This is a genomic window from Neoroseomonas lacus, from assembly GCF_014644535.1.
In the GTDB taxonomy this organism is placed as follows: domain Bacteria; phylum Pseudomonadota; class Alphaproteobacteria; order Acetobacterales; family Acetobacteraceae; genus Neoroseomonas; species Neoroseomonas lacus.
Map to the genome: position 1 here is coordinate 1 of NZ_BMKW01000021.1, position 56196 is coordinate 56196.

52 protein-coding genes and 1 pseudogene (1 of these 53 only partly in view) are annotated in these 56196 nt (G+C 68.3%); 36 read left to right on the forward strand and 17 right to left on the reverse strand.

The window, feature by feature from the left end:
• Window positions 1-572: 572 nt before the first annotated feature.
• The 9 genes from sppA to IEY36_RS27890 all read left to right on the forward strand — a co-directional run bounded on the left by sppA (window position 573) and on the right by IEY36_RS27890 (window position 9049).
• Window positions 573-1487 carry a signal peptide peptidase SppA gene (sppA, locus tag IEY36_RS27850; RefSeq protein ID WP_188973156.1) on the forward strand — a complete coding sequence of 305 codons (915 nt, stop codon included), beginning with the start codon at window positions 573-575 and terminating at the stop codon, window positions 1485-1487.
• 48 nt (window positions 1488-1535) lie between these two features.
• Window positions 1536-1856 (forward strand): integration host factor subunit beta, encoded by a 321-nt coding sequence (ihfB, locus tag IEY36_RS27855; RefSeq protein WP_188973158.1) that lies wholly within the window; start codon window positions 1536-1538, stop codon window positions 1854-1856.
• A 13-nt stretch (window positions 1857-1869) separates the two neighbouring features.
• Entirely contained in the window at window positions 1870-2181 is a 312-nt protein-coding gene (locus IEY36_RS27860; RefSeq protein ID WP_188973160.1) for a lipopolysaccharide assembly protein LapA domain-containing protein, read from the forward strand.
• Window positions 2178-2891 carry an orotidine-5'-phosphate decarboxylase gene (gene pyrF / locus IEY36_RS27865; RefSeq protein ID WP_188973162.1) on the forward strand — a complete coding sequence of 238 codons (714 nt, stop codon included), beginning with the start codon at window positions 2178-2180 and terminating at the stop codon, window positions 2889-2891. Before IEY36_RS27860 ends, pyrF begins: the two co-directional genes overlap by 4 nt.
• Window positions 2892-2895: 4 nt before the next feature.
• On the forward strand, window positions 2896-3537 hold the full coding sequence (locus tag IEY36_RS27870) for a phosphoribosylanthranilate isomerase (RefSeq protein ID WP_188973164.1): 642 nt from the start codon (window positions 2896-2898) through the stop codon (window positions 3535-3537).
• 52 nt (window positions 3538-3589) lie between these two features.
• Window positions 3590-4561, forward strand: a complete 972-nt coding sequence (locus tag IEY36_RS27875) for a dienelactone hydrolase family protein (RefSeq protein WP_188973166.1) — start codon at window positions 3590-3592, stop codon at window positions 4559-4561.
• Window positions 4562-4983: 422 nt separating this feature from the next.
• A complete protein-coding gene (gene trpB / locus IEY36_RS27880) occupies window positions 4984-6222 on the forward strand; it encodes a tryptophan synthase subunit beta (protein ID WP_188973254.1) in 1239 nt (412 codons plus the stop codon).
• Window positions 6219-7037: a tryptophan synthase subunit alpha gene (gene trpA, locus IEY36_RS27885; protein WP_188973168.1), complete on the forward strand. Its 819-nt coding sequence runs from the start codon at window positions 6219-6221 to the stop codon at window positions 7035-7037. Before trpB ends, trpA begins: the two co-directional genes overlap by 4 nt.
• Window positions 7038-7471: 434 nt before the next feature.
• On the forward strand, window positions 7472-9049 hold the full coding sequence (locus tag IEY36_RS27890) for an ABC transporter substrate-binding protein (protein ID WP_188973170.1): 1578 nt from the start codon (window positions 7472-7474) through the stop codon (window positions 9047-9049).
• A gap of 319 nt (window positions 9050-9368) precedes the next feature.
• On the opposite strand, the gene IEY36_RS27895 is transcribed toward IEY36_RS27890, so the two are convergent.
• Window positions 9369-10388 carry an enoyl-CoA hydratase/isomerase family protein gene (locus IEY36_RS27895; protein WP_188973172.1) on the reverse strand — a complete coding sequence of 340 codons (1020 nt, stop codon included), beginning with the start codon at window positions 10386-10388 and terminating at the stop codon, window positions 9369-9371.
• 168 nt (window positions 10389-10556) lie between these two features.
• Here IEY36_RS27895 and IEY36_RS27900 point away from each other — a divergent pair, with 168 nt between their 5' ends.
• From IEY36_RS27900 to IEY36_RS27915, 4 genes are all read left to right on the forward strand, one after another.
• The gene (locus tag IEY36_RS27900; RefSeq protein WP_188973174.1) at window positions 10557-11651 is read left to right on the forward strand and encodes an ABC transporter ATP-binding protein; all 1095 of its coding nucleotides are present in this window, start codon (window positions 10557-10559) and stop codon (window positions 11649-11651) included.
• A gap of 146 nt (window positions 11652-11797) precedes the next feature.
• On the forward strand, window positions 11798-12841 hold the full coding sequence (locus IEY36_RS27905) for an ABC transporter substrate-binding protein (protein ID WP_188973176.1): 1044 nt from the start codon (window positions 11798-11800) through the stop codon (window positions 12839-12841).
• 355 nt (window positions 12842-13196) lie between these two features.
• Window positions 13197-14381 (forward strand): ABC transporter permease, encoded by a 1185-nt coding sequence (locus IEY36_RS27910; protein WP_188973178.1) that lies wholly within the window; start codon window positions 13197-13199, stop codon window positions 14379-14381.
• A complete protein-coding gene (locus IEY36_RS27915; RefSeq protein WP_188973180.1) occupies window positions 14381-15163 on the forward strand; it encodes an ABC transporter permease in 783 nt (260 codons plus the stop codon). The genes IEY36_RS27910 and IEY36_RS27915 overlap by 1 nt, the downstream gene beginning before the upstream one ends.
• Before the next feature lie 96 nt (window positions 15164-15259).
• Here the strand turns inward: IEY36_RS27915 and IEY36_RS27920 are convergent, their stop codons facing one another.
• Complete coding sequence (locus IEY36_RS27920; RefSeq protein WP_188973182.1) at window positions 15260-15673, reverse strand: zinc-ribbon domain-containing protein; 414 nt, start codon at window positions 15671-15673, stop codon at window positions 15260-15262.
• Between the two features lie 80 nt (window positions 15674-15753).
• Here IEY36_RS27920 and IEY36_RS27925 point away from each other — a divergent pair, with 80 nt between their 5' ends.
• The 4 genes from IEY36_RS27925 to IEY36_RS27940 are packed head-to-tail and all read left to right on the forward strand — an operon-like array spanning window position 15754 to window position 18694.
• Window positions 15754-16428 carry a cell division ATP-binding protein FtsE gene (locus tag IEY36_RS27925; RefSeq protein WP_188973184.1) on the forward strand — a complete coding sequence of 225 codons (675 nt, stop codon included), beginning with the start codon at window positions 15754-15756 and terminating at the stop codon, window positions 16426-16428.
• Entirely contained in the window at window positions 16421-17278 is an 858-nt protein-coding gene (locus IEY36_RS27930; protein WP_188973186.1) for an FtsX-like permease family protein, read from the forward strand. The genes IEY36_RS27925 and IEY36_RS27930 overlap by 8 nt, the downstream gene beginning before the upstream one ends.
• 16 nt (window positions 17279-17294) lie before the next feature.
• A complete protein-coding gene (locus IEY36_RS27935; protein WP_229681638.1) occupies window positions 17295-17951 on the forward strand; it encodes a YdcF family protein in 657 nt (218 codons plus the stop codon).
• Window positions 17948-18694 carry a lysophospholipid acyltransferase family protein gene (locus IEY36_RS27940; RefSeq protein WP_188973189.1) on the forward strand — a complete coding sequence of 249 codons (747 nt, stop codon included), beginning with the start codon at window positions 17948-17950 and terminating at the stop codon, window positions 18692-18694. Before IEY36_RS27935 ends, IEY36_RS27940 begins: the two co-directional genes overlap by 4 nt.
• Window positions 18695-19159: 465 nt before the next feature.
• On the opposite strand, the gene IEY36_RS27945 is transcribed toward IEY36_RS27940, so the two are convergent.
• The gene (locus IEY36_RS27945) at window positions 19160-19729 is read right to left on the reverse strand and encodes a gamma-glutamylcyclotransferase (RefSeq protein WP_188973191.1); all 570 of its coding nucleotides are present in this window, start codon (window positions 19727-19729) and stop codon (window positions 19160-19162) included.
• Between the two features lie 77 nt (window positions 19730-19806).
• On the opposite strand from IEY36_RS27945, the gene IEY36_RS27950 reads away from it, so the two are divergent.
• Entirely contained in the window at window positions 19807-20883 is a 1077-nt protein-coding gene (locus IEY36_RS27950) for a DUF2125 domain-containing protein (protein WP_188973193.1), read from the forward strand.
• Window positions 20884-21113: 230 nt separating this feature from the next.
• On the forward strand, window positions 21114-21338 hold the full coding sequence (locus tag IEY36_RS27955; RefSeq protein WP_188973195.1) for a hypothetical protein: 225 nt from the start codon (window positions 21114-21116) through the stop codon (window positions 21336-21338).
• Between the two features lie 56 nt (window positions 21339-21394).
• On the opposite strand, the gene metW is transcribed toward IEY36_RS27955, so the two are convergent.
• Both metW and metX read right to left on the reverse strand, forming a co-directional pair.
• Window positions 21395-21997 carry a methionine biosynthesis protein MetW gene (metW, locus tag IEY36_RS27960; protein WP_188973258.1) on the reverse strand — a complete coding sequence of 201 codons (603 nt, stop codon included), beginning with the start codon at window positions 21995-21997 and terminating at the stop codon, window positions 21395-21397.
• Window positions 21998-22041: 44 nt separating this feature from the next.
• Window positions 22042-23196, reverse strand: coding sequence for a homoserine O-acetyltransferase MetX (gene metX, locus IEY36_RS27965; protein WP_188973197.1), 1155 nt, complete (start codon window positions 23194-23196; stop codon window positions 22042-22044).
• A 288-nt stretch (window positions 23197-23484) separates the two neighbouring features.
• Here metX and IEY36_RS27970 point away from each other — a divergent pair, with 288 nt between their 5' ends.
• Genes IEY36_RS27970 through IEY36_RS27980 form a run of 3 tightly spaced genes read left to right on the forward strand, consistent with a single transcriptional unit; the run spans window position 23485 to window position 26313 of the window.
• A complete protein-coding gene (locus tag IEY36_RS27970) occupies window positions 23485-24321 on the forward strand; it encodes a chorismate mutase (protein ID WP_188973199.1) in 837 nt (278 codons plus the stop codon).
• A 2-nt stretch (window positions 24322-24323) separates the two neighbouring features.
• Complete coding sequence (hisC, locus tag IEY36_RS27975; RefSeq protein WP_188973201.1) at window positions 24324-25433, forward strand: histidinol-phosphate transaminase; 1110 nt, start codon at window positions 24324-24326, stop codon at window positions 25431-25433.
• Window positions 25426-26313 carry a prephenate/arogenate dehydrogenase family protein gene (locus IEY36_RS27980; RefSeq protein WP_188973203.1) on the forward strand — a complete coding sequence of 296 codons (888 nt, stop codon included), beginning with the start codon at window positions 25426-25428 and terminating at the stop codon, window positions 26311-26313. The genes hisC and IEY36_RS27980 overlap by 8 nt, the downstream gene beginning before the upstream one ends.
• A gap of 309 nt (window positions 26314-26622) precedes the next feature.
• Here the strand turns inward: IEY36_RS27980 and IEY36_RS27985 are convergent, their stop codons facing one another.
• Window positions 26623-27087: a DUF302 domain-containing protein gene (locus tag IEY36_RS27985; protein WP_188973205.1), complete on the reverse strand. Its 465-nt coding sequence runs from the start codon at window positions 27085-27087 to the stop codon at window positions 26623-26625.
• A gap of 695 nt (window positions 27088-27782) precedes the next feature.
• Between IEY36_RS27985 and IEY36_RS27990 the strand changes: the two genes are divergently transcribed.
• The 7 genes from IEY36_RS27990 to IEY36_RS28020 all read left to right on the forward strand — a co-directional run bounded on the left by IEY36_RS27990 (window position 27783) and on the right by IEY36_RS28020 (window position 32013).
• Window positions 27783-28211, forward strand: coding sequence for a helix-turn-helix domain-containing protein (locus IEY36_RS27990; protein ID WP_188973207.1), 429 nt, complete (start codon window positions 27783-27785; stop codon window positions 28209-28211).
• Window positions 28212-28297: 86 nt separating this feature from the next.
• Window positions 28298-28663 (forward strand): hypothetical protein, encoded by a 366-nt coding sequence (locus IEY36_RS27995; RefSeq protein ID WP_188973209.1) that lies wholly within the window; start codon window positions 28298-28300, stop codon window positions 28661-28663.
• Between the two features lie 129 nt (window positions 28664-28792).
• Window positions 28793-29233, forward strand: coding sequence for a Rap1a/Tai family immunity protein (locus IEY36_RS28000; protein ID WP_188973211.1), 441 nt, complete (start codon window positions 28793-28795; stop codon window positions 29231-29233).
• 10 nt (window positions 29234-29243) lie between these two features.
• Window positions 29244-29528: a glycine zipper domain-containing protein gene (locus IEY36_RS28005; RefSeq protein ID WP_188973213.1), complete on the forward strand. Its 285-nt coding sequence runs from the start codon at window positions 29244-29246 to the stop codon at window positions 29526-29528.
• Between the two features lie 86 nt (window positions 29529-29614).
• Window positions 29615-29779, forward strand: a complete 165-nt coding sequence (locus IEY36_RS28010) for a DUF3309 family protein (RefSeq protein WP_188973215.1) — start codon at window positions 29615-29617, stop codon at window positions 29777-29779.
• 172 nt (window positions 29780-29951) lie between these two features.
• Window positions 29952-30095, forward strand: a complete 144-nt coding sequence (locus IEY36_RS28015; RefSeq protein WP_188973217.1) for a hypothetical protein — start codon at window positions 29952-29954, stop codon at window positions 30093-30095.
• A gap of 100 nt (window positions 30096-30195) precedes the next feature.
• Window positions 30196-32013 (forward strand): ABC transporter ATP-binding protein/permease, encoded by a 1818-nt coding sequence (locus IEY36_RS28020; protein WP_188973219.1) that lies wholly within the window; start codon window positions 30196-30198, stop codon window positions 32011-32013.
• A gap of 48 nt (window positions 32014-32061) precedes the next feature.
• On the opposite strand, the gene IEY36_RS28025 is transcribed toward IEY36_RS28020, so the two are convergent.
• On the reverse strand, window positions 32062-32658 hold the full coding sequence (locus tag IEY36_RS28025; protein WP_229681639.1) for an exopolysaccharide biosynthesis protein: 597 nt from the start codon (window positions 32656-32658) through the stop codon (window positions 32062-32064).
• A gap of 98 nt (window positions 32659-32756) precedes the next feature.
• Window positions 32757-33119, reverse strand: a complete 363-nt coding sequence (locus tag IEY36_RS28030; protein ID WP_229681640.1) for a response regulator — start codon at window positions 33117-33119, stop codon at window positions 32757-32759.
• Window positions 33120-33399: 280 nt separating this feature from the next.
• Here IEY36_RS28030 and IEY36_RS28035 point away from each other — a divergent pair, with 280 nt between their 5' ends.
• A complete protein-coding gene (locus tag IEY36_RS28035) occupies window positions 33400-37719 on the forward strand; it encodes a chemotaxis protein CheB (protein WP_188973221.1) in 4320 nt (1439 codons plus the stop codon).
• Between the two features lie 505 nt (window positions 37720-38224).
• Here the strand turns inward: IEY36_RS28035 and IEY36_RS28040 are convergent.
• Together IEY36_RS28040 and nhaA are read right to left on the reverse strand one after the other, a co-directional pair.
• Window positions 38225-38392 (reverse strand): hypothetical protein, encoded by a 168-nt coding sequence (locus tag IEY36_RS28040; protein ID WP_188973223.1) that lies wholly within the window; start codon window positions 38390-38392, stop codon window positions 38225-38227.
• 316 nt (window positions 38393-38708) lie between these two features.
• Entirely contained in the window at window positions 38709-40103 is a 1395-nt protein-coding gene (gene nhaA, locus IEY36_RS28045; protein ID WP_229681641.1) for a Na+/H+ antiporter NhaA, read from the reverse strand.
• Window positions 40104-40367: 264 nt separating this feature from the next.
• Here nhaA and IEY36_RS28050 point away from each other — a divergent pair, with 264 nt between their 5' ends.
• Window positions 40368-40886, forward strand: coding sequence for a PRC-barrel domain-containing protein (locus IEY36_RS28050; protein ID WP_188973227.1), 519 nt, complete (start codon window positions 40368-40370; stop codon window positions 40884-40886).
• Window positions 40887-41079: 193 nt separating this feature from the next.
• Here the strand turns inward: IEY36_RS28050 and IEY36_RS28055 are convergent, their stop codons facing one another.
• A complete protein-coding gene (locus tag IEY36_RS28055; RefSeq protein ID WP_188973229.1) occupies window positions 41080-41634 on the reverse strand; it encodes a sigma-70 family RNA polymerase sigma factor in 555 nt (184 codons plus the stop codon).
• A 487-nt stretch (window positions 41635-42121) separates the two neighbouring features.
• On the opposite strand from IEY36_RS28055, the gene IEY36_RS28060 reads away from it, so the two are divergent.
• The 3 genes from IEY36_RS28060 to IEY36_RS28070 all read left to right on the forward strand — a co-directional run bounded on the left by IEY36_RS28060 (window position 42122) and on the right by IEY36_RS28070 (window position 46363).
• The gene (locus tag IEY36_RS28060) at window positions 42122-42328 is read left to right on the forward strand and encodes a cold-shock protein (protein ID WP_188973232.1); all 207 of its coding nucleotides are present in this window, start codon (window positions 42122-42124) and stop codon (window positions 42326-42328) included.
• Window positions 42329-42725: 397 nt separating this feature from the next.
• Complete coding sequence (locus tag IEY36_RS28065; protein WP_188973234.1) at window positions 42726-45071, forward strand: glycosyltransferase family 4 protein; 2346 nt, start codon at window positions 42726-42728, stop codon at window positions 45069-45071.
• On the forward strand, window positions 45068-46363 hold the full coding sequence (locus IEY36_RS28070; protein ID WP_229681642.1) for a glycoside hydrolase family 130 protein: 1296 nt from the start codon (window positions 45068-45070) through the stop codon (window positions 46361-46363). Before IEY36_RS28065 ends, IEY36_RS28070 begins: the two co-directional genes overlap by 4 nt.
• Window positions 46364-46367: 4 nt before the next feature.
• On the opposite strand, the gene IEY36_RS28075 is transcribed toward IEY36_RS28070, so the two are convergent.
• Window positions 46368-47309, reverse strand: a complete 942-nt coding sequence (locus tag IEY36_RS28075) for a class I mannose-6-phosphate isomerase (protein ID WP_188973236.1) — start codon at window positions 47307-47309, stop codon at window positions 46368-46370.
• A gap of 908 nt (window positions 47310-48217) precedes the next feature.
• Here IEY36_RS28075 and IEY36_RS28080 point away from each other — a divergent pair.
• A pseudogene (locus tag IEY36_RS28080) lies at window positions 48218-48568 on the forward strand (integrase core domain-containing protein); the annotation flags it as partial.
• Window positions 48569-48811: 243 nt separating this feature from the next.
• Here IEY36_RS28080 and IEY36_RS28085 read toward each other — a convergent pair.
• The 5 genes from IEY36_RS28085 to katG all read right to left on the reverse strand — a co-directional run bounded on the left by IEY36_RS28085 (window position 48812) and on the right by katG (window position 55226).
• Complete coding sequence (locus IEY36_RS28085) at window positions 48812-49774, reverse strand: lipid A deacylase LpxR family protein (protein WP_229681643.1); 963 nt, start codon at window positions 49772-49774, stop codon at window positions 48812-48814.
• A gap of 270 nt (window positions 49775-50044) precedes the next feature.
• On the reverse strand, window positions 50045-51325 hold the full coding sequence (locus IEY36_RS28090) for a bifunctional folylpolyglutamate synthase/dihydrofolate synthase (protein WP_188973240.1): 1281 nt from the start codon (window positions 51323-51325) through the stop codon (window positions 50045-50047).
• Between the two features lie 4 nt (window positions 51326-51329).
• A complete protein-coding gene (gene accD, locus IEY36_RS28095; RefSeq protein WP_188973242.1) occupies window positions 51330-52256 on the reverse strand; it encodes an acetyl-CoA carboxylase, carboxyltransferase subunit beta in 927 nt (308 codons plus the stop codon).
• 92 nt (window positions 52257-52348) lie between these two features.
• Window positions 52349-52813 carry a helix-turn-helix domain-containing protein gene (locus tag IEY36_RS28100; protein WP_188973244.1) on the reverse strand — a complete coding sequence of 155 codons (465 nt, stop codon included), beginning with the start codon at window positions 52811-52813 and terminating at the stop codon, window positions 52349-52351.
• Between the two features lie 202 nt (window positions 52814-53015).
• The gene (gene katG, locus IEY36_RS28105; protein WP_188973246.1) at window positions 53016-55226 is read right to left on the reverse strand and encodes a catalase/peroxidase HPI; all 2211 of its coding nucleotides are present in this window, start codon (window positions 55224-55226) and stop codon (window positions 53016-53018) included.
• A 311-nt stretch (window positions 55227-55537) separates the two neighbouring features.
• On the opposite strand from katG, the gene IEY36_RS28110 reads away from it, so the two are divergent.
• Window positions 55538-56196: the 5' portion of a LysR substrate-binding domain-containing protein gene (locus IEY36_RS28110; RefSeq protein WP_188973248.1), read on the forward strand. The gene runs 235 nt beyond the window's last position; only the first 659 of its 894 coding nucleotides appear in the window; the start codon lies at window positions 55538-55540; the stop codon falls past the right edge of the window.

A 56196-nucleotide genomic window follows, 5' to 3' on the forward strand; every position in this document is an offset into this window, starting at 1 on the left:
GGCACCGAGGCGGACCAGTTCGTGTTCACCTCGTCCAGCCAGGGCACCGACACGATCACCGACTTCGCCGTGCTGGTCGACGATATCGTGATTGCCGCGTCCGGGTTCGGTGGCGGGCTGTTCGCCGGTGCCGACCTCGCGGCGCTGGGGCGCTTCGTCTCCAACACCACGGGCCTCGCCACGGCGGCCTTCGGGCAGTTCATCCAGGAGACGGATGTCGGCAGGCTGTGGTGGGACGTCGACGGCACGGGTGCGACGGGCCGCGTCGCGGTGGCGGACCTGCTCGGCACCGCGGGCCAGAACCTCAGCGCCNTACGGCGGCGCCGCGCCCGGTCAGGTGGAAGCGCCTGGGCGACGGACGGCGCTTGTGGCCACGAACCTGGCGCCGGGCGGCGTGCCACCGGGCCATGCGTCGGCACGGCGCCGGCCACCCCCGGCAAGCCTCATCGACTGGACTGATGTCGCCGACGGGTGCGGGGCGGTGACGGACATTGCGGCAAGGCCTGACGCCGGCGACGCCAAGTGGCACGCAACCCTTGCCCCCGCCCCCCCACATCGCCATTGAGGGTTCCATGTCTCTCGAACCCGACCTCCTTGCCGACCGCCGCCGTCTGCGCCGCCGCCTGACCCTGTGGCGGGCCCTTGCCATCGTCGCTGTGTTCGGTGCCGTCGCCTTCGTCGCCGGGTCGCGCGGGCCCGAGGGGCTGGCGGGCTCGCAGCATGTACTGCGCCTGCCGGTCTCCGGCATGATCACCGAGGACCGCCGCATCCTCCAGGCGCTGGACCGCGCCGCTACCGACGACAGTGTGCGTGCCGTGCTGGTCGCGATCGACAGCCCCGGCGGCACCATGGCGGGCGGCGAGGCGATGCACACCGCGCTGACGCGCATCGCCGCACGCAAGCCGGTGGTGGCGGTGATGGGTGCGACGGCAGCCTCGGCCGGCTACATGGTCGCCCTGCCTGCGCAGCGGATCTTCGCCCGCGACGCCACCGTCACCGGCTCGATCGGCGTGTTGCTGCAGAGCTTCGAGGTCTCGACCTTGATGGAACGGCTCGGGGTGCGCCCGGAGGTCGTCGCCTCCGGCCCGCTCAAGGACCAGCCGAGCCCGTTCCGCCCTCTCACCGAGGAAGGCCGCGCTGCACTCAACCGCGTGATCGGCGACCTTTACGCGCAATTTGTCGCGATGGTCGCGCAAGCGCGCCACATGGAACCGGACCGGGTGCGCCAATTGGCCGATGGCCGCGTCCTCACCGGCCGCCAGGCGCTCGCTGCCGGGCTGGTGGACGCGATTGGCGGGGAACGCGAGGCTCGCGCCTGGCTCGCCACCGAGCGCCAGGTGCCCGAGTCGCTGCCGATGCGCGATGTCGAGACGCGCGGCACGGCTGAGCGGCTGCTCTCATCCGTGACCGAATCGATGATGAAAAGCCTTTTTTCGGAATGGCTTGGCGTTGACGCCCCCCGCGCGCTTTGGCAGCCTTCGCGCTGAACCGACAAGGATGCGCCACCGTTCCGGCGCGCGATGGGAAGGCCTGGGATGACGAAATCCGAGTTGATTGCGCATCTCTCCGGGGCCAATCCGCATCTGCGGCTGCCGGATGTGGAATTGATCGTCGCCACCATCTTCGCCGAGATCACCACCGCGCTCGCGCGTGGGGACCGGGTGGAGCTGCGCGGCTTCGGCGCCTTCTCGACCAAGACGCGCGATCCGCGTACGGGACGCAATCCGCGCACCGGGGAATCGGTCGCGGTGACCGCGAAATCCGTGCCCTATTTCAAGCCGGGCAAGGAATTGCGGGAACGGATCAACAAGCCGGCGGCGCCGCGCGCGCCTGTGCGTGCGCCCTCCGCCGCCTGAAAAGGCCGTGATCATGCGCTGGATCATCTTCATCCCGTTCGCCGGGCTCGTGGTGTTGTTTGCGCTGTCGAACCGGCAGCCGGTGGACCTTCGCCTGTGGCCCTTCGACCTGGTGTGGCAGACGCCGCTCTCGGTGGCGGTGCTCGCCGCCTCAGCGCTGGCCTTCCTGGCCGGCGCGGGCATCGTCTGGGTCTCGGGCATGCCGCAGCGCAGCCGCTCGCGCGCCGCGATCCGCCGTGCCGAGGGGCTGCAGCGCGAGGTGGACACCGTCCGCGCCCGCGAACGTGCCGAAGCGGCCAACCACCTCGCCGGGCAGGGCTCGTGAGCGCGCGGCCGGCCAGCGCGGCGGCGCGGATCATCCCCGCGCTCGACGCCGGCGACCTCGCCCGGGCCGAGGCGCTGGCGGGCGTGCTGGCGCCGCATTGCGGGCTGCTGAAGGTGGGGCTGGAGCTATTCTGCGCGGCCGGCGGGCCAGCGGTGGCCGCCGTGTCGCGCCATCGCCCGGTCTTCCTCGATGTGAAGCTGCACGACATCCCCAACACCGTGGCCGGCGCGTTGCGCTCGCTGCTGCCGCTCAAGCCGGCAATGGTGACGCTGCATGCCGGCGGCGGCCCGGCGATGATCGCCGCCGCGCGCGAACAGGCCGAGAAGGCCGGCGCCGATCGGCCCATCCTGCTCGCCGTCACCGTGCTGACCAGCATGGATGCCGCCGCGCTCGCCGCGACCGGCGTGGCCGACAGCCCGGCCGGGCAGGTGCTGCGCCTCGCCCGCATGGCGGTGGCCGCCGGCGCCGATGGCCTGGTGTGCAGCCCGCATGAGGCGGCGATGCTCCGGGCCGACCTCGGGCCCGACCCGGTGCTCGTCGTGCCCGGCGTCCGTCCGGCCGGCAGCGATGTGGGCGACCAGGCGCGCACCGCGACCCCGGCCGAGGCGGTCGCGGCCGGGGCGGATTGGATCGTGATCGGCCGGCCGATCACCGGCGCCGCCGACCCCGCCGCCGCCGCCCGGGCCATCGCCGCGTCACTGCCGGGCTGAAGCCATGTCGGTCGAGGTGAAGATCTGCGGCATCCGCGATGCCGAGGCGCTGGACGCCGCCGTGGAGGCCGGTGCGGATCTCATCGGCTTCGTCTTCTTCCCGCCCTCCCCACGCGCCGTCACACCGGCCGAGGCTGGTGCGCTGTCGGCGCGCCACGCCGGCGGGCCCGTGCGCGTCGGTCTGTTCGTCGATCCGACCGACGAGCAACTGGCCGCCACCCTCGCCGAAGCACCGCTCGGCCTGATCCAGCTTCATGGCGAGGAGACGCCGGACCGCGCCGCCGCCATCCGCGCCCGCTTCGGCCTGCCGGTGATGAAGGCGCTGGGCATCGGCGCGCCGGAGGACCTGGCCGCTGTGGAGGCCTTCGCCCCGGTGGTCGACCGCTTCCTGTTCGACGCCAAGCCGCCGCCCGGCGGGCCGCTGCCCGGCGGCAATGCGCAGCCCTTCGAATGGCGGCTGATGGCCGGGCACGCCATCCCGAGGCCCTGGCTGCTGGCCGGCGGGCTCACGCCGGGCAATGTCGCCGAGGCCATCCGTACCGCCCAGGCGCCGGGCGTCGATGTCTCCTCCGGCGTCGAGCGCGCGCGCGGCGTGAAGGACCCCGCCCTGATCCGCGCCTTCGTTTCTTCCGCGAAGGGACGTTGACGCGGCGGGGGCCGACGCCGCAGCGTGGCGCCGACTGAAGGAGAAACGCCCGATGCGCGCGCTGCCCCTGTTCCTAGCCCTGTTGCTCGCGGCCTGCGGCGGCGGCGGTCCACGGCCCGACCCCTTCACCTATACCGGCGCCGGCGGCCAGCCGATGATCGCCGAGCTGTACATGCCGCCGGGCACCGAGCGCGTGCCCGTCGTCATCCTGTCGCATGACGTGCGCGGCAAGCGCGACGCGCAGTTGCAGCCCTATGTCGATGCGCTGAAGGGGGCTGGCGCGGCGGTCATCGTGCTCGACCATTACGGGCCGCGCAGCATCGACCCCTCGCAGCCGAGCGGGCAGCGCGCCTGGTTCACCTCGATGGATTTCGCGCTGGATGCGCTCTCGGCGCTCGACAAGGCGACCGAGAACCAGCGCATCGACACGCGCCGCGCCGGGCTGGTCGGCTTCGGGGAGGGCGGCGGCGGCGGGTCGGTGCTCGCCGCGCATCAATGGCTGCTGCAGTCGCGCCCGGCCAATGCGGCGCGCTTCCTGGCGGTGGCGGCGGTGCAGCCGGAATGCTCCTACCGCGTCGGCAATCGCGACACCGGGCGGCGGCCGATCCTCATCATCGTCGGCGACCGCGACAACCGCACGGGGAAGCCGGCCTGCGACGACCTCGGCTCCTATCTGCGCGCGGCGGGCGGCAATGTGACGGTCAACACCTATCGCGGCGCCCGCCACGGCTTCGACGACCCGCCCGGCGCGGTGCGCGCCGACCCGCAGGGCGAGAACATCACCCGCTGCGTCTGGCAGCAGGGGCCGGACGGGCTGTGGCGGGAACGCGCCTCGGGCGTGTCGGGGGCGTCGCTGTTCCGCATCGGGGCGAATGACCAGACGGTCGCAGCCTATGTGCGGAGCCGCGAGGCGTGCCGGACGCTCGGCACCGAAACCCAGGGCGATGCGGCACTGCGCACGCGCGCGGTGGGCGAGGTGGCCGGGCATATGCAGCAGCACGTTGTCAGCGTCAGGCCGCGATAGAGGGCCGGGTCGCTCGGTAGACGCGAAGGGTACAACCGGAGAGGACTTTGCCCCCTCCGGGCCTCCCCCACCAAAGGCCCGAGGCCTTTGGAAACCAATACTTGGCATTGGGCTGTGTGGGCATTTTTCGCAGAAGCGAGACGCCCGCCGTGCCCGGTGCCAAGCAGCCTCCCGGGCACTTTGCCCCGCGCGCCATCACCACCTTGGTCAGACCCTCGGGCCCAACACCAAGTCGAGGTGTCCAGAGGCCCTTAGGCCTTTGGTGGGGAGGGCCCGGGAGGGGCAAAGCCCCTCTCGGTTCCACCGCCCAGGATTATGCGCCTCCGCACACCAATCTCCGGCGCCGCATCTCTGCCCCTCTATGGCCGCTCGCCACCCGATCCGCTAAACGTGGCGCTTCCTGGGAACGCCGAGTGACCGTCTTGAACAAGCCACTGCCCAATTCCTACCGTCAGGGTCCTGACGCCCGCGGCCGTTTCGGCCAGTTCGGCGGCCGCTTCGTCGCCGAGACGCTGATGCCGCTGATCCTCGAGGTCGAGCACGCCTATGAGGCGTCGAAGAAGGATGCTGCCTTCCAGGCCGAATGGCGTCGCCTGCTGAAGGACTATGTCGGCCGCCCCTCGCCGCTCTGGTACGCCGAGCGCCTGACGAAGCACCTGCGCTCCAACGCCGCGCCGGGCCATGGTGCGAAGGTCTATTTCAAGCGCGACGAGCTGAACCACACCGGCGCGCACAAGATCAACGCGGTGCTCGGCCAGATCCTGCTCGCGAAGAAGATGGGCAAGACGCGCATCATCGCCGAGACCGGCGCCGGCCAGCATGGCGTCGCCACCGCCACCGCCTGCGCGCTGTTCGACCTGCCCTGCACCGTCTTCATGGGCGCCACCGATGTGGAGCGCCAGCAGCCCAACGTGTTCCGCATGAAGCTGCTCGGCGCCGAAGTCGTGCCCGTGACCTCCGGCGCCTCCACGCTGAAGGACGCGATGAACGAGGCCCTGCGCTACTGGGTCGCCAACGTCCACGACACCTATTACTGCATCGGCACCGTCGCCGGGCCGCACCCCTACCCGGCCATGGTGCGCGACTTCCAATCCGTCATCGGCGAGGAGACCCGCGCGCAGATGATGGCCGCCGAAGGCCGCCTGCCCGATGCGCTGGTCGCCGCGATCGGCGGCGGCTCGAACGCGATGGGGCTGTTCTTTCCCTTCCTCGACGACGAATCCGTCTCGATGTACGGCGTCGAGGCGGCCGGCCATGGCGTCGACACCGACCAGCACGCGGCCTCGCTCACCAAGGGCCGCCCCGGCGTGCTGCACGGCAACCGCACCTACCTACTGCAGGATGAATTCGGCCAGATCCAGGAGGCGCATTCGATCAGCGCCGGCCTCGATTATCCCGGCATCGGGCCGGAGCATTCCTGGCTGCATGAACTCGGCCGCGTGAACTACGTGCATGCGACCGACCAGGAAGCGCTCGACGCCTTCCAGCTCTGCTCGAAGCTCGAAGGCATCATCCCCGCGCTCGAACCCGCCCATGCGGCGGCCTACGTCATGCAACTCGCGCCGCGCCTGGCGGCGGACAAGATCATCGTGATGAACATGTGCGGCCGTGGCGACAAGGACATCTTCACCGTCGCCGCGCATCTGGGGGTAAAGCTGTGAGCCGCATCGCCACGCGCTTCGCGGCGCTGAAGAAGGAAGGGCGCGGGGCCTTCATTCCCTTCCTCGAAGCCTACGATCCCGACCCCGCCACCTCCATGGCGATCCTGCGCGGCTTTCCCCGCGCGGGGGCGGACCTCATCGAGATCGGCATGCCCTTCACCGACCCGATGGCCGATGGCCCGACCGTCCAGCGCGCCGGCCAGCGCGGGCTGAAGGCGGGCGCGACACTCGCCGGCACGCTCGCCATGGTGCGCGACTTCCGGCGCGAGGACGACGCCACGCCCGTCATCCTGATGGGCTACTACAACCCGATCCTCTCCTACGGCGTGGAGCGCTTCTGCACCGATGCCTCCGCCTCCGGCGTCGACGGCCTGATCGTGGTGGACGTGCCGCCGGAGGAGGCCGATGAGATCGAGCCTTCGACGAAGGCGAATGGCCTCGACCTGATCCGCCTGATCGCGCCGACGACGGATGACGTGCGCCTGCCGCGCGTGCTCGCGGCGACATCGGGCTTCGTCTACTACGTCGCGATCACCGGCATCACCGGCACGCGCAGCGCCACGACGGAAGCGCTGGCCGCCGCCATCCCGCGCATCCGCCAGCACACCAGCCTGCCGATCGCCATCGGCTTTGGCGTGCGCACGCCGCAACAGGCCGCCGAGGCGTCGCGCATCGCGGACGGCGCGGTGGTGGCCTCGGCGCTGATCGACACGCTGGCGGCAACGCTCGACGAACAGGGCCGCGCGAAGCCGGACACCGTGCGCAAGGTGCTCGACCAGGTGCGCGCCCTGTCGGACGCGGTGCGCGCGGCGTAGCCAGGACGGTCGAGGGGCGCTGCCCCTCGAACACCCCGGCAGGAAACTCAGTTTGCGCGTTCAGTGAAGGTCGAGGGGCGCCGCCCCTCGAGCACCCCGGCAGGAAACTCAGTTTCCTGCACCTTCGCCCGATTTCTGCGAAATCGATGAAGGGGATGGTCCGGCGCGCACACCGCATGCGCACCAATGATTGCTCCCGAGGCCTTCGTCGTGAACGCCGCACATCCTGCCCCACGCGCAGGAACCCCAGTCGGTATCGTTCCTGACAGCCCCGCCCATCGTCAAAGGCCGGCATTCCAAAGTGCCCGGCACTTTGGCGGGGTGGTTTGGAGGGGCGGCGCCCCTCCAACCTTCCGCGCGCGCCCCGGTTGTCCTTCCCACTACCCCGGTGCCATGCTCCGCCCGCGACAGGGACCACAAAGGGATAGACGAACATGCAACGCAGAGACCTGCTTGCGGCCGGCTTTGCCACGCTGGCGGCACCGGCGCTCGCGCAATCGGCGAATTCGCGCGTGCTGCGCTTCGTGCCGCAGGCCAACCTCACCTCGCTCGACCCGATCTGGACCACCGCCGCGGTGACGGAGAACCACGGCTGGACGGTGTTCGACACCCTCTACGGCATGACCGAGGACCTCAAGGTCCGCCCGCAGATGGCCGACAGCCACAGCGTCTCGGATGACGGCCTCACCTGGCTCATCAAGCTGCGCGACGGCCTGCTGTGGCACGATGGCGAGAAGGTCACGGCACGCGACTGCGCCATGAGCCTGTCGCGCTGGAGCAAGCGCGACACTTTCGGCCAATCACTCGGCGTCGTGGTCGAGGCCTGGGAAGCCGCCGATGACCGCACCATCCGCATCCGGCTGAAGTCGAAATTTCCGCTGCTGCTCGAGGCCCTCGCGAAGCCCGCCGCCGTCGTGCCCTTCATGATGCCCGAACGCATCGCGAGCACCGACCCGTTCCGCCAGATGACCGAGGTGATCGGCTCCGGCCCCTATCGCTTCATGAAGGACGAATACGTCTCCGGCAGCCGCGCGGTCTACCAGAAGTTCGACGGCTACGTGCCGCGGCAGGAAGCGCCCTCGCGCACCGCCGGTGGCAAGGTCGCGCACATGGAACGCGTCGAGTGGACCATCATGCCCGACAGCGCGACCGCCGCCGCGGCGCTGCAGGCCAATGAGATCGACTGGTGGGAACAGGTCAATGCCGACCTCGCCCCGCTGCTGCGCCGCGCCCGTGGCGTGCAGGTCGAGGTGCTGAACCGGCTCGGCTATATCGGCGTCGCGCGCTTCAACTGCCTGAACGCGCCCTTCGACAAGCCGGCGGTCCGCCGCGCCTTGCTCGGCGCTATCAACCAGGAGGACTACCTGCGCGGCGTCACCGGTAACGACCCGTCGGGCTTCCGCGTCTGCCCGTCCATGTGGCCCTGCGGCACGAGCTATGAGAGCACCGCCGGCAACGACCTCCTGCGCGGACCGCGCGACCTCGACAAGGTCCGCGCCGAACTCCGCACTGCTGGCTACAATGGCGAGAAGATCGTCATCATCAACCCGACAGACTTCCCGACCATCGGGCCGTTCGGCCAGGTGACGGCGGACCTGTTGCGCCGGCTCGGCATGAACGTCGAACTGGTCGAGACGGATTGGGGCTCGGTGGTGCAGCGCCGCGCCAGCAAGGCTGCGCCGGACGCCGGTGGCTGGTCGATCTTCCACACCTGGTGGCCGTCGGTCTCCATCATCAATCCGGCGGTGAACGCGACGCTGCGCGGGCAGGGCGAACGCGGCTGGTTCGGCTGGTACGCCAACCCGCGCGTCGAGGAGGCGGCGGCACAGTGGCTGCAGGCCTCGACCGAGGAAGAACAGAAGCGCCTGGCGGAACTGATTCAGCGCGAATCCTTCGAGAACGCGCCGGTGCTGCCGCTCGGGCAGTTCTTCATCGCCACCGCGTATCGCAGCGGGCTGTCCGGCTTCGTGCCGGGCAACGCGCCCTATCCGTGGAACATCAAGCGCGGGTGAGCGGCGCACGGAGAGGGGCTCTGCCCCTCTCCGGACCTCTCCCCTTCAAAGGCCTGATACCAGCGGCCCCTGATCTTGGTCGGTGGGATCGAGAGGGGCGTTGCCCCTCTCGGGCTCTCCTCACCAAAGGCCTAAGGGCCTTTGGAAACCTCGACTTGGCGCGGTGCGCAGCGGTCTGCAGGGGCGGCGAAACCCACTCTTGCGCACGAAGCACGTGCCGCAACGACAGCATACGTTCCACGCCCAGTGCCAGAAGACGGCATTCCAAAGTGCACTGCACTTTGGCGGGGTGGTTTGGAGGGGCGGCGCCCCTCCGTATTCACGCGCCGAACATCGCCTGGATCGCCGCCGGGTCCACATCCTCGACCTTCGCCGGCTGCCACTTCGGCGCGCCGTCCTTGTCCACCAGCACCGACCGCACGCCCTCGGCGAAGTCCGGATGCACGTTCACCACCACGCGCGTCAGCGCCAGTTCCGTCGCCAAGCACCCCGCGAGGTCCTGCCGCGCGCCACGGCGCAGCAACTCCAGCGACACGCACAGCGAGGTCGGCGACATCCGCCGCAGGATTTTCGACTGAGCTGCCGCCCAGTCGGTGCCTTCGGCGTCCAGCGCGGCAATGATCCCGGCGATGCTGTCTCGGCCGAAGCAGCGGTCGATCGCCTCGCGATGCGGCGCGAAGGACGCCTCGGGTGGTGTCGCGGCGAAGCGCGCCACGGCATCGGTACCTTCGGTCACCAGGGCGGCGCGCAACGCGGCAAGGCTCTCGCGCGGCACGAAATGCGTGGCCAGGCCCGCATGCACCGAATCCGCCCCGGTCAGCCGCGCCCCGGTCAGCGCCAGCCAGGTGCCCACCGCACCCGGCAGCCGCGGCAACACGTAGGAGGTGCCGACATCCGGGAACAGCGCGATCGCCGTCTCCGGCATCGCGACCAGCGCATGCTCGGTGACGATGACCGGGCCGTTATGCACCGCGACGCCGATCCCGCCGCCCATGCAAACGCCGTCGATCAGGCTGACCCAGGGCTTGGGGAAGGTGGCGATGCCGGTGTTGACGGCATATTCCTCGGAAAAGAATGCTTCCACCGAAGCGGCATCGCCGGCGATCGCCGCCTCACGCACCGCGCGCACGTCCCCGCCGGCGCAGAAGGCGCGCCCGCCGGCCCCTTCGAGCACTACCAGCTTGACCGAAGCGTCGTCCTTCCACGCGTCGATCGCCTGGGCGAAGGCGCGGATCATCTCCAGCGTCAGGGCGTTCAGTGCCTTGGGCCGGTTCATCAGCAGGGTGCCGGCGAGACCCTCCCGCGCAGCGATCAGGGTGGGTTCAGCGGTCTCGCTCATGGCATTCGCTCCCGTGGGGCCGGTACCGCGCGGAACGATGCGTCCGCACGGGTGCAGGGTGGTCGTGACGACGACAGGCCAGGGCGGTTGCCCCACCCCGTGGCCGCCAGCGGCGTTACCGTCGCACCCGGCCGTTGACAAGCCGCCCCCGGCGCCGGATGCAAGGCCATGGCCGATACGCTGGTGCGCTTCGAGGGCGTTCGAAAGACCTATGGCGGCGCCGCCGCCGCCGCGGTGGTCGGGCTCGACCTTGAGATCGCGCGCGGGGAATTGATGACGCTGCTCGGCCCCTCGGGCTCGGGCAAGACCACCACGCTCATGATGCTGGCTGGCTTCGAGATGCCGAGTGCGGGGCGCATCCTGCTCGAAGGCCGCGATATCGCGCATACCGCCCCGCACAGGCGCGGCATCGGCGTGGTGTTCCAATCCTACGCGCTGTTCCCGCATATGAGCGTGGCGGAGAATGTCGGCTTCCCGCTCTCCGTGCGCGGCGTCGGCCGGGCGGAACGCGAGGCGCGCGTGCTGAAGGCGCTCGGCATGGTGCGACTGGAAGGCTACGCCGACCGCCGCCCGGTGCAGCTTTCCGGCGGCCAGCAGCAGCGCGTCGCCCTGGCCCGCGCCCTGGTCTTCGAACCGCCGATCGTGCTGCTGGACGAACCGCTCGGCGCACTCGACAAGGCGCTGCGCGAGGAGATGCAGCTCGAGATCCGCCACATCCACCAACGGCTCGGCGTGACGATGATGTACGTCACGCACGACCAGGCCGAGGCGCTGACCCTGTCGGACCGCATCGCCGTGTTCGAGGGCGGCCGCATCCGCCAGCTCGCCGACCCGAAGCGGCTGTATGACCGCCCGGCCGATGCCTTCGTCGCCGGCTTCGTCGGCGAGAACAACCTGCTGCCCGGCACCATCGAGGCGCGCGACGGCGAAGACTGCACCGTGCGCCTGGCCTGCGGCCCCGTCGTCGCGGCCCAGGCGGTGGATTGCGGCGCGGCCGGCCAGCCCTGCCTGGTCGCGATCCGCCCCGAACGGGTCGCGGTGGCCGGGGTGACGGCGAGCGACCTCGGCGAGGGCGCGCTGCCGGCCGTTCTGCAGGAAGCGATCTTCCTCGGCGACCATGTCCGGCTGCGGCTGAGCCTGGGCGATGGCGGGGAGATCCTGGCCAAGCGCCCCGCCGGGGTCGGCGCCTTGCCCGAACCGGGCGGCCCGGCGGCGATCGCCTGGCCGGAGGGGGCCGCCTTCGCCTTTCGCGCCGCCGGGTGATGCATCACGGCACGAATACTTGCGCCGGAAGCGATCACACGTCGACGGCGAGGGCATTTGGCCATGATTCGGGGCTTTCGGTTATTTCGCGGTGACCCGTCCCGCACTAGGCTTCACGCCTGCCCTGGGTGAAGGAGACGACCGCCATGAATCGCCGTACCGTCCTTAAGGGGGCGCTGGCCGCCAGCGTTCTGCCGAGTGTCGCGCGCGCCCAGGGCCGCGACCTCACCGTCGTCTCCTGGGGTGGCGCCTATCAGGACGCGCAGCGCGAGGTCTATTTCCGCCCCTTCCAGCAGGCCACGCGTTCGCGCCTGCTCGAGGAAACCTGGGATGGCGGCATCGGCGTGCTGCGTTCGCGCATCGCCTCCGGTGCCAATACCTGGGACGTGGTGCAGGTCGAATCCGAGGAATTGCTGATTGGCGGCGACGAAGGCCTGTTCGAGAAGCTCGACTGGGACGCGATCGGCGGCCGTGCCGCCTATATCCCCGAGGCGGTCAACGATTTCGGCGTCGGCGCCATCCTGTATTCCTTCATCATGGCCTATGACCGCGCCCGCCTGGCAACCGGGCCGACGAACTGGGCAGATTTCTTCGACACCGCGCGCTTTCCTGGCAAGCGCGGCATGCGCAAGGGCCCCAAGACCACGCTGGAAATGGCGCTGATGGCCGATGGCGTCGCCCCGGGCGAGGTCTATGCCTTGCTCGGCACACCGGCCGGCGTGGACCGCGCCTTCCGCAAGCTCGACAGCATCAAGGCGGACATTGCCTGGTTCGAACGCGGCTCGCAGCCGCCGCAATGGCTCGCCGCCGGCGAGGTGACCATGACCGTTGCCTACAACGGCCGCATCTCGGCGGCCAATGCGACCGATGGGCGCAACTTTGCGATCGTCTGGACCAACAACATCTTCACTCTGGATTCCTGGGTGATCATGAAGGGCAGCCCCAACAAGGCGCGCGCGCTGGAATTCCTGAAATTCGTCGGCCAGCCCTCGGTGCAGGCCGGGCTGCCGCCGAAAATCCCCTACGGCGTGACCGCGAAGGGCGCGAATGATGGGCTGCCGCCCGCATTGCTGGCGAACCTGCCGACGGCACCGGCGAACATCGCCACCGCGTTGCAACTGAGCGACACATTCTGGCTCGACAACCTCGACCGGCTGACGCAGCGGTTCAACACCTGGGTGTCGCGCTGAGGGTGCGGCGGAAGGTTGGAGGGGCGCCGCTCTATAGGCGCGCCGATTGGAGGGGCTTTGCCCCTCCAAGCCACCCCACCAAAGGCCCGAGGCCTTTGGAAACCGATACTTGGTGTTGGGCAATGGGGGCGCGCAACAGTCAAACGTCCACCCTGCCCGGTACCGGGGAGCATCCCCGGTATTGTGCCCGGCGCGACAATACCGTCTTGGCACGACCGTCGAGCCCCACACCAATTCAAGGTGTCCAGAGGCCCTTAGGCCGAGGGCTCTCATTGGCGTTGCTGCGCAACATCAATGGATACCCGTGGATGGGGAGATCGGGAGAGGGCAAAGCCCGCTCCGGTTTCACCGCGCCATGAACCGCCCCGCGCTGCTCACCGCGCCGCTGCTGCTGTTCCTGCTCGTCACCTTCATCGCCCCGATCGGCGCCTTCCTCTGGCGGGGCGTGACCGACACCGAGGTCGCCGAGGTGCTGCCCCGCACCGTCGCCGCCCTCGCCGACTGGAACGGCCAATCCACCCCGGACGAAGCCGCCTTCGCCGCCCTGGTCGCCGACTTGCGCGCGGCGCGCGAACGCGACCGCGAAACCGGCGCCGGTTCCATCCCCCGCGCCGCCGCCCGCCTCAATGCCGACTATCCCGGCTTTCGCGGCCTGCTGCCAATGACCACGCGGCGCATCGCCGCCCCCTTCGAAGGCAGCGCCCGCGACACGCTGCTCGTCATCAGCGAGGAGTGGCGCGCCCCCGAGACCTGGGGCGCTATCCACCGTGCCGGCGGCCCACTCTCCTCCTTCCATGTGCTGACAGCGCTCGACCTGCGGCAGGACGCAGCCGGGCATATCGCCCCGGTGCCGGACAACCAGGCGGTGTTCCGCGCCGTGCTGCTGCGCAGCCTGTGGATCAGCCTGACGGTGACCGCCTGCTGCCTGCTGCTCGGCTGGCCGATTGCCTGGCTGATCGCCACCGCGCAGGGGTGGAAGGCCACCGCCCTGCTGGCCGCGGTGATGCTGCCCTTCTGGATTTCGCTGATCGTGCGCACCGCGGCGTGGATGGTGCTGCTGCAGCGGGAGGGCATCGTGAATGCCGCGCTGGAGGCGCTCGGCGTGCCGGGCACGCCGCTGCCACTGATCATGAACCGCTTCGCCGTGGTGCTGGCGATGGTCCATATCCTGCTGCCCTTCATGGTGCTGCCGCTGGTCGCCGCCTTCCGCGCGCTGGACCCGAGACTGCCGCGCGCGGCGGCCTCGCTCGGCGCGGCGCCCTGGCGGGTGTTCCTGCGCGTGACGCTGCCGCTGTGCCTGCCGGGCATCGGGGCGGGCTGCATCCTGGTGTTCATCCAGGCGCTCGGCTTCTACGTGACGCCGGCGCTGCTGGGCGGGCCGAATGACCAGATGCTGGCCTGGTTCGTCGGCTTCTACGCGACGCGCAGCGTGAACTGGGGCCTGGCGGCAGCGCTGTCGATGCTGCTGCTGGTCGCGGTCGGTCTGTGCGTCGCGCTGTATGGCAGGCTGGCGGGCTTCCGCCGGCCGGGAGCGGCGTGATGGCGCGCGGGCTGCTGTGGGTTGCGGGCGTGCTGGTGGCGCTGTTCCTCGTCGCACCGATCGTCGCCATCCTGCCGCTGTCATTCTCGGCCGGCTCCTTCCTGTTCTACCCTCTGCCGGGGCTTTCGCTGCGCTGGTACCAGGACTTCTTCAGCTCGGATTTCTGGCTGCCGACGCTGTGGAATTCGCTGATCATCGGCAGCGCCGCGGCCGGACTGGCGACGCTGCTCGGCACGCCGGCCGCCTTCGGCCTGTGGCGCATGAAGGGTGCGGCCCGCGCCGTGGCGATGGGCGTGGTGCTGGCGCCGATGGTGGTGCCGGTGATCGTCATCGCCGTCGCGCTGCTGCTGGCCTTCGGGCCGATCGGCCTGGTGGCGACCTATACCGGCATGATCATCGCCCATGCAGCACTCGGCGCGCCCTTCGTGGTGGTGACGGTGCTGGCGGCGCTGGAGGGCTTCGACCCGGTGCAGCTGCGCGCCGCCGCGGCCTGCGGGGCGGGGCCGCTGCGCGCCTTCTTCCGGGTGTGCCTGCCGCAGATCACGCCCGGCGTGGCGGCCGGCGCGGTGTTCGCCTTCGCGACCTCGCTCGATGAGGTGGTGATCGCGCTGTTCATCGCCGGCCCGGCGCAGCGGACCTTGCCGCGACAGATGTTCGCCGGCCTGAACGAATCGATCAGCCTGACCACCGCGGCGGCATCGGCGATGCTGGTGGCCCTGTCGGTGGTCCTGCTGCTGGTGGTGGCGTGGCTGCAGGGTCGCGGCAAACGGGCATCAGGCTGAGCGCCCCAGCCTCGTCGATTTCGCAGAAATCGCCCGAAGGTCCAGGAAAATGAGTTTCCTGGCGGGGTGGTCCGGAGGGGCGGCGCCCCTCCGGCCTTACGCCAGCCCCAATGCCGCGAACAGCCGCGTGCTCGCCGGCCAGACCTCCATCACCTTCGCGTGGAACACGAGCAGCGAGACGACGGCCGCCGCCACCACCACGATCGACGCCACCCAGGCGCGCAGCAGCGCGGGCGACGGCGCTTCGGCGGCCTCCATGGCCGGCCGCCGCGGCGCGAGTGGCTCGGGCCGTGGCGCCGGCGCCGGCATTGCTTCCGCGGGCGGCTCCGGCACGGCCGCCGCGACGGGTGGCGCCGGCTCCGGCGGGCTGGCGGGCGGCGCTTCGGCCTCGACCGTCGGCAGCGGGAACTCCGTCCCGCAGCGCGAACAGCGCAGCGTGCGCGCCGGCCCGGCGAGCAGCCGGTCGGGCACGTCGTAGGTGGCGGCGCAGGAAGGGCAGGCGATGCGCATGTCGTTACCATCCTCGACCGGCGCCCGCCGCGCCGCAAGCAGCGGTTGAGCATCGGGCTCCACACGGGCACAACAGGGCCATGGTGCGATTCAGCCGTGTGGCCCTCGCCTATCCCGATCTGCGCGGACGGCTTGGTCCCGCGGTGCTGCGCGACCTGTCCTTCACCCTTGGCGAGGGCTCCTTCACCTGGATCCTCGGGCCGTCGGGGGCCGGTAAGTCCTCGGTGCTGCGGCTCATGCAGGCGGCGCTGCGCCCGACCGAGGGCGAGGTCGAGCTGCTCGGCGTCCCGATCTCGCGGGCGCGGCGGCGCGACCTGGCGCCGCTGCGCCGGCGCATCGGCACAGTGCACCAGGAATTCCGCCTGCTGTCGCACCTGTCCGCCTGGGACAATGTGGCGCTGCCGCTGCGCCTCGCCGGCGTCGCGGAATCAACCATCCGCGTCGATGTCGCCGACCTGCTCGACTGGATCGGGCTGGACGGCAAGGAGGCGCGGCGGCCGGAGGAACTCTCCGGCGGCGAGCAGCAGCGGCTGGTGATCGCGCGCGCCGTGGTCACCCGCCCGACCCTGCTGGTGGCCGACGAGCCGACCTCCGAGCTCGATGCCCGTCAGGCGCGGCGCACCCTCGCGCTACTGGCGGAAATGAACCGCCAGGGCACCACCGTGGTGGTCGCCACCCATTCCGAGGACCTGCCCAACCGCCACCCGGCGCGCATGCTCACGCTCGAAGGCGGCCGGCTGGTGGCCGATGGCTGAACCGCGGCGCCGCCTGGCGCGCGACCCGCTCGGCCTGCGCCGGGCGATGGCGGACCGCCTGCTGATCGGCCTGGTCGCCGCCATGGCGCTTCTGGCGGCGCTCGCCCTGGCCGGCCGGTCGGGGGCGGACCAGCTCGCCGAACGCTGGCGGGAAGGTGCCCAGGCCGCCGTCACCGTGCAGGTGCCGCAACCGACGGCCGACCGCATGGACCGCGCCCTCGCCGCGTTGCGCGACCTGCCCGAGGTCGCCCATGCCCAAGTGGTGGACCCCGCGCGCATGGCCGAATTGCTGCGCCCCTGGCTGGGCGGGGTGGAAGGCCTGCCGCTGCCCGGCGTGATCGAGCTGCGGCTGGCGAACCTGTCGGCCGATGCGGCGCTGATCGGCGACCGCGTGGCCGCCGAGGTGCCCGGCGCGGTGACCGAGGCGCACGGCGTCTGGGTCGCGCATCTCGCGGCGCTGGCGCGCGCGGTGCAGGGGCTGGCGCTGGCGGTACTCGCGCTGGTAGCCGCGGTGGCGGCGGCGGTGGTCGGCGTGGCGGTGCGCGCCGGCCTTTCCGCGCGGCGCGACGCGGTGCTGGTACTGCACGGGCTGGGCGCGACGGATGCCGATGTGGCCGGGCGCTTCGCCCGCCGCGCGGCGCATCTCGCCGCAGTGGGTGCTGCGGTCGGCACGATGCTCGCGGTGCCGGCGCTCGCTGGGCTCACCACGCTGGCCGGGCCGCTGGCCGGGGAAGCATCATGGCAGGCGCTGCCCTGGCTCGACCTCGCGCTGTTGCCGGTGGCCGCCGCGATCGTGGCCTGGGTGGCGACGCAGGCGACGGTGCGGCGGTGGCTGCGACGGCTGCCGTGACCCGAGGGGGTCGCTCATGACCGAGGCGGAGGGCGAAGCCCCGGCTGCCACACCGCCTCGGACTCGGCGCCGGCCGTCCCTGGCGATGCTCGCGGCTCTGGTCGTGGCGGCCGGCTTCCTGGCCGGATTCCTGGACTTCCTGGGGCGCAGCCTGGACCCACCCGACCCGCCGATGGGCGAGACCGACGGCATCGTGGTGCTGACCGGCGGCAGCGACCGCGTCGCCACCGGGCTGCGCTTGCTGTCGGAGAACCTGGCGCCGCGGCTACTGATCTCGGGGGCGCATCCCGAGGCCGGGCTGGCCGGCATCGCCGCCGCGGCCGGCCATGACCCGGCGGCCTTCGCCGGCCGCGTCTCGATCGGCCGCGCGGCGGCGACGACGCGCGGCAATGCGGTGGAAACCGCCGCCTGGGCTCGCGCCGAAGGGGTGCATTCCCTGCGCGTGGTCACCGCGAGCTACCATATGCCGCGCGCGCTGCTGGAATTGCGCCGCGCGCTGCCGGGGGTCGAGCTGGTGCCCCATGCCGTGGTGCCGGCCACGCTGCGTGACCCGGGGGCGTTGTGGCGGCCGACCGTCTGGGCGCTTCTGTTTGGCGAATACGGGCGCTACGTGCTGGCGCGCGCCGGATTGTCGGCGCTGGCAAGCCTCAGGCGAGAGATGCGCGACCCATGAATGCCCTGCGTTCGCTGCTGTTCAACATCTACTTCATCGGCGGCACCGCGCTGACCATCATCATCGGCGTGCCGATGCTGGCCTTCCCGCCACCGCTGCTGACGCGCTTCATCGTTTTCTGGGCCACCGCCATGATCGCCGGGCTGCGGGTGATCTGCGGCATCCGGCTCGAGGTGACGGGGATGGAGAACCTGCCGCCCGGCGGGGTGATCATCGCCGCCAAGCACCAATCGGCCTTCGATACGATGGTCTGGCTCAAGCTGGTGCCCACCAGCGTCTATGTCGCAAAAAAGGAGCTGCTGGATATCCCGGGCTGGGGCTGGCTGGCGCGCCATTGCGGCCAGCTCTCGGTGGACCGCACCGCCGGCGCCGCGGCGATGCGCACCCTGGTGCGCGAGACCAAGGCACGCCTCGCCGAGGGCCGGCCCGTGGTGATCTTCCCCGAGGGCACGCGCACCGCGCCGGGCGAACGCGTCGCCTACCAGCCCGGCGTCGCCGCCATGGCCGCGGCGAGCGGCGCGACCGTGGTGCCGGTGGCGACCGACAGCGGCCGCGTCTGGGGCCGACGCGCCTTCCGTAAAACGCCGGGGGTGATCCATGTCTCGATCCTGCCGCCGCTGCCGGCCGGACTGCCGCGCGCCACGCTGCTGGCCCAGTTGGAGGCAGCCATCGAGGCCGAGACGGCGCGGCTCTACGATCCCCAGGGGGATGTGGATAAGTCTGGGGAGAGAGGCCAGGGATAACTTCCTCTCACGGGTCAGGTATATGGGTTAAGCGATTGAATAAAACGCGAATTTTTGGCAATCGCCCTGACTGTGGATGAAAAGGCCAGACCGAGCGGGGAAAACCGGGATCGGGGCGATGGCGGCGGGGTGCCAGGGGTGCGGCGGCGCCTCTCGTCGGGAGGGTTCATACCGACGGCCCTATTTGATGACCGGAGAGGGAAGGTTGGAGGGGCGCCGCCCCTCCAAACCACCCCGCCAAAGGGCAGTGCCCTTTGGAATGCCATCTTCTGGCACCGGGCGTAGAGCGCGTGTTGTGGCAGCGGCGCGCGCTTCGTGCGTAAGGGCGGGTTTTGGTGCCGATCCTGAACGCGGCGCCGGGCGCCAAGTCGAGGTTTTCAAAGGCCCTTAGGCCTTTGGTGGGGTGAGCGCGAGAGGGGCGACGCCCCTCTCGGTCCCACAGCTCAGTAACCAGGGCCGGCGATATCAGTGGGTCAGCAACCCGGCGATCCGGTCCAACCCGGCATCGCGCACGCCCATCTGGCGCAAATGTGAAAGCGTATTCATGAGATAGTCGCGGTTGGCGCCCATCTCGCCATGCCCGGCGCCGATCGCCGCCGCCGCCTGTTCCGCCGGCAGCCGACCGCAGTAAAGCCGGCAGTCCCGGTTCGCCACATAAGCGACCGCGCGCACCATCCGCCCGGATTCCAACAGCCGCAGCGGCAACATCCGCCGATGGTAGACCTGCTCAGCGCCATCGGGCAGTTCGCGGTCATCCAGATAGGCGAGCACCGCCGCCGCATCGGGCGCCGCCACGCGGTAGGCAAGGCCGCGGCACGCCCCGCCGCGATCGAGGCCCAGCACCAGCCCCGGCCGTTCCGGCGTGCCGCGGTAGCGGTGCGACCACAGGCAGAAGCGACGATGAAAGCCGCGCAGCAGCGCCGCATGCGCCGAGGCATGCGCGAAGCCCGGCCGCCAGATCAACGAGCCATAGGCGAATACATAGAGATGGCCATCGGCATCGAGGCTGTCGGGCGTCGCGTCGTCATCGCGCATGTCGGGTCATTCCGCGCCGCGCCGGGTCGCGTCCCGGCGGGCGCGGCGCTATACCGTCCGCGATGACAAGCGCCAAGATGCCGGGACGGCTTGGTCGCCGCCGTGCCATGCGTGGCGTGGCGATGACGCTGCTTGGCGCCGTGTTGCTGGCTGGCGTGGTGCTTGGCGTCGGATGGGTGTGGCTGACCGGCGCAATGACGGTCAGTTTTTCCGACTGGGTGGCGCAGCAGCGCGCCCGCGGCTGGGAGGTCGAACACGGCCTTCCGGTGCGTGCCGGATGGCCCTTCGCCGCGCGCCTGACGGTGCCGGGCGTCCGCGTCGTCGGCTGGACGGCGGCCATGCCGCGCGGCTTCGTGTGGGAGGCGCAACAGGTCGACCTGACCATCGCGCCACCACGGATGAACCGCCTGGTGCTGGCCGCGTCGGGGCAGCAGCGCATCCGAGCCGGCATGATCTCGGTGCCCTATACCGCCGCGCGGCTGGAAGCGAACGTGGCGCTCGACGGCGGGCCGCCGGCGCAGGGAATGGAGTTCACCCTCGAGGGGCTGCGGGCGGAAACCCGCGAGGGGCCGCTGACCGCCGCCCATGTCCAGGCGCGGGTGGCGCCCGGCAGCGAGAATGGCGAACCTGCGCTCATCCTGCAGCTCGACACGCGCGAGGTACGGCTGCCGCCCTTTCCGGCACTCGCCGATGTCGGGCGGGATGTGGAGAGCGCCTCGATCGATGCGCTGCTGACCGGGCCGCCGCCATCGCCGCTGCCGCTGACGCCCCGCGAACGGGCCGAGACCTTCCGCGACAATGGCGGCAGGCTTGACCTGCGCACCGTGGCGCTGCGCTGGGGGCCGCTGGCGGGCGAGCTGCGCATGGTGCTGCGGCTTGACGCCGCGCTGCAACCCGAGGGCCACGGCCTGCTGACCGTCGAACGCCCTGCCGAGATGGTCGCCACCCTCGCCGCGATCGGCATGATCCCGCCACGCAGCGCGATGACCGCCGGCGCTGTGCTCGGCATGGTCGCCCGCGTACCCGACGGCGGCGGCGCGCCGCAGGTGGAGGTGCCGGTCGGGATCATCGACGGGACGATCACGCTGGCGTCCATACCGCTGCTGCGGCTGCGCCCGATCGTCTGGCCTGGCGAGCCCCTGCATCTACGCTGACGTGAAAAAGGCGAGGCGTTTTCGCCTTTGCGCCGTGACTGCACTTTAACGGAAGACAGCGCATTTTCGCTATTTTGCGACCCAGCGCGAGCAAGTCGTGAAAACGGCGTCAATCGGGGTGCTCACGGCGTCATGACCCTGTCGGCTACCGCCATTGCAGCGTTAAAGGACTCTTACGCCGACCTCACAATTCCGATGGTGGTCAGCAGGCCTGGCGGTGAGAGATGATCATGGATGCTATGATCCCTGGTGTTGAACATGACGAGCAGCGGACGGATAGGTCCGCGATCCTGATGATGCTGGCCTATGTCGAGGCCGAGTGTCGCAGGCTTGGCGTGACGGAGGCGGCACAACACGCGGCGCAGGCGGCGAGCATCCTGTCACCCTCCGTGATGGGGGCGGCGCCACGGCGTCCGAAGGCGTCGGTGCCCGTGCCGCTCGTGCCGGTTCATTAGTCCAGCGGAACGCAACCACCTGCTGTCGCCCGACGCAACCATCCGATGGCGATCGCTCAACCCGTACGGCTGAGTTGGAACAGCGCCTGTTCCCCGAACAGGTTCGCCATCCGCACGGAGCGGCGCCACGGCGCCTTCAGCCCGCGCTCATCCACCGCCAGCCATTTCTCCACCCTGTAGCCTTCCATCTCGCACAGCGCCATGAAGTCCAGGATAGTGCAGGGATGGATGTTGGGCGTTTCGTACCAGGGACGGTTCCAAGTATCGGTATCGGGCATGCGCCCGCGCGTCAGCAGCCGCCAGCGCAGCTGCCAATGACCGAAATTCGGGAATGACACGATCGCGTGGCGGCCGATGCGCAGCATCTGGCGCAGCACCTCGCGCGGCTTTTCCACCGCCTGCAGCGTGCGGGACAGCACGACGAAGTCGAAGCCACCGTCAGGGTAGAAGGCAAGGTCGTTGTCGGCATCGCCATGGATGACCGCGAGCCCGGCGGAGACCGCCTTGGTGACCTCGGCCATGTCGATCTCGATGCCCCGCGCATCGGCCTGCTTTTCACGCGTGAGGTGTTCGATCAGCGCGCCATCGCCGCAGCCGATGTCGAGCAGCTTGGCGCCACGGGGGATCATCTCCGCGATAAGCCGGAGGTCGAGGCGCATGTTCTTGGCGACGTAGCGGATGTCCTGCGGCGCGTCCGGCATGATCAGATTCCAGCCTTCTCCGCTGCCCCGCGCAGGAACCCGCCCAGCGCCGCGTGAAAATCCGGTTCCTCCAGCAGGAACGCGTCATGCCCCTTGTCGCTGGCGATCTCGACGAAGCTCACACTCGCCCCCGCCGCATTCAGCGCGCGCACCGTCGCCCGGCTCTCGCTGGTCGGGAACAGCCAGTCACTGCTGAAGGACGCGAGGAAGAACCGCGTCGCCGTGCCGCGGAACGCTGCCGCCAGGTCGCCCTCATGCTCCGCCGCGAGGTCGAAGAAATCCATCGCCCGCGTGATCGTCAGGTAGGAATTTGCGTCGAAGCGTCGCACGAAGGTCGACCCCTGGTGGCGCAGATACGACTCGACCTCGAACACGTCCTCCAGGAACGTCAGCGCATTCGCCCCGCGCAGCCGCCGCCCGAATTTCCGCGTCAGCGCCTGTTCCGACAGATAGGTGATGTGCGCCACCATCCGCGCCACCGCCAGACCGCGCGCCGGGATGCGCCCATCCTCCCAATACCGCCCGCCGGCCCAGTCCGGGTCGCCATGGATCGCCTGGCGGCCAACCTCATGGAAGGCGATGTTCTGCGCCGAATGATGCGCAGCGCAGGCGATCGGTGCCGCGGCCAGCACATGGTCCGGATAGGTCGCCGCCCATTCCAGCACCTGCATCCCGCCCATCGACCCGCCGATCACCGCGAGCCAGCGTCCGATGCCCAACTGGTCCATCAGCCGCTTCTGCGCGCGAACCATGTCGCGGATCGTCACCTGCGGGAAATCCGTCCCCCAGGGCCGGCCCAACCCGCGCCCCTGCGCATCCGTCATCTCGCTGCGCGGCCCGGTCGAGCCCATGCAGCCGCCCAGCACATTCACGCAAACCATGAAGTAGCGGTCGGTATCGAGCGGCTTGCCCGGCCCGACGATGCTCTCCCACCAGCCGGGCTTGCCCGTAACGGGGCTCGGTTCGGCCAGGTACTGATCCCCGGTCAGCGCATGGCAGACCAGCACCGCATTCGTCTTCGCCGCGTTCAGCGTGCCGTAGGTGCGGTAGGCAACCGTCATCGGCACCAGCACGGCCCCGCAATCCAGCGGCATGCCGTCGGCGAAGACGGCGTGCTGGTGGTCCACCTCGGGGAAAGGGGCGATCGCCTGGGACATGGGGACGGCAGCTTTAGAGCAGATCGCGTTCGGATGAAATCATCTGAACGCGTGAAGATGCTCGCCAGGCAACTCCTGAAGCAGGCGGCGTGGACGCCTGTGAACGCGAAACGGTGCCGGCCGCGCGCGCGTCCACCGCAACGGGCGACGCGTCACGACCTCCGAGAGCGCCGGCCCTTCCCCCGGCCAGCCGACAATGCGCGCGCGCACCAGCCGGCGCATTCCCGCGCGCGACCGGCGCACAGGCGCTTGGCGGGCCGGGCCGCGCCGTCTATTGGAACCGGACCCATGCCAGACACGCCCCAGACTCCCCCGGCCGCCGCCGAAATCGCCGCCCTCCGCGCCGAGATCGATGCGATCGACGATGCGATGCACGACCTCCTGATGCAGCGCTCCGCCGTGGTGGGGCGCCTGGCCGGCAGCCGCGCCAAGGGCAGCGGCTCCCCGCTCCGCCCGGGGCGCGAGGCCGCCGTGCTGCGCCGCCTGCTCGCCCGCCACAACGGCCCGCTCGGCCGTGACCGCGTGGTGCGCATCTGGCGCGAGATCTTCATGGCGAGCACCGCCATCCAGGGCGGCTTCTCGGTCGCCTGCTATGCCCCCTCCGCCCAGTCGGAGGAGGCCGGCCTGGCGCGGGAGCATTTCGGCCCGACCACGCCGATGCGCATCCATCCCACCGCGGCCCGCGCCCTGGCGGCGGTGAGCGAGGGCGAGGCCTCGGTCGCCGTGCTACCGCTGCCGGCCGAAGGCGACGCCGCCGAGACCGCCTGGTGGGCGCGCCTCGAAGCCCCGCGGCTGCAGATCGTCGCCCGGCTGCCCTTCCTGTCCGGCACTGATGGGGCCGGCGCCCTGGTGGTCGCGCCGGTACCGCCGGACGCCTCCGGCGAAGACCGCACCCTGATGCTGTTCGAAGCCGAGACCCGCGCCTCGCGCGCCAGCGTCTCCCAGGCGCTGGCCGATGCCGGTTTCGTCGTGCCCTCCGTGCTGCTGGCGCGGGCGGGCGAGGCGACGCTCGCCCTGGCCGAGATCGAGGGTTTCCTGTCCGTCGAGGATGCGCGCCTGGCGGCGCTGCCCTGGATGCGGCGCACCATTCTCGGCGCCTACGCCGCGCCGGTTGCCGGAGACTGACCATGACCGTGATGCCGCGCCCCTCGATCCTGTCGGTCGAGCCCTATGTCGGCGGTGAGTCCAAGATCCCGGGCGTGAACCGGATCGTGAAGCTGTCCTCGAATGAGGGCGCTTTCGGTCCGCCGCCCGGCGCGATCGAGGCGATCCGCGCAATGGCGACCGAGGCGCATCGCTACCCGGACGGCAACGGCACGGCGCTGCGCGCGGCAATCGGCGCGCGCTTCGGCCTCGACCCGGCGCGCATCGTCGTCGGCAATGGCTCGGACGAATTGCTGGCGCTGCTGATCCTCGCCTATGGCGGCGAGGGCACCGAGCTGGTGATGAGCGCGCATGGCTTCATGATGTACGACATCACCGGCCGCTGGGCCGGCTGCCGCATCATCAAGGTGCCGGAGAAGAACCTCACCACCGATGTGGACGGCATGCTGGCCGCGGTCGGCCCGCGCACGCGGCTGATGTTCCTCGCCAACCCGAACAACCCGACCGGATCGATCCTGCCGCAGAGCGAGGTCGAACGCCTGCGCGCCGGGCTGCCCGACGAGGTGCTGCTGGTGCTCGACAGCGCCTACGCCGAATACGTGACGCAACCGGGCTATGACGCCGGCGCCAAGCTGGTCGATGCCTCCGGTACGATGGTGAACGGACGCGCCATCGGCACCACTGTCATGACGCGCACCTTCTCCAAGATCTTCGGCATGGGCGGCATGCGCCTCGGCTGGTGCTACGCGCCGGCTTCCGTCATCGACGTGCTGGGCCGCGTGCGCGGGCCGTTCAACGTGAATGCCGCGGCGATGGCCGCCGGCATCGCCGCGCTGGCGGAGAAAGGCTGGATCGAGAAATCCGTCGCGCACAACACCGAATGGCGCGCCACGATGCGCGACGCGCTGACCGCCGCCGGCATCAAGGTGTGGCCGAGCGAGGGCAATTTCCTGCTCGCCGATTTCGGCACCCCGGCCAAGGCTAAGGCGGCGGACGACGCGCTGAAGATGCGCGGCTTGATCGTGCGCGCGATGGGTGGCTATGGCCTCGCCTCCTGCCTGCGCATCACCATCGGCACCACCGAGGAATGCACCATGGTGATCGAGGCGCTGACCGCCTTCATGCATGGTTGAGCCTGTCTTCAACCGACTCTGCCTCGTCGGCATCGGGCTGATCGGCTCGTCCATCGCGCGCGTCGCGCAGCAGCGCGGAGATATCGCGCGGACCGTGGTCGCCACCACGCGGCGGGCGGAGACGCTGGCGCGGGTCCGCGAACTCGGCATCGTCGATGTCGTCGAGGATGATATCGCCAAGGCCGTCGAGGGTTGCGACGCGGTGATCCTGTGCGTGCCTGTCGGCGTCTATGCCGATGTGATGCGCCAGATCGCGCCGCATCTAATGCCCGGCTGCGTGCTGACGGATGTCGGCTCCACCAAGGGCAGCGTGGTGCGTGACCTGACACCGCTGCTGCCGAAGGGCGTGGAGCTGGTGCCCGCACACCCGATGGCGGGCACCGAGTATTCCGGCCCGGATGCCGGCTTCGCCGAATTGTTCGACGGCCGCTACTGCATCGTCACGCCGCTGGCCGGGTCGGACCCGGCGGCGGTGGAGAAGGTGCGCGAGTTCTGGCGCCGCTGCGGCTCCATGATCGAGACGATGGACCCCGCGACGCATGATCGCGTCGTCGCCATCGTCTCTCACCTGCCGCATCTGATCGCCTTCACCATCTGCGGCACCGCCGATGACCTGGCGGAGGAGACCAAGGAGGCGGTGCTGAAGTTCGCAGCTTCCGGCTTCCGCGATTTCACGCGCATCGCGGCGAGCGATGTCGACATGTGGCGCGATGTGTTCCTGAACAACCGCGAGGCGCTGTTGGAGATGCTGGCGCGTTTCAGCGAGGACGCGCACGCCCTTGGCCGTGCCGTACGCTACGGCCAGGCGGACTTCATCGAGGACCGCATCCGCCGGGGCCGCAAGATCCGCCGCGAGCTGATCGAGCGCAAACAGGCATAGCCCTCGCCGCCCTGAAACTCGAAAAAAAGGGGGAGGTTTCGGGGCCTATGCCCACTTATACTGATACCGAATACTTCTTGGGTCAACGTGATGTTTGATAAACTGCATGGACACCACCCGAAGTGTCAATCCTCGACTTACCCATGCCATGGCGAGCTTTGCTCTCGGAAGTAAGTGCCGCACAGCCGAACAAACGCACATCCGCCAGAAGCGGCGTTTTCCTGGCTTTCAGGCCAGCCTGCCAGCCGGCGATATCCCCTGATCCCCGCCGATTCCGTCGGACAACGTCCGTACCTCCTTGCCCGGCCACTATTCCACGGCGCGCTCCATGATGCGGGCCATCGCTGCCTCCGGCGCGGCGGCCGCACCCTCAGCCGGTGTCAGGCCATGGCGGGGGTAGATCGTACCAAACAGGTAGCGGGCGGAATTCCAACTGACCGAGACCTTGCCCGCCTGGTCCTGCCAGACCAGCGCACGCAACGGCAGGTCGAGGGCCAAGGTGGGCTGGCGCAGGAAGTTCGGCGTGCCCGCGCGCGGATTGCCGAACACAACCACCGTCGAGGGCGGCATGGCGAGCCCGACCTCCCGCGCGCCCTCGGCGTGGTCTAGGCGGCCGAAGACGCGAAAGCCCTCCTGCCGCATCGAGGCTTCCAGCCGAGAGAGGGTTGTCGCGAAATCATGTGCGCTTGGGCGGGTGAGCACGCCACTGTCTTGCGCAACCGCGGCCAGGCTGGCGGAAAACGAGAAGGTGAGGGCCAGCACGATACGACGCATCGTCGGATACTCCCGTGAGGGATGTTTATGGCACGTCTGCCGCGCCGGCGGGGGGCTGAAGCACCACACCGTTGGTCAGTGGCGTGCACTTGATCGACGCGGGGACATCCCTCCCCGATCTGGTCGCTCTGCGTCGCGCTGCGGGTCTTCTCTCGCGGCGGCCGATGCAGGCTTCGGCCTGGCGTCAGAGATGGAGTTCCACCTCGGGATGGAGTTTGGCCGATGGTGCTTGGCGACCGTTTGAAAATGCGCCTGGGGACGCATTTTGAGGTCCGGCACCGGCCCGCACCCGGCCACCCACGTTAGTATCCTGAAATGGGTGGCCAGGTGCGGGCCGGTGCCGGACTTTTCAAACGGTCTCTTAGGGCCGTAGCCATTCCCTAAAGCCAAATCTACCGAAGCGATTGGCGTCGCGAAGAAAATAATTGCGGATGCCTTGGGAACTAACCTGCCGATTCGCTGTTCTAACAAAAGACATAACTGGCGATTGGTAAGGCACGGCGATGAAATCTCTTGGCGGGCAGGCTGAAGACTGCAGCGTCGGCACCGAGCATCCCTCTTCCTATCCTGTTGATCGCGCCGCCCTCCAAAGCACGTTGGCCTCTCGTTTGGCAGGGCTTGCCACACCGACCGCACAGGATGTCACTGGGTCGTCGGAGCGGACGCCGAGTGGCGGCGGCACGACGATACCCCACATGCCGATCCTGACCGCCGAAGCCCTGCGCGAACACGTTCCGCATCCCGTCGATATCCATGTCGGTGCGCGGGTGCGGTTACGACGCCAGCTTCTCGGCATGAGCCAGAAGGAACTGGCGGCTGCGCTCGGCATCTCCTTCCAGCAGGTCCAGAAGTTCGAGCGCGGGATGAGTCGGATCGCCGCGGGCAGACTGTATGACATGTCCTGTGCCCTCGATGTGCCGATCTCCTTCTTCTTCGACACCTTGCCGGCCGAGTTGGGCGGCCGGGTGAGGCTGCCGCGCGCCGAGGCCGGCGACGAGATGGGGGACAATGGAATGCAGCGCCGTGAGACGCTGAACCTGATCCTGGCCTTCCACACCATTCCCGGCCCGGCGTTGCGTCGGCGGATCCTCGACTTCGTTCGTAGCCTGGCACCGGCCGCATAACCGCGGGCCTCGGGCGAAGATTCTATGCGCGGCGGCCCCACGGGTTGTCGCGTCGCGCAATACGCACTGAGACGGAGGAGACCACCATGCGCTCGCTACGTCCCGCCTTTCTGCTCATCGTGGGCCTGGGCCTCACCGGCTGCGTCGGTGTGAACGGCGGATATGACCGCCAGCCATACGGCAGCACCTTCAGCGGCAATTCGGGCTTCGTGACACCATACCGCTACCCGAGCGCTTCGAGCGGGTATCTGTACGACCAATCGCAACGGTCATGGCAGGGCAATACCTATAGACCGGCACCAAACTACAGGCCGCCGCCAAACTACAGGCCAACGCCCCATTACAGGCCGAACCCCAACTACGGACAGAGCCGCAGCAACAATCCCAACCGCAACAACCCGCCGGGCCACAACAACCCGCCAGGCCGCGGCCACGGACGCGACAACGACTGACAACAGCCCCTCAGGGCGGCCCGTGATGGGTTCCTCCTGATGGGAATGGGCACCTCGGTGAGGGCGCCAAGCAAGAAGGGCGCTGGCCCGATTGAACCAGCGACGCCGACAGCATTGGAGACGATAGTCATGCGAACCGTTACCGCAGTTGCACTGGCCGTGACGCTCGGTTGCTCCATGGTCGCGCCCATGGATGCAACGGCGCAAGGCACACCAGCCCCAGCCATCGTCACCCAGGCCCAGACGGCAACCGAACTCGCCGCCATCTGTGATCCTGCCTGGGGCGGGGTGCCTCGCCTGGAGGCCATCGCCTATTGCCAGGGCTTCCTGACCGGCTTCGGTCAATATCATGCCCTGCTGTATCCGCAGGGCGGGCCGGCGCGGCCCCTGTTCTGTGTGCCTGTCCCGGGGCCGACGGTGGCCCAGTCCGGCATCGCCTTCGCGGCCTGGGCACGCGAGAATACGCAATACGGCAGTGAGCCGGCGCTCGACGGGCTACTGCGCTGGGCCCAGGCGACCTTCCCATGCCCGGCGAGCCCCCCGTCGCGCAGCTCGCGCCGCGCACGCTGAGACGCGGGAGATGAACATGCGCTCAACGCAACGTGCACTCCTCCTCCTGGGCGGTCTCGGCCTGGCCTCCTGCGCCGATATGTCACCGACGCAGCAGAGCATGGGCATCGGCGCCCTCGGCGGTGCGGCGCTCGGCGGCGTCGTGGGTTCCTTCAGCGGCAATGCCGGGCTCGGTGCCCTGCTCGGCGCGGGCGTCGGCGCGGGCGGCGGGTACCTCTACGGCCAGTCGCAGCAGTCGCGGCAACCCTACTACGACGGCAGCAACAGCCGGTACCGCGACAACCGGAACTACTGACCAGCAGTTGGCCGCTGCGCGCGGCGGCACGCGCTGAAGACCATCATCGGGTGCCGTGCATTCGAACAGCTCAAGGAGAAGACACCATGTCGCTCGGAATGATTCTGCTGATCATCCTCGTCATCGCCTTGCTCGGTGGCTTCACCGGGGTGGTCGGCGGTTATGGCTATGGCTTCGGCCATGGCGGCGTCGGCGTCCTTGGCACGGTGCTGATCATCGTCCTCATTCTCGTGCTGCTCGGCCGGATCTGATTTGCCCTGGCCGAACATTCGGTCGGGGCACCTTGGCTGGTAGGCGGAGATCGGCCTCGTCGAATGTAGCGCTCGGGGCCGCGGGCGCTGTTGCTGCGCCCATCGGCCTTCATGGCATGATCGGCAACGCTGCGCGCCTCCCGGTCCCCGAACCTGAAGGCGACAAATAACAGTGAATCGCAGCCTGCTCGTCATCGTGATTGGCCTGCTCGGAATTGGCGCCGGTGTCCTTGGCTACTGGTTCTACCAGGAGCAGCACAGGTCAGGCGTGAACATCAGCATCGGCCCGCGCGGCGCCACCATTCAGGAGAGGTAACGCCGGGCCTGCCGCAGAGGGCTCCCCGGCCGCATCCATCACATCGCATCCGGCCCGGGCTCCGCCTGCCCCAGGTACACGAAATCCGGAAAGGGGTTCGATGAGCAGCACCGCCGAACCGAGCCACCCGCAGCGGTTCTTCCGCGACTTCATCAGGATCGCCGGCCCCTATTGGACGGGACCGAAGCGATGGCGACCGCGCCTGCTGACCGCGGCGCTCGCCCTGCTCGTGGTCGCTCAGGTGGCGCTCGCGATCCGACTCAACATCTGGAGCGCAGACCTGTTCGATGCGCTGGAACGGCGCTCGACTGACCGCGCCATGGCCCAGATCGGCATCTTCGGCCTCATCGTGCTTGGCACCATGGCGGCCAACACGGCGCATTTGGTGGTTCGCCGGCGCCTGCAATTCGACTGGCGACGCTGGCTGACGACGCGGGTGATCGGCGAATGGATGGAGGATGCGCGGCACTATCAGGCCGACCTCGTTCCCGGCGACCACGCCAACCCGGACGGGCGCATCGCCGAGGACGTCCGCATCGCCACCGAAGTCGCCATCGATCTGGCCAGCAGCCTGTTCTACTGCGTCCTCCTGCTGATCACCTTCGTCGGTATCCTGTGGTCGCTGTCGGGCTGGATCCGTGTGGCAGGCCTGGATGTTCCCGGACATCTCGTCGCGCTCGCCTTCGGCTATGCCGGTACCGGCGCCGTCGTTGCCTTCCTGCTGGGCCGGCCTCTCGTGCGCGCCACCGATACGCGACAGACGAGGGAGGCCGAGTTCCGTTTCAGCCTGGTACGCGCGCATGAGAGCGGGGAGCCGATCGCCGTCGCGCGCGGCGAATCTCTGGAGCGTGAACGCCTCGAGACCGTCTTCGAGACCATCGCGCAATCCTGGCGCGACCAATCCGCGGGACTGGCGCGCCTGCTGGCCTTTTCCTCCGGTTACGTGGCCCTTGCCGGCGTGCTTCCCATCCTGGTCGGAACGCCACGGTTCCTCGAGGGAGCGCTTTCTCTCGGTCGCCTGATGCAGTCCGGGCAGGCGTTCCAGCAGGTCACGGCGGCGTTGTCCTGGCCTGTCGACAACCTTGCCCTGATCGCCGGATGGCGCGCCTCGGTGGAGCGCATCCTGATGCTCGACGAAGCGGTGCGCATCGTCGCCCTGGAAGCCGCACGCGTGGGTGAGACCGCAATCAACCTGGATCGCGTGCCGACGTCGCAGCTCGGGGTCCGGGATCTCTGGGTCGCAGCACCCGACGGCACCGCCATGCTCTCCGACCTAAACCTGACAGTAGAGCCGGGCGAGCATGTCCTGGTGACTGGCGACCCCGAGGCGGCGAGCGCGCTGTTCCGCGTGCTGGCCGGCATCTGGCCCTGGGGCCGCGGCCAGGTGAATCTGCCGGCCGATGCTGGAATGATTGCGGTCGGTCCCTGGCCATTCCTGCCGCAGGGATCATTGCGGCAGGCACTGGCATTTCCGGAGCCGGCGGACGCTCACGACGATGCGGCGCTGCAAGCCGCCCTCGCCAGCGTGGGACTGGCGCATCTCGCAGAACGGCTGGACGAGACAGCCGACTGGGCGCGCGTGCTGACAGCGGCAGAAATCCAGCGGCTGTCCTTCGCGCGGCTCATTCTTTTTCGCCCGCAATGGATCGTACTGGGCGATGCGACGGATGCGCTCGACCCGGCCTCGGCCGACCTCATGCTGCGCCTGATCGTGGACCTGCTGCCGCAAGCCGGCATCGTCCTGATCGGGCGGCACCCGGGATCGGCGGAGATCTTCAACCGGCGGCTGACACTGGAGCGTGCGGCCGACGGCGAAGTCCTGCTCAATGAGGTCTATGCACGGCGCCAGGCGGCGAAGGTGCCACGCCCCAGGCCGCTCAGCGTCATCGATCGGTTGCGAGAAGGCTACGGGCGCTGATCCCGGACGCATCGACTACTCGAGCAGATGCCGCGCGCAGCACCCCGTTCAGAGAAGTCCAGGCAACCAGCCCGCGGCGCTCGCCGTCTCCCATAGGAGGATGCCAGTCGTTGCAAGGATGGCGAGCGCCGCCAGCAGCGCGGCGCACAACAGCAGACCGTCCTCCTCAAGATACGCGAAGGCGATCAGCGTGATCGCCAGACCGGGCAAGACATTGCTCAAGGGCAGCGGGACCAGGAGGCTGGCGCCGAGGAGAAGTACGATGCTACCGACCACCCGCTTCGTCGCCTCGAACGGCGTATACCATCGCGGGCGGATAAATCGCTCCAGCCAGCGTATGACAGGGACCGCTCGACGGACCATGGCGGCGAGCCTGCGTGCCTCGAAATGCCTTTCGCCGACACGATCTGGGAAGACCGGACTGCCGCGGGCCAACATCATCTGCATCGCGAGCACCATCAGCAATATGCCGGCGACGGCCGAGACACCCGGCAGAAGACCAAGGATCGCCAGAAGCAGAAGCACGATGCCGAACGAACGGTCGCCCAGGCGCTCCAGGAGCCAATTGAGCGTTACCTGCTTCTCGGCAACGACAGCATCGAGCATCGCTTCCAAGGCGAAGGAGGTAGGTGGGCGCAGGATCATGACGCCGCCAGCATAGACACGCGGGGCGGTAGCGGATCAACCGATCGCATTCCGCTCGGCGGAGGCCATCGGCACGTGACGGTGAACGGACCGCCGTCCTACTGGCCCGCACCGCAAATGAGAACAACACTGAGAACACGTTGGATGGCTTCGGCGAGGTCGGTGTCGCGATAGGGCTTCTCAAGCGCCGCCGAGCCAGGCCGCAGCGCAAGGGAACGACAATCATCGCCACTGACGAAGATATGCGGCACGAAACCGGATCGGATGATCTCTCTGACCGCCAAGATGCCACTGCCATCACGCAGCCGCACATCGACGATCATGAGGTCGGGGCGAGATCGCTCGACCGCCACCAGCGCGCCGGCCACGCTACTGACGATGCCGGCGACGCCATGGCCCATATCCGTCAGCACTCTCGCCAACAGCATGGCGATGATGCATTCGTCTTCCAGGATGAGCACGCGGCTCGCCTTCAACACCTCGTCCGGCCTCCCAGTCATGCCACGGTACTGCACGGACCGTCCCGCACGGCATGCGCAGCGCACCTCTCCCGTCCGCGCGGCACGCGCGTACGTAAGCGGCGATGACGAGAGTGGCAGCATAGCCACCGTGTGCAGAACCCTCGGAAACTACGCAGAAGCATGAAGCAGGATCGACTGGCCGCACCGATTGATCGGACGCAAGGCGTTTGCCGTGCTACGATGCCCTTCTCAGTGGCCTCATTGGAGGCAACCAGCGGAGATGATGGCCGGACGTGACCTGAATCCGGCGGGGCCGCATTCGCGGCAAACGTCGCCTTTGAGCGTTGACCCTGATGCCTTCCCGGTTGTCGGCATCGGCGCTTCGGCCGGCGGCCTCGACGCTTGCCGCAAACTCCTGGACGCGCTGCCTGCCAGCAATGGCATGGCCTTCATCCTGATCCAGCACCTCGACCCGACGCATGAGAGCATGATGGTGAACCTGCTCGCCGGGCACACCGGGATGGCGGTGCGCCAGGCGGACGACGGCATGACGCTGGAGCCGGACCACCTCTACCTCATTCCGCCGGGCACATACCTTTCCGTCCAAGGCGGCGCGCTGCATCTGTCGCCACCGCAGGCGCGCCACGGTGCGCGCCTGCCATTCGATTTCCTTCTGCACTCGCTGGCTGGAGCGTATGGCTCGCGTGCCATCTGCGTCATCCTCTCCGGCACGGGGATGGACGGTAGCCTCGGCGCGCGGGCCGTGAAGGACAAGGGCGGCCTCGTCATCGCGCAGGATCCGACCGAGGCCGCCTTCGACGGCATGCCGCGCGCGGCGATGGCCACCGGTGCGGTCGATCTCGTCCTGCCTGTGGCCGAGATCCCGAACGCTATTCTGCGTCCGCGCCATCGCACGCAGGGGGGTGCCGCCGACAAGGACTACCTGCCCGACATCATCGCCCTTCTCGCCGCCAAGACCGGGCAGGACTTCGCGCTCTACAAGCCCGGCACCCTGCGGCGACGCGCCGAGCGCCGCATGACGCTGGCAGGAATGGAACGCAGGTCGATCGATCGCTACCTTGATCTGCTCCGGCGAGATGACAAGGAACTCGAGGAACTCGCCAAGGATCTGCACATCCACGTGACCCGCTTCTTCCGGGACCAGAAGGTGTTCGACGCGCTGGAGACGACCATCCTGCCGGATCTCGTGCGGAACCATTCGCCCGACCGTCCGCTTCGCATCTGGATCGCGGGATGCAGCACGGGGGAGGAGACCTATTCCCTGGCGATGCTCCTGCTGGAGCAGATCGCCGCAGCAGGCCGCGACATCAGGCTCCAGGTCTTCGCCTCCGATATCGACCCGGATGCTGTCGCAAGCGCGCGAGAGGGTCTCTACCCGGACAGCATCACGGAAGCTGTGTCTCCCGCGCGGCTCGCCCGCTTCTTCAATAAGGAGGAACGTGGCTACCGCGTCGTGCCGGATCTGCGCGGGAAGGTGATCTTCGCGGTGCAGGACATTCTGGCCGATCCCCCCTTCTCGCGCCTTGATCTCGTCTCGTGCCGGAACCTGCTCATCTATCTTGGGCCGGAGGCACAGGCGCGGATTATCGCCTTGTTCCACTTCGCCCTGCGCCCTGGCGGTGTGCTCCTGCTCGGCAGTGCAGAGACGGTGGGCAGCGGCGATGATGGCTTCGCGGTGATTGCCGGAACGGAGCGCATCTATCGCCGCATCGGCCGCAGCCGCTCCAGTGAACTCCGCGTCGCGAACACCACCGATGACGGTGCGCGAGCCGCGCCGCGCCTGGGGTCGATCGTCGCGCCGACGCGCCCGGCGGCATTGGCTGAACTGTGCCGCCGTCTTGTGATCGACGCTTTTGCGCCGGCAGCGGTCCTGATCGACCGCAACAACGCCTGTCTCTATTCTCTGGGGCCAACGGACCGATACCTGCGCCTGGCGCCGGGACATCCGACCCACGACCTGCTCGCGATGGCCCCACCGGCTTTGCGCGCCAGGCTGCGTACGGCGATCCATAAGGCCGGCGAAGGGAGGATGCGCGTCATCCTTCCCGGTGGCCGCACGCAACAGGGCGGCACGCCTGCGCAGTTCAATATCGACGTGCGGCCCGTGCTACACGATGGCGAAACGCTGTTCCTGCTCTGCTTCGTCGATGCGCCGGCCCTGCCGGCCGCGCCGCGTGCTGCCGCAGGGCCGAAGGACCTCCCGCGAATTTCCGAGCTTGAGCAGGAACTCGAAGCGACCCGCATGGAACTACAGGCGGCCATCCACAATCTGGAACGCGCCGCGGATGAGCAGAAGACGATCCATGACGAAGCGCTCTCGATCAACGAGGAATACCAATCCGCGAACGAGGAGCTGCTGACCTCGAAGGAGGAGCTGCAGTCGCTGAATGAAGAACTGACGGCGCTCAACGGCCAACTCCAGGAGACACTCGAACGGCAGCGCACCACCTCGGACGATTTGCAGAACGTGCTGTACAGCACGGATGTGGCGACGATCTTCCTCGACCCGAGCCTCCGGATACGCTTCTTCACGCCTGCCACGAAGGCGCTGTTTCAGGTCATTCCGGGCGATGTCGGGCGGCCGCTCGCCGATCTGCGATCGCTGGCGGCCGACGAGACGCTTCTGGCCGATGCACAGACGGTGCTGACGACGGCGGTCCCGAAGGGGCGGGAGATTGAGGGCCGGGACGGCCGTTGGTTCATGCGGCGGATCCAGCCCTATCGCACGCATGAGGGCCGGGTGGAGGGCGTCGTCATCACCTTCACCGACACCACCGAACGCAAGCATGCAACCGCGGCGCTCGAGGCCGCCAAGCACGTCGCCGAGCAGGCCAGTGTCGCGAAGTCGCGCTTCCTTGCCGCGGCGAGCCATGACCTGCGGCAGCCACTCCAGACACTGGTGTTGCTGCAGGGGCTGCTCGCGAAGGCCGTGCAGGGCAAGCCGGGGCAGGATCTGGTGGCCCTGCTGGATCCGACCCTGAGCGCCATGTCCAGCATGTTGAACACGCTATTGGACATCAATCAGATCGAGACAGGCACTGTGACCACGCAGGTCACGAGCGTTCCCGTGAACGACGTCCTGACCCGGATGCAGCAGGAATTCACGTATCACGCACTCGCGCAGGGGCTTGTGCTGCACGTCGTGCCCTGCGGCCTGTCGGTACGCACCGATCGGCGCCTGTTCGAGCAGATGATCCGCAATCTGTTGTCGAATGCATTCAAGTACACACGGCAAGGCAGGATACTGCTCGGCTGTCGTCGGCGCGCAGGGATGCTTCGGATCGAAGTCTGGGATACCGGGATCGGCATCGCGCCGGACGAACAGCAGGCGATCTTCGAGGAATATCATCAGGTCGATAATGCCGCACGCGAGCGGAGCCGTGGGCTCGGACTCGGGCTGTCGATCGTCCGACGCCTGGGCGTGATGCTCGGCCATCCGGTGCAGGTTCGCTCCGAGCCTGGTCGGGGTTCGGTCTTCAGCATTGATGTGGCCTTGACCCCGCATGGCTGCGATGCGCTTCCGCTACCGACGACCGTGCAAGCCGATGATGCAGACGACGCGCGCCGCAGTGGCGTGATCCTGCTGGTGGAGGACGATCCCGAGGTGCGCGACCTCCTGACCCGGGTGTTGGAGGGAGAAGGCCATCGGGTGATCGCGGCGCCCGACGGCAGCACCGCGCTCGATCTGGTGACAGGTGGAGGCCTCCGGCCGGATCTCCTTCTCGTGGACTACAACCTCCCGGGCGGCATGGATGGCCTGCAACTGTCCGCGACGTTGCGGGATAGACTGCATCATCATGTGCCGGCCATCATGCTGACCGGTGACATCTCGACCAGCACGCTCCGTGAGATTGCACTGCTGGACTGCGTGCGGCTGCACAAGCCGGTGAAGCTGCCTGAACTGAGCGAGACGATTCAGCACCTCCTGGTGTCAGCGCCATCCCTGGCGCGTGCCGCCGACGCGGCGTCGCCGACCATCTTCATCATCGACGACGACAGCCAGGTGCGCGCCGCCATCCGTGCCGTACTTGAGGATGCGGGCATGCTTGTTGAGGATCATGCAGACGCCAAGGCGTTCCTCGATGCCTATCGGCCTGGCGGCGAGGGGTGCGTGCTGGTCGATGCCCGCCTGCCCGGGATGGATGGTCTGGAGCTGCTGGATCGGTTCCGGGCCGCGGGCCATCGGCTGCCGACGATCATGATCACCGGCCATGGCGATGTGAGGATGGTGGTGCAGGCGATGAAGGCGGGTGCGGTGGACTTCATCGAGAAACCCGTCAGCCGCGACGATCTGCTCGCCAGCATCGGCCGGGCACTCGAACGGGCGCGGGATTCGAGCAAAAGGCTAGCTTGGCACGACAGTGCCGCGAACAGCATCGCGGGCCTGACGGAGCGGCAGCGCGAGGTGATGGATCGGGTTCTCGCGGGGCACCCCAGCAAGAACATCGCCGCGGATCTCGGTATCAGCCAGCGCACCGTGGAGAATCACCGCGCCGCGGTCATGCGGAAGACTGGGGCTGCGTCGCTGCCTGCCTTGGCCCGACTGGCCCTCGCCGCGGCCGCAGGCGCGCAACAATGAGTGGTCGCCGGCGTTCCGCGATTAGGTAGTTTCCGAGGCTGGCACCTCTGTGCGTGGCGGCGTCTCCTGGCCATGCCGGCGTCCGTGAGGGCCGTCCGAGGTGACTGCAGAGCCAACCACGATCCGGGCCGATAACCCCCGACACTCGCAGTTGTGCCTTTGTCACTCGGCGATCGGCCTCACGTGCCCGCGGGATCCTGGAGATCACCATGACGCAGTCGCCATCCCACTCCCCGACCGACAGCCTGCTGACGATCCTGTTTGACCACGGAGTCGTCTCACGCGCCTTCGCTGGAAGCGTCACACTTGGCGATATTGCACAGATGCGAGGACGTGTGGCGCCCGGCCGCTACGGGGATCCGGTTGCCATTTCGGTCGTTCTTGGACATCCAGGCGCAGACGCGTCCGGCGATGGTTCGGCGTCCCGACACTGATCCGGATGCTTCCACCGGCATCGTCAGGATGCCGGCCGTAGATCTCCCGATCCTGTTCGAGATGTCCCAGGTTACCGAGTGTCGATGGGCGGGTTGAAGTTCCGGCCTTCCCAGAAGCAGTCGGCCGCGCCGGCCCCGTATTGCCCCGCCGGGGTCGGCGCATTCTTCATGACACCATCAAGCTGCATGCGCACCGTGGCGTCGTCCGAACCCGCGCTCGCATGACAGGGCATTGTCATTGGGCCGCCTGTTCGATGCGCCGCGCCGTCGGCGGCCCCGATCCCCGATGTCTCTATCCTTTTCGGGCAGGCGGGGGCGCTGCCTGCGCCCGTGTGGCGGAGAAGGGAGACGCAGTGGCGATGACCTTCACCTTCGGTTGCTTGGGTTTCTTCGCTTCCCGGCTGTTCCGCTTCTGACTCTTGGCCATTGCTCTCTCCTGTGGTTGGCGGGCGCAGCACGACGCTGGTCGTCCGGCGCAGCCTCACGTCACGTTGCGGTCTGCTTGGCCGCGAGTGATGTGCCTGCACGGTGCACGTCGTGATCCGCACTGTGGAATCACAGGGCGCGGGGAAGCATGATCTCATGCTGTCCGGCATCGGCAGCGCTCGCGATAGCCGCCCTACGGCGCCCGATATGACCAAGCCATGCCAGCAGCGAGAGTCCCCCCGCCGCCGAGATGACGGAGGCGACCAGGATGCCCAGCTTCGCGGCCTCAAGCAGTTCATCCTTGAAGGCAAGCTCGGCGATGAACAACGCCATGGTGAAGCCGATGCCAGCGAGCATGCCGCCGCCGGCCAGGACGCCCCAGCCCAGGGCCTTCGGTCGCACAGCCACGCCTGAGCGTACCGCCAGCCAGGCGAAGGCCAGGATCCCGACCGGCTTGCCAAGAGCAAAGCCGATCACCACGGCCAAGGTGACCGGATTGGCAAGACCGGCGAGGGAAACATGCACACCGGCATTGGCCAGTGCGAACAGCGGCATGACGCCGAATGCCACCCAGGGATGCAGGATCAATTCCAGTCGCTCCACCGGTGCCAGTGCTTCCCGCGTCGCCTTGCCAGCCGAGCGCAGCAACTTCCTGTCCTCGGTATCCCCGCTCCAGTGGTTGCCGGGTGGATAGGCGAGAACGCGGCGCAGGATGGCGCGCAGCCGCCGGTCGCTGACCCAGCCGCGCGTCGGCGTCAACAAGCCGAGCGCCACGCCGGCAACCGTGGGGTGGATCCCCGAGGCATCAATGGCAAGCCAGATCAGGATGCCCGCCAGCACATAGATCAGCACGTTCCGGATACCGAGCTGCCTCAAGCCATACACGATCGCGAGACCCGTGATGCCGACGGCGAGCGCGACCCAGCCGACGCCACTGCTGTAGCCGATCGCGACGACCAGGATGGCGCCGATGTCGTCAACCACCGCGAGAGACAGCAGGAAGACGCGCAGCCGCCGCGGCGCATTCCGGCCCAGCAGCGCCAGGCAGCCGATGACGAAGGCTGTGTCGGTCGCCATGACCACACCCCAACCGTGTTCGCCAGGCTGGCCGAACTGCAGCATGAGGTAGAGCGCCGCCGGCGCCAGCATGCCGCCCGCGGCGGCAGCAATCGACAATGCGGCGACGCGTGGCTCCCTGAGCTCGCCGACGACCAGTTCGCGCTTGAGCTCGAGCGCGACGACGAAGAAGAAGAACGTCATCAGGCCATCGTTGATCCAGTCGCGAAGCGGGCGCTGGAACTGAAAGGAGCCGGCACGCAGGCCGATGGGTGTGTCCCAAAAGGCCAAAAAGCCATCGGCCCATGCCGAATTCGACAGTCCGAAGGCGACCATGGCAGCGATGAGAAGGACGGCGCCGCTGACAGTCTCGATCCGCAGGAACCGCGCGAGCGGCCTGGTGAAGCGGTCGATCGGCTCCCTGGGCAGTCGCCCGAGCCGAGGGTCTGCCTTCTGGTCCTGATCCAAGACGGCTGACTCCGTTGCGTAGGCTTGGAACATGGTGATGACACGTGGTCGCTTCAGGACCGCGGCACCTTGCGGTACGTCGATTCCAGCACGCCTGGTGGGCCCTCACGCGCTTCGTCAATCGTAGGCGATCATGTGGGGCCGGTGCGGGATCAGTACACGATTCAAAACTCTATCCGAGCCCAGGCAACCTAAGAGGTCTCCGCCGGTTGCTCTTTCGATCGGCATATCCGCCGACCAGCGACCTCCCGGAGAATGCCACCCATGACCTCCCGCATCCTGATGCTGAAAGCCACCGTCTGCAGCGCGATGCTCGTCGTGCCGATGCTGGCCTACGCGCAGACGGCCGATAAGCCGCCCTCCGCCGCTCCGCAGACGACGCCGATGAACCCTGCCGTGCCCGGCATCGCCTCCTCGACGACCACGACGACGCCGGCCGCTCCGTCCGTCGCGGTTGCACCGGCGGCCGCCGCGACAGGTCTCTCGCCGATGCCGACCCACGCTTCGGCACAGCAGCGGACGAGCCGCATCGTCGGCTCCACCGTCTACAACAATGGGGGCGATTCGATCGGCTCCGTGGATGACCTGATCCTTGGGACCGGCCCTGCCGGACCGACGGCCGTGCTCTCGATCGGCGGCTTCCTGGGCATGGGCTCCCGTCTGGTGACGGTGCCGCTGCGCGATTTGACCTACAACCAGCAGACGAGCCGTTGGCACCTCGCCAGTGCGACGAAGGAGAACCTGGCCGCACGGCCTGCCTTCGCCTACGAGCCCCAAGGCTGATCCGGGATAGCGCCGCACCGACATGAACGCACCGCAGCGTCGTCCGGAGTACCGACGCTGCGGGTCGGCGGACTGGATCGTCCACTCCGTCCCTCATCACGCATCGTGTCTTCGAGGCGTCCTGAGCGATGACAATGTCCCTGGGAGACCGTCTCTTGATGCCAGTCTTGGTCCGCGTCGCGTGCCGAGCCACCTAGTGATAGGCAGACTGCATCTGCTTCCGCATTGCGGCCCGCGCACGATGCACCCGGCTCTTGATCGTGTTGACGGCGCAGTCGGCCGCCTTCGCCATGGCCGCGTAAGGAACCGATTCTTCAGAGGCCTGCCGCAGGACGAACTGCGCCGTGATGGGCAGAAGTTCGAACTGACGCTGCAGGTCCCGGAGTTCCAGCCCCTGCATCTGCGTGGGCGCAGTGCTCGCGATCTCCAGATCCACGTCATCCATGCATACAAGCCGTCGCTTGCTCGTCACGTATGCGGTGAGGAAGCGGTTGCGCACGATGGTGAAGGCCCAGGCACGAAAGTTGGTCCCTGGTTGGAATCGATCCGCCGCGGCCAGTATGCGGACGATGGAATCTTGAATCAGGTCTTCGCTGTCGTGATGATTGCGAGTCAGGGCACGGGCGTAGCCTTGCAGCGAAGGCAGCACCGCGAACAACGCGTCCGTGGCGCACGGTATTGGTGGATCCATCGCCATCGCAGGCGGATGCTCGCTGAATAGCGAGTCAGGCTGTCGAAGCGGCCTCATGGCCACTCTCCTCTTTCGATGTATCGGTGATGAGGTGAAGGCCGCCAGCAGTCATGGAGAGCCCGCGGCTCCAACGGCCGTCAGGTACATGATCGCCAGCTCTTGGATGCATGCCACTCAGCGCGAGCAGGCATCATGAAGCATCTATGCATCGACGTGACCATCACGACAGCATCGGCTTCTACTCAGTACCAGCACGGATGGCCTGCTGATCTGCATGTGGTGCCGTTCGATAGCCTGGCCCGATCGCGGGCGCTGCACGCATAGCTTCGTGGCGAACACACGTGCTGCGCTGTCTTGCGGTATTACCTCGGTCAGGGTTGTAGAGCGCGCGCCGACGTACCACTTGGAAAACCGTCAGAATCATCCGGTTCGGCCTGCCCTCCTTGCTCACGATCGAGCCCCGAGTCCGGTGCATCTTTCCCTACGAGCCTAGAACCCCGCGCGTTTCAGCGCGGCAGCAACGCGTCATGCGAGGAGCATCACAATGGCCGTAGGCACCGTGAAGTGGTTCAACGCGACGAAGGGCTACGGGTTCATCCAGCCGAGCGATGGATCGAAGGACGTCTTCCTCCACGCTGCTGACGTCGAGCGCGCGGGGATCGAGAGCCCGAAGGAAGGCCAGAAGCTGGAGTATGAGCTCCAGCAGGGCCAGCAAGGCAAGGTTTCGGCAGGCAATCTGAAGGTGGCGTAGGGCTAAGCGCGGCAGCACCGCGGTGCGATAATCTCGATGGACGAGGAGCACGCGCTCCGTCCATCGGAAGTTGCTAAACAGGCTGGCCTCGATCTGCATTCAGCATGAGGCCTTCTCCAGATTCGGACGCAACGTCAGCGCGCCATCGGCGTTACAGTCGGATGAGACATGCATTTGGTATCCGCGCACGATGACGAATAGGCCTGTCTCTGCCTGCTGGTTCTTGTAAGCGGCCTGCGACGCCCCTGTCTCAACGCGCGCTGCTGCGAGCCGCAGATCGCACGAGCCGAATCGCCGATGGGAAAGCAGGGGCGATGATGCCGCCAATGCGAGAGAACCTCGCGCATTGGACCCAATACAACCCGCCGGGAGGATCGGCAGCAGGAGCCACGCCACGATGAAGTCGTCAGTCTCGCCGCTCCACCGTATCGCCTTCCTCGGCAATCATCCCCCACGGATGTGCGGCCTCGCCACCTTCACGGGCGACCTGCGTAGTGCTGTCGCCGGCGCGCTACCCGACGCCGAGTGCTTCGTCCTGGCGATGACGGAGTCGGGTGCCAGCCACGCCTATCCGCCGGAGGTCTGGCTGCAGATCCCAGAGCACGACACGCGCGCCTATTGCCGCGCCGCTGAATTCCTCGGCGAGGTGAACGCCGATATTCTTTGTGTCCAGCACGAGTACGGCATCTTCGGCGATCGCGATGGGGAACGGGTGCTGACCCTGCTCGAAGGTGCCGCGATGCCGGTGGTGGCGACGCTGCACACCGTCCTGGACCACCCCACGCGCGGCCAGTTCCGCGTGATGGAGGAAGTGATCCGTCACGCCGGGCGGCTTGTGGTGATGACCGAGCGATCGCAGCGTATCCTCACGAGCGTTCACAACGTCCGCGCCGACCGCATCACCGTGATACCGCACGGGATCCCGGATATGCCGGCCGAGACGCCGCCCACCGGACACAAGGCCGAGTTCGACGCCGTCGGGCGGACAGTGCTGCTCACATTCGGGCTGCTGTCGCCTGGCAAGGGGATCGAGCAGGCCATTCGCGCCATGCCTGCGATCGTCGCGCGCCGACCGGATGCACTTTATCTCGTCGTCGGCGCCACCCATCCGAATATCCTGCGACGGGACGGCGAAGCGCATCGCGACTCCCTCAAGCGCCTCGCGGCGGAACTCGGTGTCAGCGACCATGTGCGTTTCCTCGACCGCTTCGTCGACTTGCCGACGCTGACACGCGCCATTGCCGCCGCGGATATCTACCTCACCCCGTATCTGAATGAGGCGCAGAGCGTCTCGGGAACACTCGCCTACAGTTTCGGGATGGGCAAGGCGGTGGTCTCGACACCCTATTGGCATGCAGCGGAACTGTTGGCGGAGGGGCGCGGCGTGTTGGTGCCCTTCACCGATCCGCCGGCGATTGCCGCCGCGGTGGTGGGCCTGCTCGCCGACCCTGACCGGCTGCGGGCGATGCGTGAGACGGCCTATACGCTTGGACACGACATGCGGTGGTCGCGCATCGGCGAGCGATATCGGGCGGTCTTCGACCAGGCGCGGCTGGAAGCGACGCGTCGCGCAAGGCCGCAACAGCTCAAGGCGACTGCGAAGGCGGGGGGTGCCGGCGTCGTCGCATCGCTGCGGCGGGGTGTCTCATCGCAGGGTGGCATCGTCCCGCCGGTGAACCTTGCGCATCTCGGGCAGCTGCTGGATGCCACCGGCCTCGCCCAGCACGCGACGTTGGCGATCATCAACCGCGCACATGGCTATTGTGTCGACGACAATGCCCGCGGGTTGATCCTCGCCACGCAATTGACCGCCGGCCGCGCGGCGCCGTCGCCCGCGGGTGATCTGTTCGGGATCACGGCAGCCTTCGTGCAGCACGCCTGGGATGCGGCGGCCGGACGGTTCCGCAACTTCATGGCTTATGACCGACGCTGGCTGGAAGCCGCCGGCTCCGACGACAGCCACGGTCGCGCCGTCTGGGCGATCGGCACCGTGGCCGCGAAGGCCGCCGACGCGTCGCATCGCGCCTGGGCTTATGGCCTGCTGGAACGGGCCGCGCCGCCCGTGCTCGCGCTGACCTCCCAGCGCGCCTGGGCCTTCGCCCTGTTGGGCATTGTCGAATCCCTCGCCGCACGACCGGAGGATTTGCGCCTGGCTCGGCTACGGACGGCCCTTGCGGAACGACTCTACGATCACCTGCGCGGTAATCGACGCCCAGGCTGGACCTGGTTCGAGGAGGTCGTCTCCTACGATAATGCCCGCCTGCCGCAGGCGCTGATCGCCGCTGGCCATCAGGCCGGGCGGCCGGAATGGGTCGCGCTCGGCATCGAGGCGCTTGACTGGCTCTGTCAGGCCCAGACCGCGGAGGCCGGGCATTTCCGCCCGATCGGCTCCGAGGGCTTTTGGCGTCGAGATGGCGAACGCGCGGTCTTCGACCAGCAGCCACTCGAGGCCGCCGCGACCATCAGTGCGTGCCTCGAAGCCTGGCGCGTGACCGGCCATGACGTCTGGCTGACCGAGGCCCAGCGCGCCTTCTCCTGGTTCCTCGGCGACAATGATCTCGGGCAGCCATTGTATGACGCACGTACCGGTGGATGCTGTGACGGGTTGTTGTGTGACCGTGTGAACGGAAACCAGGGTGCAGAATCGACGCTCGCCTTCCTGATGGCCTCGACCGAGCTTCGCGCTGCACTGACTGCAACGTCACTCAATCTTGCTGACGGCTTCGTGCAGGTCGCCGAGTGACCGACGGCTATGCCGGCCCGGTCAGGCTGCCGATCCTGATCGAACCCGACCCTGCCCGCGTCATCCTGCGCCCGTTTCTCTCCGCTCTTGATCCGCGGGACCTGCACCGGTCGGATCTGCTGCGCGCGACGCGTCTGATCGACCGGATCCTCGCGATGGACGTGACGGCGGTCGAAGCGGAATTAGCGACAACGCTGCGCGATTTCGGCGCACGCCATACCGACCTTGCGACCACCTTCGCCGAGCGCTACGCGCAGATCCGTGACCTACTGGGTCTGGAGGAAGACCCGATCGAGGCGCGCCGATTGCTGATCGGAGCCTTCTTCAGCAACGAGTACAGCTTCCAATCGACCGCGCTGTTCAACCCGTCGATCGTCCCGCATCCGGACCAGACGGGGCTTGATGCGGATGAGCTGCGCTTCGTGATGAGTCTGCGTGCCACCGGCGAGGGCCACATCAGTTCGATCTGCTTCTGCTCCGGCGTGGTCACCGGGGCGGGCGAGATCCGCCTTGATCCACCGGGCCGCTTCGCCACGACCCCACGGCGCAGCACCGCGGCGCGGCTGGCCGATGCCTACGATGTGACCTTTCAACCCGGCACGGAGCTGGGCGAGCGCGTCATCTTTCCGATCACCCCGCAGCAACGAAACGGCATCGAGGATGCGCGCCTGGTCCACTTCGTCGAAGATGACGGTCGCCTTACCTACTTCGCCACCTACACCGCCTATTCCGGCCGGGAGATCGCACCCGAGATGCTGCGGACCGACGATTTCCGACGCTTCTCTTTCATACCGCTGAGTGGGGATGCGGTCAGCAACAAGGGCATGGCGATGTTCCCGCGTCGCGTTGGTGGACGTTACGCGATGTTGGCGCGCTCGGATGGTGAGACGCTGCAGCTGGTCACGTCCGACGACCTACACGTCTGGAACGATGCGACGGAGATCCTCTCCGCGGCGGAGCCCTGGGAATTCGTGCAGATCGGCAATTGCGGCAGCCCGATCGAACTGCCGGAAGGTTGGCTTGTCATCACCCATGGTGTGGGCCCGATGCGTCGCTACTGCATCGGCGCGGCGCTGCTGGACCTGAACGATCCGAGTCGGATGATCGCGCGGTTGCGCAAGCCTCTGCTCACGGCGATCGGGGGCGAGCGAAACGGCTATGTGCCGAACGTCGTCTATTCCTGCGGTTCGTTGGTGCACGCAGGAAGGTTGATCCTGCCCTACGCGACTTCAGATACCGCCACGCGCTTTGCCGTGCTGCCCGTAGCGGATCTGCTCGGCGCGATGGGCTGAGGGCTCAGCTCATCGCGAGGCATGGGCTTGGGCCGAGGCCACTATGGAGTACCGCGACTGCCGCGCCGGCGATGCCGACGGGGTCGCCCATCGCCGGAACGAGCACGGCGGAACCCCGCGCCAGGGCGCGGCCATCCACCGTGGCGCCGTCTGCGAGCGGCACGACGATATGCTCGCGACTCCCGTCCGATCGCAGCGTGAAGCCGTTTTCGGACTCAATTCGCTCCAGCACGAAGCGCGGCGCGACAGCCAGGATCTGTCGCGTAGCCATCGTCGCGGTGCCGATGACAACGCGGGAGCTGCGGAGATCGGCGACCGACAATGCCTCATCGATCTGCAACGGACGCGGCCGTCCGTAATCGAAAAGGCGGTAGGTCACATCGATCGGATCCTGCACCTCCAGCAGCACCAGGCCGGCGCCTATCGCGTGCACCGTGCCGGCTGGGACGAATAACGTCTCGCCGGTGCGCACTGCGTGCCGACGCATCAGCGAGAGCACAGTCCCATCTGCTGATGTCGCGCGAAGCATGCGTGCGGTAACTGGCTGGTGGAAACCGATCCAGACCTGGGCATCGGATGTCGCTTCCAGGACGTGCCAGGCCTCATCCTTGCCGGATGCGAGCACGCCTGACGCATGGGCCGCGACGTCCGTCGGGTGCACCTGCACCGATAGCGGCGCCGAGGTGAAGAGCAACTTGGCTAGCAAGGGCGGCGCGGTGCGAGCCGGCTGGTCGCGCGCCAGCAGGGCACCGAGAGTGCCGCCGGTCTCGACCTCGCAGTTCACGTCGGTCAGCCATGCTTCCCCGATCGGTCCGTGGACACCGATGCGAGAAACGCTGACCCAGCCCCCCAGATCTCTACGGCCCCAGATCCTTTCGGCAAGTCGTGGTGCGATCCACACTGGCGTTTGCCTCATTAGACCCGGCTCCCTTTGGGTGTGGACCAATATGGTGGGTAGCCGGCTGCATGTTCGGCCGGCAACGCGTCATTAGAAGCCCGTGGGCGGATATGCGGCTGAAGCAGTGTGTCGGGCATTCTGAGCCTCCGAGCCTGCACGCGGGAAGGCGCCGGGTGGTGACTGAGGATCCCGGCCTTCAGTGGGGCCAGGACACGACCGCAGCAGCCGAAGCCAGCGTGCGGCTCATCGGCTAGCCTTGGCTAGTGGATCGGCTCTGCTGCGAGGGAATCAAGGGATATGACGCCGTCGCGTGTGCGATGCCGATGCGCGGTGTGCCGACGCCGAGCGGCGCTGCAGCATGGACCCACATCACAGTGGCGCGGCTACTTTCTAAGGCGAGTACCGTATCCGGCCGAGTTGGCACGCTGTTGGTCGGCAATCCAAGCACGAGGGGCGGACGCCTCGACCCGCCCCCTCGAAACTCCCGGATGTCCCGCCGACAATCAGAAGTTCATGCCGCCCATCCCCCCATGCCACCGCCAGGCGCGCGGCCAGCTGCAGCGGAACCCGAAATGAGGCCGTCGAGGCTCAGCCTGCCGTTCCAGCAGTGGCCGGAGGTCGACCGCCGCCTTTGGGAAACGCGGAAGGCAGCCTCGCCTAGTCTGTTCGGCCCCGACCGGCTCTCCCGACGGTTTCGGCCCGCGTCACCGGGCAAGACCCGCCGGGACTATTGCATGTGGCTTGGCTTCCTGTCGCGCCGCGGCGAGCTCGATCCCACAGCGCTGCCGGCAGCCCGCGCAGGCGCCCTTCAGTGGTTGCGTTCCGGTTTTCGCGCTGGCGCTGCTCCTCGACATAAGCGTCGAGCCGTGCCGGTGTCGCGGATTGCGTCGATCTCGGCACTGGCGATCGGAAGAATATCGTCAAGGAATTTGATCGCTGGGTGGTGCGCCTTCCTTGGGCCAAGCTACATCGTCGGCGAGCTCGCCGATTGGCTCGCCGGCAACGGCATCCGGCACACTCGCGGCGTGTCGTGCCACCCGCAGACCCAGGGCAAGATTAAGCGCTGGCACCAGATCCTGAAGAACCGCATTCCGCTCGAGAATCACTACCTGCCCGGCGTGCTCGAAGCCCAGGTCGCCGCTTTCGTCGAGCACTACAACCACCGCCGCGCCCACGAGAGCCTGCAGAACCTCACTCCGGCCGATGTCTACTTCGGCCGCGGCACCGTCATCCTGCGCGAGCGGGACCGCATCAAGCGTCAGACCATCCAACGCCGCCGCTTGCTGCACCAACAGCAGGCCGCGTAACCTTCAACCAAGGTGAGCCAGACACTCCAATCCTGAGCACGCTCCACCGTCTCAAATCATCCGACGACGGACACCGGGCATCGAATTCGTCGCGCATCTCATGACCGTGCTCAAGGCCGGCGGGACGTTTCCGAACGAGCACGACGCCACCGCTGGACGTCTCGTCGATGCGATGTCCTCGTGTGCGGATAACGAAGATATGGGGGGAGTTCTCTCCCCCGTTCTTGCTTCTTTCGCCTTGCGTCAAAACCTGACCGACATGTTCAGCGACCCGAACTGCTGCATTCCGCCGCGCTGCCCGTAGAATTCCTCGGTCCGCCAGACCTGCGTGTAGGAGAAGCGCACCCCCTGCCACATCACCGCGATGCCTGCCTGCAGATCCGCCACCAGCGGCCGGCTGTCGACGCTGCGGCTTTCCGACCAGGTGTTGCCGTCGAGCAGGACGTCGCGTGCCACCGCGCGCCCTTCGGCGCCGCCGAAGATGTACCAGCCGAAGCTGTCGCCCTGCGGCTGGAAGAAGGCGCTGCCGGCGAGTGCGGGGCGGATGCGGGGCGGGCCGAAATCGGCGTCGAGGTTGCGCCCAACCCGCAACAGCGCGCCGCCGGCGACATAGGTGGCGAGATTGCCGATGCTGACCGTCGCGGAGGGCAACAGTTCGAGCCCGAGATGCTCGTCCCCGGCAAGGCGCACCCGCCATTTGCGGTCGAGGATCAGTGCCACCACCGGCTCATCGTTGAGCTGATAGTCCCAACCATTCGACGGCTCCACGCCGATCGCCGCGTGGAAGCTGTTCTGGACGAACTTGCCGCCGGCCGACGGCCCGACCATGCCCGCCTGCAATTCGAGTACCGACAGCGAGGTGTCGGTCACCCGCGACAGGGACAGCGCCCCATAGAGCAGCCCGGCATAGGGCCGGTCATTCGGGTCGGGGTTGGTTGCCTGGGTATCGGTGGGGGTGAAGATGGATTGGCCGAGGGCGAGGCCCCAGCGCAGCCGGCCCGGCCCCTGGATGAAGTCGAGTTGGCGGTCGAGCCAGGCAAGCGGTGCCGGCAGGTCGGCCGAGGGCGACCGCCAGGTCAGCAGCAGCCCGTTGGTGTAGTTCCGGTCGGTGCCGTTGAGCGTGTCGTTCTCGACCGAAAAGCCGAGGGTGCCGGCCATGTCGGGCGGCGGGGCGGCGGTCTGGGCGGCGAGCGGTGACGCCATCATCGAGGCGACCGCGCCTACCCATAGAGCCTTGCTTTGTATCATGCGGCTACCTCTGCCTGGGGGACATGCCCCTTCGTCATGCGCAGAACGCCTGACGGCTCCAAGGGTTGTCACGGAGCAGCATGATGCCGGGGGCATGCCGGCCAAAACACGGCCAAGTCGCGTCACGGGAGCGGCACGCCGCCAGGCCCCGGTGTCGGCAATCGAACGACGGTGCGGGACCGCGAGGGGCCCCGCCAGGGGTGTTCGAGCGCCGCCGCCCGATCCCCGTCAGGCCGGCGATCCGGCCTCCGCCTTCAAGACTTCGCCGGCCAGATAGAGGCTGCCGCACACCAGCACCCGCCCCGGCCGCTCCTCCCGGGCGATCCGCGCCAGGGCCGCCGCCACCGTCGGCCCCGGCCGTGCCACGCCACCGCTGGCGGCGATGATCTCGTCCACGCTCATCGCCAGATGCTGGCCGGGTTCCGCCACCGCGGTCAGCGTCGTCGCGAAGGGGATCAGCGGCCGCAGGAACTCCCCGCTCGCCTTGCCCTTCTTCATTCCGACGACGATGTGCAGCGGCCGGTCGGCCCAGGATGGCAGATGGGCGGCGAGTGCGATGCCCGCCCCGGCATTGTGCCCGCCATCGAGCCACAGCTCGAAACCCGGCGGCAGGGAGCGCGCCAGCTCACCGTCCAGCCGCTGCAGCCGCGCCGGCCATTCGGCGGAAGCGACCCCGCGCGCGATGGCCCCATCGGTCAACCACGCCGGGCTCCAGGCGCGCAGCGCGGCGATGGCGATGCCGGCATTCTCCGCCTGGTGCGGCCCGGGCAGGGCGGTCGGTGGCAGGGCGACCTCGCCCCGCGCATCGGCATAAAGCAGCCCGCCCGGCACCGGATCGCAGCGCCAGTCCCGCCCGCGTTCCAGCAACGGCGCACCGCGTTCGGCTGCGATGCGTTCGATCACCGCGCGCGCCTCAGGCGCCTGGAACCCTGTCGCACAGGGCACGCCCGGCTTGATGATGCCGGCCTTCTCGGTGGCGATGCCTGCCAGCGTATCGCCGAGGAAATCCATGTGGTCCATCGACACCGAGGTGATCGCCGTCGCCGCCGGCCTGGCCACCACATTGGTCGCGTCGTAGAGCCCGCCGAGGCCCACTTCCAACACCAGCACATCGGCCGGCACGCGGCTGAACAGCAACAACGCCGCGGCGGTGGTGATCTCGAACACGGTGATCGGCAGGCCGGCATTGGCCGCCTCGACCTCCTCCAGCGCCGCGCTCAGCACCTCATCCGTCACCAGCGTGCCGGCCAGCCGCACCCGTTCGTGGAAATGCACCAGATGCGGGGAGGTATAGACATGCGCGCGCATCCCCGCCGCCTCGGTGATGGCGCGCAGCATCGCGCAGGTCGAGCCCTTGCCATTGGTGCCCGCCACATGAACCACCGGCGGCAGCCTGCGCTCGGGGTGGTCCAGCGCGGCCAGAGCGCGCTCCAGACGGTCGAGGCTGAGGTCGATCAGCTTGGGATGCAACGCATGCAGGCGCTCAACGATCGCCTCGGCACGGGACATGCGCTCAGGCCTGGGCGGAGGCGGTGGGCTCCTCGGGCGGCGGCAGGGCGAGTTGTTCCTCCGCCTCCCTCGCCAGCCCGGATTCGATCAGCGGCATGCGCAGCAACCCGATGACGCGGGCGAGCGTGGCGCGCATCTCGCCGCGCTTGACCACCATGTCGAGAATGCCGTGCTCCAGCAGGTATTCGGCGCGCTGGAAGCCATCGGGCAGCTTCTCGCGCACCGTCTGTTCGATCACGCGCGCACCGGCGAAGCCGATCATGGCGCCCGGTTCGGCGATCTGGATGTCGCCCAGCATGGCGAAGGAGGCGGTGACACCCCCCGTGGTCGGGTCGCACATCACCACGATGAAGGGCAGGCCGGCTTCCTTGACCAGCCGCGTGGCGATGACGGTGCGCGGCATCTGCATCAGCGACACCGCGCCTTCTTGCATGCGCGCCCCGCCCGAGGCGGTGAAGATGATCAGCGGGCTGTCCTGCAACACGGCGAGCTTGGCGGCGGTGACGATCGCCTCGCCCACCCCCGCGCCCATCGACCCGGCCATGAAGGCGAATTCGAAGGCGGCGACGACGGCGCGCTGCCCCTCGATCATGCCATGGGCGACGGCGACGGCGTCATCCATCGCGGATTTCACCTGCGCTTCCTTCAGCCGGTCAGAATACCGCCGCTGGTCACGGAAGCGCAGCGGGTCGGCCGGCGCCTTGGGCAGTTCGATCCGGGAGAAGCCGGCATCCAACGTGCATTCCAACCGGCGCACGGCGGAAATGCGCATGTGGTGGCCGCAATGCGGGCAGACATTCAGCGCGGCATCGAGGTCGCGGCGGAAGATCATCTGCTCGCAGGCGGGGCATTTGTGCCAGAGATTCTCCGGCACATCCCGCTTGAAGAGGCCCGAGATCTTCGGCAGGGCCCAGTCTGAAATCCAGTTCATCGCATTCCCTCGAACGGCAAGGCCGCGCGGGAGGGGAGTAGGGGGTGCGAGGGGGCGGGCGCAAGGGGTGGGGCGCGAACCACGCCCCCCTCTCACCCGATCCGTCGCGGCCGCCCTCGCCTGGTCGGCCCTTCGGGCGCCTTCTCCGGCGCCCGAGTGCGCAGCAGCACCTCGACCCGCCCGGGCTGTTCCGCGATCGCCCGCGCCACGATCGCCGACAGCGTCTCCGGCGAGACATCGAGGTCCACCATCATCGCCGTCGCCTCGTCCAGCATGTGGGAATGCGGGCGGAGGATGGTGTCGTACAGCGCCGCGCCGCCGGTCGTCGGCACCCGCCCCAGCAGCCCATGCGCCACCATGGTGTCGAGCATCGCCGCCAGTTCCGTCCGCCCAATCGCGAGGCCGCTCTCCACCGCCAGGCGCTGCGCCTCGGCAGCGTCGAAATGGGTTTCCTCGGCGGTGCGCAGCAGGCTGAGGAGGCGCGGCAGGGGACCGTCGGCGGCGAGGCCGGCCCGGCGCACTTCCTCCCGCGTCGCGTCATCCGCGGTGCTGGCCATGGCGATCCTCCCTGTGGGGTCTGGTGCCCCTTGTTCATCGTCGCCAGGAAGGTTGGAGGGGCGTCGCCCCTCCAAACCACCCCACCAAAGGGCCGGGCCCTTTGGAATGCCACCAAGGGCGCCGCCCCCCAAGGCCGGCGCCCATTCGCAGAAAAAGGGCGGGGGTTCGGGGGAGGTTCCCCTCCCCCGACCTTACCTTCCCTCAGCGCAGATCGAACCGATCCGCGTTCATCACCTTCACCCAGGCCGCGACGAAGTCCTTCACGAACTTCGGCCCATTGTCGGCCTGCGCATACACCTCCGACAGCGCGCGGAGCTGCGAGTTCGACCCGAACACCAGGTCGACGCGCGTCCCCGTCCACTTCACCGTCCCGGAGGCGCGGTCGCGGCCTTCAAAGGCTTCCGCCGTCTCGTCCGTCGGCGTCCAGCTGGTGCCCATGTCGAGCAGGTTGACGAAGAAGTCGTTCGTCAGCGTGCCCGGACGGCTCGTCAGCACGCCATGCGGCGACCCACCATGGTTCGCCCCCAGCACCCGCAGCCCGCCGACCAGCACGGTCATCTCCGGCGCCGTCAGCGTCAGCAACTGCGCGCGGTCGACCAGCTGTTCCTCAGCCGAGACGACGTAGCGCGCGCGGCGGTAGTTGCGGAACCCATCCGCCTCGGGCTCCAGCGGCTCGAAGGAATGCGCGTCGGTCTGTTCCTGCGTCGCATCCGTACGGCCCGGCACGAAGGGCACTGTCACATCGTGCCCGGCCGCCTTGGCCGCCAGCTCAATCGCCGCCGAGCCACCCAGCACGATCAGGTCGGCCAGAGACACCTTCTTGCCGCCGGCAGCCTGCGCGTTGAACGCCGCCTGCACCGCTTCGAGCTTGCCGAGAACCTCGGCAAGCTTGGCAGGCTCATTCGCCTCCCAATCCTTCTGCGGCGCGAGACGGATGCGCGCGCCATTCGCCCCGCCGCGACGGTCCGACCCACGGAAGGTCGAGGCCGAGGCCCAGGCGGTAGACACCAGCTGCGCGATGGACAGGCCGGAGGCGAGGAGCTGCGCCTTCAGTGCCGCGACATCCGCCGCATCGATCAGCGGATGCGTCGCCGCCGGCACCGGGTCCTGCCAGATCAGGTTCTCGGCCGGCACGAGCGGGCCGAGGTAACGCACCTTTGGCCCCATGTCGCGATGCGTCAGCTTGAACCAGGCGCGGGCGAAGGCGTCGGCGAACTGGTCGGGGTTCTTGTGGAAGCGCTCGGAAATCTTGCGGTATTCCGGGTCCATCTTCATCGCCATATCCGCCGTCGTCATCATCGGCGGGTGGCGCTTGGACGGGTCATGCGCGTCGGGCACCAGCGTCTGCGCCGCCGGGTCCTTTGGCTTCCATTGATGCGCGCCGGCCGGGCTCTTGGTCAGTTCCCAGTCGAAGCCGAGCAGCATGTCGAAGTAGCTGACATCCCACGTCGTCGGCGTCGGCGTCCACGCACCCTCGATGCCGCTGGTGATGGCATCGACGCCCTTGCCGGACTTGTAGCTGCTGATCCAGCCCAGGCCCATCTGCTCCAGCGGCCCGGCTTCCGGCTCGCGTCCGACCAGCGTTGCATCGCCCGCGCCATGACACTTGCCGAAGGTGTGCCCGCCGGCGGTCAGCGCGACGGTCTCCTCATCGTTCATCGCCATGCGCGCGAAGGTCTCGCGGATGTCGCGGCCCGAGGCGACCGGGTCCGGGTTGCCGTTCGGCCCCTCCGGATTGACGTAGATGAGGCCCATCTGCACCGCGGCGAGCGGGTTCTCGAGCTGCCGGTCACCGCTGTAGCGCTTGTCGCCCAGCCAGGTGTCCTCCGCACCCCAATAGATGTCCTCCTCCGGCTCCCAGATGTCGGCGCGGCCGAAGCCGAAGCCGAAGGGCTTCAGCCCCATCGATTCCATCGCGCAGGTGCCGGCGAAGACGAGCAGGTCGGCCCAGGAGACTGCGTTGCCGTATTTCTGCTTGATCGGCCACAGCAGGCGGCGCGCCTTGTCGAGATTGGCGTTGTCCGGCCAGGAATTCTCCGGCGCGAAACGCTGCGCGCCGGTCGAGGCGCCGCCGCGGCCATCCGCCGTGCGATAGGTCCCCGCCGCATGCCAGGACATGCGGATGAAGAACGGCCCGTAATGCCCGTAATCGGCTGGCCACCAATCCTGGCTGACCGTCATCAGGGCGATGACATCCTTCTTCAGCGCCTCGACATCGACGCCCTTGAAGGCCTCGGCATAGTCGAAGCCCTGGCCCAGCGGATTGGACTTGGCCGATTGCTGGCTGAGGATGCGCAGGTTGAGCTGGTTCGGCCACCAGTCGCGGTTCGAGCGCGTGGTGAACCGGGCCGCCGTCGGCTTGCCATGCATGAACGGGCATTTGCCCGCAGCGGCGTCATTATTTCCGTCCATTCGTCTCTCCGTTCGTGACTGGGGGGAACACACTGTCCCGCGGAGACGGACGATGGGGGACGATCCGGCCATGCATCGCCTGGCGTTCGGTCATGCGTCTCCCTCCTCCCGCGGTTGGTGTTGGGGGCAGCCTAGGCGGCCGGCCAATGATTACGGAAGTCACAAGTTCCAAAGGTTCCGATAGACATTGCCAATGGTCGAGGAATGCCGTGGGATGGCGGCGCCTGCGTTGCGCGGGCGCAGGATCCTGCTGCGCCGCAACATTGCCGGGGATGATGCTGCCTTGCAGCAATGCCGAAGATGATGTGTCGATGAACCTTCGAGACCTCCGCTACATGCTCGCCGTCGCCGAGCACCGCCATTTCGGCCGCGCCGCCGAGGCCTGCCGCGTCAGCCAGCCCACCCTCTCGGTGCAGCTGCGCAAGCTGGAGGAAGAACTCGGCACCGTGCTCTTCGAACGCAGCAGCAAGCAGGTGGTCCCCACCCCGATCTGCGAACTGTTGCTCGCCCATGCCCGCGTCGCGGTCGCCGAGACGGATGCCATGGCCGCCCTGGCGCGCGCCGCGATGGACCCGCTGCGTGGCAGCATGCGCATCGGCATCATCCCCACCCTCGGCCCCTATCTGCTGCCGCTGGTGTTCGGCCCACTGCGCGAGGCACTGCCCGGCCTCGAACTCGAACCCTGGGAAGACGTGACGACCGTCCTGCTGGAACGGCTGCGCGCGCATGAACTCGACGCCGCCATCCTCGCCACCGAACCGGACGGCGCGGACATCGTCACCGAACCGCTGTTCACCGAACCCTTCATCGCCGCCCTGCCGCCCGACCATGCCTTGTGCGGCCGCGCCCGCGTCAGCGAGGAGGAACTCGCCCCCGACGTGCTGGTGCTGGCCGACGGCCATTGCCTGCGCGACCAGGCGCTGGCCGCCTGCGGCCTGGCCGGGCCGCGCGGCGGCTCGCTGCGGGCCTC

Coding starts and splice junctions, on each gene's coding strand:
- IEY36_RS28040 (WP_188973223.1), bottom strand. CDS start 38,392: ATGACAATGCCCTGTCATGCGAGCGCGGGTTCGGACGACGCCACGGTG.
- IEY36_RS27930 (WP_188973186.1), top strand. CDS start 16,421: ATGGCTGAACCGCGGCGCCGCCTGGCGCGCGACCCGCTCGGCCTGCGC.
- IEY36_RS27990 (WP_188973207.1), top strand. CDS start 27,783: ATGCCGATCCTGACCGCCGAAGCCCTGCGCGAACACGTTCCGCATCCC.
- IEY36_RS28065 (WP_188973234.1), top strand. CDS start 42,726: ATGAAGTCGTCAGTCTCGCCGCTCCACCGTATCGCCTTCCTCGGCAAT.
- IEY36_RS28090 (WP_188973240.1), bottom strand. CDS start 51,325: ATGTCCCGTGCCGAGGCGATCGTTGAGCGCCTGCATGCGTTGCATCCC.
- IEY36_RS27860 (WP_188973160.1), top strand. CDS start 1,870: ATGCGCTGGATCATCTTCATCCCGTTCGCCGGGCTCGTGGTGTTGTTT.
- IEY36_RS28010 (WP_188973215.1), top strand. CDS start 29,615: ATGTCGCTCGGAATGATTCTGCTGATCATCCTCGTCATCGCCTTGCTC.
- IEY36_RS27875 (WP_188973166.1), top strand. CDS start 3,590: ATGCGCGCGCTGCCCCTGTTCCTAGCCCTGTTGCTCGCGGCCTGCGGC.
- sppA (WP_188973156.1), top strand. CDS start 573: ATGTCTCTCGAACCCGACCTCCTTGCCGACCGCCGCCGTCTGCGCCGC.
- IEY36_RS28035 (WP_188973221.1), top strand. CDS start 33,400: ATGATGGCCGGACGTGACCTGAATCCGGCGGGGCCGCATTCGCGGCAA.
- metX (WP_188973197.1), bottom strand. CDS start 23,196: ATGTCCCAGGCGATCGCCCCTTTCCCCGAGGTGGACCACCAGCACGCC.
- IEY36_RS27995 (WP_188973209.1), top strand. CDS start 28,298: ATGCGCTCGCTACGTCCCGCCTTTCTGCTCATCGTGGGCCTGGGCCTC.
- IEY36_RS27970 (WP_188973199.1), top strand. CDS start 23,485: ATGCCAGACACGCCCCAGACTCCCCCGGCCGCCGCCGAAATCGCCGCC.
- IEY36_RS27905 (WP_188973176.1), top strand. CDS start 11,798: ATGAATCGCCGTACCGTCCTTAAGGGGGCGCTGGCCGCCAGCGTTCTG.
- IEY36_RS27925 (WP_188973184.1), top strand. CDS start 15,754: ATGGTGCGATTCAGCCGTGTGGCCCTCGCCTATCCCGATCTGCGCGGA.
- IEY36_RS27895 (WP_188973172.1), bottom strand. CDS start 10,388: ATGAGCGAGACCGCTGAACCCACCCTGATCGCTGCGCGGGAGGGTCTC.
- IEY36_RS28020 (WP_188973219.1), top strand. CDS start 30,196: ATGAGCAGCACCGCCGAACCGAGCCACCCGCAGCGGTTCTTCCGCGAC.
- IEY36_RS27945 (WP_188973191.1), bottom strand. CDS start 19,729: ATGCGCGATGACGACGCGACGCCCGACAGCCTCGATGCCGATGGCCAT.
- IEY36_RS28055 (WP_188973229.1), bottom strand. CDS start 41,634: ATGAGGCCGCTTCGACAGCCTGACTCGCTATTCAGCGAGCATCCGCCT.
- IEY36_RS27920 (WP_188973182.1), bottom strand. CDS start 15,673: ATGCGCATCGCCTGCCCTTCCTGCGCCGCCACCTACGACGTGCCCGAC.
- katG (WP_188973246.1), bottom strand. CDS start 55,226: ATGGACGGAAATAATGACGCCGCTGCGGGCAAATGCCCGTTCATGCAT.
- IEY36_RS28050 (WP_188973227.1), top strand. CDS start 40,368: ATGACCTCCCGCATCCTGATGCTGAAAGCCACCGTCTGCAGCGCGATG.
- IEY36_RS28025 (WP_229681639.1), bottom strand. CDS start 32,658: ATGATCCTGCGCCCACCTACCTCCTTCGCCTTGGAAGCGATGCTCGAT.
- metW (WP_188973258.1), bottom strand. CDS start 21,997: ATGCGCCTCGACCTCCGGCTTATCGCGGAGATGATCCCCCGTGGCGCC.
- IEY36_RS27870 (WP_188973164.1), top strand. CDS start 2,896: ATGTCGGTCGAGGTGAAGATCTGCGGCATCCGCGATGCCGAGGCGCTG.
- ihfB (WP_188973158.1), top strand. CDS start 1,536: ATGACGAAATCCGAGTTGATTGCGCATCTCTCCGGGGCCAATCCGCAT.
- IEY36_RS27980 (WP_188973203.1), top strand. CDS start 25,426: ATGGTTGAGCCTGTCTTCAACCGACTCTGCCTCGTCGGCATCGGGCTG.
- hisC (WP_188973201.1), top strand. CDS start 24,324: ATGACCGTGATGCCGCGCCCCTCGATCCTGTCGGTCGAGCCCTATGTC.
- accD (WP_188973242.1), bottom strand. CDS start 52,256: ATGAACTGGATTTCAGACTGGGCCCTGCCGAAGATCTCGGGCCTCTTC.
- IEY36_RS28100 (WP_188973244.1), bottom strand. CDS start 52,813: ATGGCCAGCACCGCGGATGACGCGACGCGGGAGGAAGTGCGCCGGGCC.
- IEY36_RS27985 (WP_188973205.1), bottom strand. CDS start 27,087: ATGCGTCGTATCGTGCTGGCCCTCACCTTCTCGTTTTCCGCCAGCCTG.
- IEY36_RS27950 (WP_188973193.1), top strand. CDS start 19,807: ATGCCGGGACGGCTTGGTCGCCGCCGTGCCATGCGTGGCGTGGCGATG.
- IEY36_RS27935 (WP_229681638.1), top strand. CDS start 17,295: ATGACCGAGGCGGAGGGCGAAGCCCCGGCTGCCACACCGCCTCGGACT.
- IEY36_RS27915 (WP_188973180.1), top strand. CDS start 14,381: ATGGCGCGCGGGCTGCTGTGGGTTGCGGGCGTGCTGGTGGCGCTGTTC.
- IEY36_RS27910 (WP_188973178.1), top strand. CDS start 13,197: ATGAACCGCCCCGCGCTGCTCACCGCGCCGCTGCTGCTGTTCCTGCTC.
- IEY36_RS28000 (WP_188973211.1), top strand. CDS start 28,793: ATGCGAACCGTTACCGCAGTTGCACTGGCCGTGACGCTCGGTTGCTCC.
- IEY36_RS27900 (WP_188973174.1), top strand. CDS start 10,557: ATGGCCGATACGCTGGTGCGCTTCGAGGGCGTTCGAAAGACCTATGGC.
- IEY36_RS27890 (WP_188973170.1), top strand. CDS start 7,472: ATGCAACGCAGAGACCTGCTTGCGGCCGGCTTTGCCACGCTGGCGGCA.
- IEY36_RS27955 (WP_188973195.1), top strand. CDS start 21,114: ATGGATGCTATGATCCCTGGTGTTGAACATGACGAGCAGCGGACGGAT.
- IEY36_RS28085 (WP_229681643.1), bottom strand. CDS start 49,774: ATGATGGCGTCACCGCTCGCCGCCCAGACCGCCGCCCCGCCGCCCGAC.
- IEY36_RS27940 (WP_188973189.1), top strand. CDS start 17,948: ATGAATGCCCTGCGTTCGCTGCTGTTCAACATCTACTTCATCGGCGGC.
- IEY36_RS28005 (WP_188973213.1), top strand. CDS start 29,244: ATGAACATGCGCTCAACGCAACGTGCACTCCTCCTCCTGGGCGGTCTC.
- IEY36_RS28060 (WP_188973232.1), top strand. CDS start 42,122: ATGGCCGTAGGCACCGTGAAGTGGTTCAACGCGACGAAGGGCTACGGG.